Source organism: Granulicatella sp. (genome assembly GCF_057274575.1).
The window spans coordinates 1-52235 of record NZ_DBHISP010000002.1; the positions used below are offsets into that span (position 1 = coordinate 1).

At 35.7% G+C, this 52235-nt stretch carries 57 protein-coding genes; 16 read left to right on the forward strand and 41 right to left on the reverse strand.

The genetic code is table 11. From position 1 onward, the window contains the following. From ACO5V7_RS01320 to ACO5V7_RS01330, 3 genes are all read right to left on the reverse strand, one after another. On the reverse strand, positions 1–107 hold a 107-nt coding region (locus tag ACO5V7_RS01320; RefSeq protein WP_485484890.1), incomplete at its 3' end, for an ABC transporter permease. Next, positions 100–840 (reverse strand): ABC transporter ATP-binding protein, encoded by a 741-nt coding sequence (locus tag ACO5V7_RS01325; protein ID WP_485484746.1) that lies wholly within the window; start codon positions 838–840, stop codon positions 100–102. The genes ACO5V7_RS01325 and ACO5V7_RS01320, both read right to left, overlap by 8 nt. Before the next feature lie 102 nt (positions 841–942). Then, positions 943–1605: a TMEM175 family protein gene (locus ACO5V7_RS01330; protein WP_485484747.1), complete on the reverse strand. Its 663-nt coding sequence runs from the start codon at positions 1603–1605 to the stop codon at positions 943–945. A gap of 133 nt (positions 1606–1738) precedes the next feature. Between ACO5V7_RS01330 and ACO5V7_RS01335 the strand changes: the two genes are divergently transcribed. From ACO5V7_RS01335 to ACO5V7_RS01355, 5 genes are all read left to right on the forward strand, one after another. Beyond that, the gene (locus ACO5V7_RS01335) at positions 1739–2161 is read left to right on the forward strand and encodes an HIT family protein (protein WP_298648090.1); all 423 of its coding nucleotides are present in this window, start codon (positions 1739–1741) and stop codon (positions 2159–2161) included. A 3-nt stretch (positions 2162–2164) separates the two neighbouring features. Continuing rightward, positions 2165–2497: a YtxH domain-containing protein gene (locus ACO5V7_RS01340; RefSeq protein ID WP_485484748.1), complete on the forward strand. Its 333-nt coding sequence runs from the start codon at positions 2165–2167 to the stop codon at positions 2495–2497. Positions 2498–2509: 12 nt separating this feature from the next. After that, on the forward strand, positions 2510–3382 hold the full coding sequence (locus ACO5V7_RS01345; RefSeq protein ID WP_485484749.1) for a Cof-type HAD-IIB family hydrolase: 873 nt from the start codon (positions 2510–2512) through the stop codon (positions 3380–3382). Positions 3383–3540: 158 nt separating this feature from the next. Continuing rightward, positions 3541–4977 carry an amino acid ABC transporter substrate-binding protein/permease gene (locus tag ACO5V7_RS01350; RefSeq protein WP_485484750.1) on the forward strand — a complete coding sequence of 479 codons (1437 nt, stop codon included), beginning with the start codon at positions 3541–3543 and terminating at the stop codon, positions 4975–4977. After that, complete coding sequence (locus ACO5V7_RS01355; protein WP_485484751.1) at positions 4977–5708, forward strand: amino acid ABC transporter ATP-binding protein; 732 nt, start codon at positions 4977–4979, stop codon at positions 5706–5708. The genes ACO5V7_RS01350 and ACO5V7_RS01355 overlap by 1 nt, the downstream gene beginning before the upstream one ends. 89 nt (positions 5709–5797) lie before the next feature. Here the strand turns inward: ACO5V7_RS01355 and pnp are convergent, their stop codons facing one another. The 4 genes from pnp to malQ all read right to left on the reverse strand — a co-directional run bounded on the left by pnp (position 5798) and on the right by malQ (position 13448). Then, positions 5798–7909 (reverse strand): polyribonucleotide nucleotidyltransferase, encoded by a 2112-nt coding sequence (gene pnp / locus ACO5V7_RS01360; protein ID WP_485484752.1) that lies wholly within the window; start codon positions 7907–7909, stop codon positions 5798–5800. 239 nt (positions 7910–8148) lie between these two features. Next, a complete protein-coding gene (gene gtfA, locus ACO5V7_RS01365) occupies positions 8149–9591 on the reverse strand; it encodes a sucrose phosphorylase (protein ID WP_485484753.1) in 1443 nt (480 codons plus the stop codon). A gap of 31 nt (positions 9592–9622) precedes the next feature. Beyond that, a complete protein-coding gene (gene glgP, locus ACO5V7_RS01370; RefSeq protein WP_485484754.1) occupies positions 9623–11884 on the reverse strand; it encodes a glycogen/starch/alpha-glucan family phosphorylase in 2262 nt (753 codons plus the stop codon). Positions 11885–11912: 28 nt separating this feature from the next. Continuing rightward, entirely contained in the window at positions 11913–13448 is a 1536-nt protein-coding gene (gene malQ, locus ACO5V7_RS01375; protein ID WP_485484755.1) for a 4-alpha-glucanotransferase, read from the reverse strand. Positions 13449–13770: 322 nt separating this feature from the next. Here malQ and ACO5V7_RS01380 point away from each other — a divergent pair, with 322 nt between their 5' ends. From ACO5V7_RS01380 to ACO5V7_RS01395, 4 genes are all read left to right on the forward strand, one after another. After that, entirely contained in the window at positions 13771–15075 is a 1305-nt protein-coding gene (locus ACO5V7_RS01380) for an ABC transporter substrate-binding protein (protein WP_485484756.1), read from the forward strand. A gap of 123 nt (positions 15076–15198) precedes the next feature. Beyond that, positions 15199–16125, forward strand: coding sequence for a carbohydrate ABC transporter permease (locus tag ACO5V7_RS01385; RefSeq protein WP_485484757.1), 927 nt, complete (start codon positions 15199–15201; stop codon positions 16123–16125). Next, positions 16125–17000, forward strand: coding sequence for a carbohydrate ABC transporter permease (locus ACO5V7_RS01390; RefSeq protein ID WP_298648061.1), 876 nt, complete (start codon positions 16125–16127; stop codon positions 16998–17000). The genes ACO5V7_RS01385 and ACO5V7_RS01390 overlap by 1 nt, the downstream gene beginning before the upstream one ends. 90 nt (positions 17001–17090) lie before the next feature. Beyond that, positions 17091–18074 carry a LacI family DNA-binding transcriptional regulator gene (locus tag ACO5V7_RS01395; RefSeq protein ID WP_485484758.1) on the forward strand — a complete coding sequence of 328 codons (984 nt, stop codon included), beginning with the start codon at positions 17091–17093 and terminating at the stop codon, positions 18072–18074. Positions 18075–18252: 178 nt separating this feature from the next. Here ACO5V7_RS01395 and rpsO read toward each other — a convergent pair whose 3' ends face one another. The 5 genes from rpsO to ACO5V7_RS01420 all read right to left on the reverse strand — a co-directional run bounded on the left by rpsO (position 18253) and on the right by ACO5V7_RS01420 (position 22951). Continuing rightward, positions 18253–18522 carry a 30S ribosomal protein S15 gene (rpsO, locus tag ACO5V7_RS01400; protein WP_005606669.1) on the reverse strand — a complete coding sequence of 90 codons (270 nt, stop codon included), beginning with the start codon at positions 18520–18522 and terminating at the stop codon, positions 18253–18255. A gap of 133 nt (positions 18523–18655) precedes the next feature. Continuing rightward, positions 18656–20251 carry a polysaccharide deacetylase family protein gene (locus tag ACO5V7_RS01405; protein ID WP_485484759.1) on the reverse strand — a complete coding sequence of 532 codons (1596 nt, stop codon included), beginning with the start codon at positions 20249–20251 and terminating at the stop codon, positions 18656–18658. Between the two features lie 23 nt (positions 20252–20274). Continuing rightward, positions 20275–20709, reverse strand: coding sequence for a Fur family transcriptional regulator (locus ACO5V7_RS01410; RefSeq protein ID WP_298648054.1), 435 nt, complete (start codon positions 20707–20709; stop codon positions 20275–20277). A gap of 161 nt (positions 20710–20870) precedes the next feature. Continuing rightward, positions 20871–21425 (reverse strand): DJ-1 family glyoxalase III, encoded by a 555-nt coding sequence (locus ACO5V7_RS01415; RefSeq protein WP_485484760.1) that lies wholly within the window; start codon positions 21423–21425, stop codon positions 20871–20873. A 14-nt stretch (positions 21426–21439) separates the two neighbouring features. Beyond that, positions 21440–22951, reverse strand: coding sequence for a helicase HerA-like domain-containing protein (locus ACO5V7_RS01420; protein ID WP_485484761.1), 1512 nt, complete (start codon positions 22949–22951; stop codon positions 21440–21442). Between the two features lie 158 nt (positions 22952–23109). Here ACO5V7_RS01420 and ACO5V7_RS01425 point away from each other — a divergent pair, with 158 nt between their 5' ends. Beyond that, entirely contained in the window at positions 23110–23952 is an 843-nt protein-coding gene (locus tag ACO5V7_RS01425; protein WP_485484762.1) for a DegV family protein, read from the forward strand. Between the two features lie 61 nt (positions 23953–24013). On the opposite strand, the gene ACO5V7_RS01430 is transcribed toward ACO5V7_RS01425, so the two are convergent. Continuing rightward, a complete protein-coding gene (locus ACO5V7_RS01430; RefSeq protein WP_485484763.1) occupies positions 24014–25588 on the reverse strand; it encodes a peptide chain release factor 3 in 1575 nt (524 codons plus the stop codon). Positions 25589–25726: 138 nt separating this feature from the next. On the opposite strand from ACO5V7_RS01430, the gene nrdI reads away from it, so the two are divergent. Beyond that, positions 25727–26182, forward strand: a complete 456-nt coding sequence (gene nrdI, locus ACO5V7_RS01435) for a class Ib ribonucleoside-diphosphate reductase assembly flavoprotein NrdI (RefSeq protein ID WP_485484764.1) — start codon at positions 25727–25729, stop codon at positions 26180–26182. A gap of 43 nt (positions 26183–26225) precedes the next feature. On the opposite strand, the gene pip is transcribed toward nrdI, so the two are convergent. From pip to ACO5V7_RS01460, 5 genes are all read right to left on the reverse strand, one after another. Beyond that, positions 26226–27182: a prolyl aminopeptidase gene (gene pip / locus ACO5V7_RS01440; protein WP_485484765.1), complete on the reverse strand. Its 957-nt coding sequence runs from the start codon at positions 27180–27182 to the stop codon at positions 26226–26228. Next, a complete protein-coding gene (locus ACO5V7_RS01445) occupies positions 27182–27772 on the reverse strand; it encodes a uracil-DNA glycosylase family protein (protein ID WP_485484766.1) in 591 nt (196 codons plus the stop codon). Before ACO5V7_RS01445 ends, pip begins: the two co-directional genes overlap by 1 nt. 107 nt (positions 27773–27879) lie before the next feature. Further along, the gene (locus ACO5V7_RS01450) at positions 27880–28890 is read right to left on the reverse strand and encodes a hypothetical protein (RefSeq protein WP_485484767.1); all 1011 of its coding nucleotides are present in this window, start codon (positions 28888–28890) and stop codon (positions 27880–27882) included. A gap of 71 nt (positions 28891–28961) precedes the next feature. Further along, complete coding sequence (locus ACO5V7_RS01455; protein WP_005606687.1) at positions 28962–29855, reverse strand: SPFH domain-containing protein; 894 nt, start codon at positions 29853–29855, stop codon at positions 28962–28964. 17 nt (positions 29856–29872) lie between these two features. After that, positions 29873–30268: a hypothetical protein gene (locus ACO5V7_RS01460; RefSeq protein ID WP_039849084.1), complete on the reverse strand. Its 396-nt coding sequence runs from the start codon at positions 30266–30268 to the stop codon at positions 29873–29875. 552 nt (positions 30269–30820) lie between these two features. Here ACO5V7_RS01460 and ACO5V7_RS01465 point away from each other — a divergent pair. Then, positions 30821–31510 (forward strand): DUF3800 domain-containing protein, encoded by a 690-nt coding sequence (locus tag ACO5V7_RS01465; RefSeq protein ID WP_485484768.1) that lies wholly within the window; start codon positions 30821–30823, stop codon positions 31508–31510. A gap of 148 nt (positions 31511–31658) precedes the next feature. Here ACO5V7_RS01465 and ACO5V7_RS01470 read toward each other — a convergent pair whose 3' ends face one another. The 13 genes from ACO5V7_RS01470 to ACO5V7_RS01530 all read right to left on the reverse strand — a co-directional run bounded on the left by ACO5V7_RS01470 (position 31659) and on the right by ACO5V7_RS01530 (position 39392). Beyond that, complete coding sequence (locus ACO5V7_RS01470) at positions 31659–31892, reverse strand: hypothetical protein (RefSeq protein WP_485484769.1); 234 nt, start codon at positions 31890–31892, stop codon at positions 31659–31661. A gap of 787 nt (positions 31893–32679) precedes the next feature. Next, a complete protein-coding gene (locus ACO5V7_RS01475) occupies positions 32680–32928 on the reverse strand; it encodes a hypothetical protein (RefSeq protein ID WP_485484770.1) in 249 nt (82 codons plus the stop codon). Between the two features lie 199 nt (positions 32929–33127). After that, positions 33128–33691 carry a hypothetical protein gene (locus ACO5V7_RS01480; protein ID WP_485484771.1) on the reverse strand — a complete coding sequence of 188 codons (564 nt, stop codon included), beginning with the start codon at positions 33689–33691 and terminating at the stop codon, positions 33128–33130. A gap of 21 nt (positions 33692–33712) precedes the next feature. Further along, positions 33713–33967 (reverse strand): hypothetical protein, encoded by a 255-nt coding sequence (locus tag ACO5V7_RS01485; RefSeq protein ID WP_485484772.1) that lies wholly within the window; start codon positions 33965–33967, stop codon positions 33713–33715. A 17-nt stretch (positions 33968–33984) separates the two neighbouring features. Beyond that, entirely contained in the window at positions 33985–34248 is a 264-nt protein-coding gene (locus tag ACO5V7_RS01490) for a hypothetical protein (protein WP_485484773.1), read from the reverse strand. After that, positions 34235–34696 carry a sigma-70 RNA polymerase sigma factor region 4 domain-containing protein gene (locus tag ACO5V7_RS01495; RefSeq protein WP_485484891.1) on the reverse strand — a complete coding sequence of 154 codons (462 nt, stop codon included), beginning with the start codon at positions 34694–34696 and terminating at the stop codon, positions 34235–34237. The genes ACO5V7_RS01490 and ACO5V7_RS01495 overlap by 14 nt, the downstream gene beginning before the upstream one ends. After that, entirely contained in the window at positions 34683–35066 is a 384-nt protein-coding gene (locus tag ACO5V7_RS01500; RefSeq protein WP_485484774.1) for a hypothetical protein, read from the reverse strand. Before ACO5V7_RS01500 ends, ACO5V7_RS01495 begins: the two co-directional genes overlap by 14 nt. Before the next feature lie 311 nt (positions 35067–35377). After that, on the reverse strand, positions 35378–37744 hold the full coding sequence (locus ACO5V7_RS01505) for a DNA primase family protein (protein ID WP_485484775.1): 2367 nt from the start codon (positions 37742–37744) through the stop codon (positions 35378–35380). 106 nt (positions 37745–37850) lie between these two features. Beyond that, positions 37851–38135, reverse strand: coding sequence for a hypothetical protein (locus ACO5V7_RS01510; protein ID WP_485484776.1), 285 nt, complete (start codon positions 38133–38135; stop codon positions 37851–37853). 40 nt (positions 38136–38175) lie between these two features. Further along, a complete protein-coding gene (locus ACO5V7_RS01515) occupies positions 38176–38469 on the reverse strand; it encodes a hypothetical protein (protein ID WP_485484777.1) in 294 nt (97 codons plus the stop codon). A gap of 2 nt (positions 38470–38471) precedes the next feature. Beyond that, positions 38472–38819, reverse strand: a complete 348-nt coding sequence (locus ACO5V7_RS01520; RefSeq protein WP_485484778.1) for a hypothetical protein — start codon at positions 38817–38819, stop codon at positions 38472–38474. 46 nt (positions 38820–38865) lie between these two features. Next, positions 38866–39153, reverse strand: coding sequence for a hypothetical protein (locus ACO5V7_RS01525; RefSeq protein ID WP_485484779.1), 288 nt, complete (start codon positions 39151–39153; stop codon positions 38866–38868). Positions 39154–39188: 35 nt separating this feature from the next. Continuing rightward, positions 39189–39392 carry a helix-turn-helix transcriptional regulator gene (locus ACO5V7_RS01530; RefSeq protein WP_485484780.1) on the reverse strand — a complete coding sequence of 68 codons (204 nt, stop codon included), beginning with the start codon at positions 39390–39392 and terminating at the stop codon, positions 39189–39191. 157 nt (positions 39393–39549) lie between these two features. On the opposite strand from ACO5V7_RS01530, the gene ACO5V7_RS01535 reads away from it, so the two are divergent. From ACO5V7_RS01535 to ACO5V7_RS01545, 3 genes are all read left to right on the forward strand, one after another. Beyond that, a complete protein-coding gene (locus tag ACO5V7_RS01535) occupies positions 39550–40194 on the forward strand; it encodes a helix-turn-helix domain-containing protein (RefSeq protein ID WP_485484781.1) in 645 nt (214 codons plus the stop codon). 79 nt (positions 40195–40273) lie between these two features. Further along, positions 40274–40642, forward strand: coding sequence for an N-terminal phage integrase SAM-like domain-containing protein (locus ACO5V7_RS01540; RefSeq protein ID WP_485484782.1), 369 nt, complete (start codon positions 40274–40276; stop codon positions 40640–40642). Between the two features lie 93 nt (positions 40643–40735). Beyond that, positions 40736–41413 carry a site-specific integrase gene (locus ACO5V7_RS01545; protein WP_485484783.1) on the forward strand — a complete coding sequence of 226 codons (678 nt, stop codon included), beginning with the start codon at positions 40736–40738 and terminating at the stop codon, positions 41411–41413. A gap of 98 nt (positions 41414–41511) precedes the next feature. On the opposite strand, the gene sufB is transcribed toward ACO5V7_RS01545, so the two are convergent. From sufB to sufC, 5 genes are read right to left on the reverse strand one after another with little or no spacing between them, the layout of a single operon-like run. Further along, entirely contained in the window at positions 41512–42906 is a 1395-nt protein-coding gene (sufB, locus tag ACO5V7_RS01550; protein WP_485484784.1) for a Fe-S cluster assembly protein SufB, read from the reverse strand. 15 nt (positions 42907–42921) lie between these two features. Further along, a complete protein-coding gene (gene sufU, locus ACO5V7_RS01555) occupies positions 42922–43362 on the reverse strand; it encodes a Fe-S cluster assembly sulfur transfer protein SufU (RefSeq protein WP_298730411.1) in 441 nt (146 codons plus the stop codon). Next, a complete protein-coding gene (locus ACO5V7_RS01560; RefSeq protein WP_485484892.1) occupies positions 43349–44581 on the reverse strand; it encodes a cysteine desulfurase in 1233 nt (410 codons plus the stop codon). Before ACO5V7_RS01560 ends, sufU begins: the two co-directional genes overlap by 14 nt. Then, a complete protein-coding gene (sufD, locus tag ACO5V7_RS01565; RefSeq protein WP_485484785.1) occupies positions 44574–45866 on the reverse strand; it encodes a Fe-S cluster assembly protein SufD in 1293 nt (430 codons plus the stop codon). Before sufD ends, ACO5V7_RS01560 begins: the two co-directional genes overlap by 8 nt. Positions 45867–45876: 10 nt before the next feature. Then, complete coding sequence (sufC, locus tag ACO5V7_RS01570; protein ID WP_485484786.1) at positions 45877–46647, reverse strand: Fe-S cluster assembly ATPase SufC; 771 nt, start codon at positions 46645–46647, stop codon at positions 45877–45879. Positions 46648–46805: 158 nt separating this feature from the next. Between sufC and ACO5V7_RS01575 the strand changes: the two genes are divergently transcribed. Further along, positions 46806–47540, forward strand: coding sequence for a gamma-glutamyl-gamma-aminobutyrate hydrolase family protein (locus tag ACO5V7_RS01575; RefSeq protein WP_485484787.1), 735 nt, complete (start codon positions 46806–46808; stop codon positions 47538–47540). A gap of 51 nt (positions 47541–47591) precedes the next feature. Here the strand turns inward: ACO5V7_RS01575 and ACO5V7_RS01580 are convergent, their stop codons facing one another. From ACO5V7_RS01580 to ACO5V7_RS01600, 5 genes are all read right to left on the reverse strand, one after another. Beyond that, positions 47592–47957, reverse strand: coding sequence for a glycine cleavage system protein H (locus tag ACO5V7_RS01580; RefSeq protein WP_485484788.1), 366 nt, complete (start codon positions 47955–47957; stop codon positions 47592–47594). A gap of 1 nt (position 47958) precedes the next feature. Further along, positions 47959–48312, reverse strand: coding sequence for an arsenate reductase family protein (locus tag ACO5V7_RS01585; RefSeq protein ID WP_485484789.1), 354 nt, complete (start codon positions 48310–48312; stop codon positions 47959–47961). Next, a complete protein-coding gene (locus ACO5V7_RS01590) occupies positions 48309–49556 on the reverse strand; it encodes an FtsW/RodA/SpoVE family cell cycle protein (protein WP_485484790.1) in 1248 nt (415 codons plus the stop codon). The genes ACO5V7_RS01585 and ACO5V7_RS01590 overlap by 4 nt, the downstream gene beginning before the upstream one ends. Then, positions 49528–50412, reverse strand: a complete 885-nt coding sequence (locus tag ACO5V7_RS01595) for a YihY/virulence factor BrkB family protein (protein ID WP_485484791.1) — start codon at positions 50410–50412, stop codon at positions 49528–49530. The genes ACO5V7_RS01590 and ACO5V7_RS01595 overlap by 29 nt, the downstream gene beginning before the upstream one ends. Before the next feature lie 319 nt (positions 50413–50731). Continuing rightward, complete coding sequence (locus ACO5V7_RS01600; RefSeq protein ID WP_485484792.1) at positions 50732–52090, reverse strand: FAD-dependent oxidoreductase; 1359 nt, start codon at positions 52088–52090, stop codon at positions 50732–50734. Positions 52091–52235: the final 145 nt, after the last annotated feature.

Sequence of the window (52235 nt, forward strand, 5' to 3'; positions counted from 1 at the left end):
AAAAATAAAACAATCAAGAAATGGTCATTCAGTACATAACGCATATACTTCATGCTTTTCTTTTGATATTTTCTTACTCGAGTCTCAAAAAGCCCTGCACTATTCATCTGCGTCGTCCCCTGTCATTAATGCAAAGTAGATTTCCTCTAAAGAAGATTCTTCAATATTCGAAGTGGCACGTAAGCCTTCGATATCGCCTTGAGCAATCACTTTTCCTTCGTGTAGTACGATGAAACGATCGCAATACTTCTCAGCAGTATCTAATACGTGCGTGGACATTAAAATCGCTGCACCCTTTTCTTTTTTCTCTTTTAAGACCTGAAGTAAAGTACGAATCCCTAGCGGATCGAGTCCTAAGAATGGTTCATCGACCACATAGACGGGTACATCTAGCATTAACGCACAGACGATTAATACTTTTTGCTTCATCCCTTTTGAGAAATACGCTGGGAACCAATCCAATTGCTTTGTTAAACGGAACGCTTCTACAAGTTCCATCGCACGAGCCATTGTTTCTTCGTTCATTTGATGGTACGAACGAGCCACAAATTCAATGTGCTCTCTAAACGTCAATTCTTCATAGAGAACTGGACTTTCTGGAATAACCGCAATGGACTGACGGTAGCCACGTTGGTTTTCGAGAATACTTAGTTTTTCTACTTCCACTCTTCCTCTAAAAGGTGTCAGTTGCCCAATAATCGTTTTAATCGTTGTACTCTTTCCGGCACCATTCAGCCCGATAAGTCCACAAATTTCTCCTGGGTTTACATCGAAAGTGATGTCGGCAATGACAGGAACTTTCGTATATCCTGCTGTCACATTGTTTAATTGTAGTGTCATATAGATTCTCCTATCTAACTATTCTCCTTATTATACCATAAAGCCAAAAAAGTGTGAAAGGACGCAGGATTAGGCGCCCTTTCACACTCCTTTTCATTTATTTTATTCTACAAAACTTCTCTTTATTCGTTCTTCATCAATTCGTCCTAATACTTTATCTGAAAATTCGACTAAGTTTTCATCTACAAATATTGAACGATCTTTTCCCGCCCCTAAACGTGAAACGAACTTAGTCATTGGTATCGCCAAGTATAAGTACATAACGATTTGTGGAATGAAAAATGTAAAAGCCAAAATAATCACTGATGTTAAATAAGATCGTATATGAAATTTTGTGAATAGAGTAAGCATCTCATCTTTTCTTGCATACTCAGCTTCGGTTAATGATTGTTTCAATACAAAATAGTTTTCGATATCAAACAATACTGAAATGATCGCAATCACAATCCCGTATGCTAGTAAAGAAATCACTCGATTTTCAAAACTAAATAAGAATTTCGTAAATAACGGGATGAGACAGATTCCCAAATGTGCTAATAAGTCAATCGATAAAATCGAAAACGAGATTTGTTTTGAGCGACCAAAAAATTGAGAACGTTCAAACCAAAAGTTCGCAATGACAACAAAACTTTGAGCAAATAAAAAGATTTCCTTTGCAAACTGCAACATATCCTCCATTGATGTTGGTGTATTGATTTCTAACACTAAAACGGTTATCGCAATGGCAATAATCGCATCGCTTAACGCATCTAATTTCCCCTTCATGAAGACTCCTCGCTTTCATTTTGATATTTCAGTCGATGTTCCAACAAAATTCAATGAACAACAACTGCTTCTAACCTTTCATTTTACAGCATTTTTTGATACCATAGAGGTACGAACTCAAGGAGGAAATACCATGACAGATTGCATTTTTGACAAAATTATTAATAAAGAAATTCCAGCACATATTGTGTATGAAGATGACGTAGTACTTGCATTCCTCGATATTTCACAAGTAACACCTGGACACACACTGGTTGTTCCTAAGAAACACGTAGCAAACATCTTTGAATATGATGAAGACTTGGCAAGTACGGTATTTGCACGTATTCCTAAAATTGCACGTGCTGTGGAAGCCTCAAACCCTAACATTAAAGGATTAAATATTTTAAGTAATAACGGGGAGTTGGCCTACCAAAGCGTATTCCACTCTCATATTCACTTAATCCCACGCTATACAAAAGAAGATGGCTTTGGATTAAAATGGGAACCAACAAATCCAAGTTCAGAAGTATTAGCAAAAATTGCGCAATCAATCCGCGAAAAACTGGAGGCATAATCAATGAGTAAATTTCTAAAAGGTTTTATTTTTGGTAGTGTCATCGGTGGTGTCGTTGCCTTATTAAACAACCCAAGAAGCGGAAAAGAAAACCGCGAAATTCTATCTAAACAAATTCAAGAAGTAACAAACGACGTGACAGTCATCAGTACCGGTAAAGCCACTCTTGAAAGAGGCATTAAAGAAATCCAAGAAGTTATTGTTCCACAAACAATGGAAGTTGTGAATTCTATTCAAGAAGAAGTCACAAAATTCCAACTGGAAAATAAACCACGCTTCAGACGGATTCAAGATAAAATTCAAACATTACAAACACACCTTAAAGAAATGAAATAGAGGGTTTGCCCTATGATTAAATTATTTGCATCGGATATGGACGGTACTCTCCTCACGAACCACGTAGAGGTACATAAAAACAACATTCAAGCGATTCGAAAACTCCAAAAACAGGGGAAACACTTTATCGTTTGTACTGGACGCGATTATCTTCAAGCCAATCTCGCGCTCGAACAAGCAGAATTGCATCTTCCTGTCATCGCCATGAATGGGGCACAAATTTTCGATAAGAACCACGACATTATTTGGGAAGTAACGATTCCACACAATACCGTCTATACTCTATTAGACTACTTCGATTCGATTGATTTGGACTGGCAGCTCGTGACTTCTGAAGGAAACTTTAGAAAAAACTATGCTTTCTTTATCAACAAAGTGATCGAACGAAAAAAGGCTGAAAGAAATAATCTATCGCCTGAACAATTGAAAGAGGAAATCAGGCAGCTAAAAATTCTTCTAGAGGCAACCGATGTGACTACTGCCGAAGAAGTGCTATCGATTCCAGATATTAAAGTGTTCAAGATTATCGTCTCTCACGATGACGGGCCGGTCTTTTTCAAACCAGTCCGTGAGCACATCGACAAAGCTCATCCAAATCTTGTGGTCACTTCTGCATTTATTACGGATTTAGAAATTAATCATAAAGATGCTCAAAAAGGCATCGCAGTTGCTCACTATGCAAAAACTCTTGGTTTATCGATGAAGCAAGTATTTGGAATTGGCGACAACTTCAATGATGTGTCAATGATTCGCGATGCTGGAATTGGTGTTGCGATGGGAAATGCTCCAGAGGCAGTTAAAGCTATTGCTGATTTTGTCACTGACACCAATGTTAATGGTGGTGTGGCAAAAGCGATTTGGCGTGTCCTTGAAGAAGAAGAATAATGATGACTCTCTTCTCTTTTATCGGAGAAGAGATTTTTTATCCAATAACTACCATGTTATATAATGTAACATAAGATGAGAGTTGATTTTTGCATTTTCAGAAAATCTTCCATATAATGGAAAAACCTTTTACATAAGGTAGATTTGGAGGAATATGTATGAACATAAAGAAATTTAGCTTGGGAGCTGTTCTAGTCACTCTATTGATGACTCTTCTATCCCTTGTTTCTCCGACAAATTCTGTAAAAGCAGAAACTAAAAAATATGTAGTCGCAACAGATATTACATTCGCACCATTTGAATACCAAGATACAAATGGTGAATACGTCGGAATTGATATTGAATTAATGAAGAGTATCGCAGAGGCTGAAGGCTTCGAAGTAGAATTTAAGGCTCTTGGCTTTAATGCAGCTGTCCAAGCCCTAGAAGCTGGACAAGTAGACGCTGTTATGGCTGGAATGGGAATAACTGATGAACGTAAACAAAAATTCAACTTCACAGATAGTTACTATGACAGCGGAATCGGAATGGGAGTTTCAAAAAACTCTGACATCACAAGCCTTCCTGATTTAAAAGGAAAAAAAGTTGCTGTTAAATTAGGAACACAAGGTGCCACTTATGCTGAATCTATCAAGAGTAAATATGGCTTTACAATCACAACTTTTGAAGATTCATCAAGCATGTACCAAGATGTAATGGTAGGAAACAGCGACGCTTTATTTGAAGACTATCCAGTACTTGCCTACTCAATCACATCAAACAACTTACCTTTAAAAATGACAGACCATAACGAAAACAAAACAGAATATGGTGTTGCCGTTAATAAAGGTGAAAATGCTGAATTGATCACTGCTTTCAACAACGGTTTGAAAAAACTAAAAGAAAGTGGTAAGTATGATGAAATCATCAACAAATACACTACGAATGCTAGTGGAAACACAGAAGCAACAAGCATTCTAGGTTTAATTAAAACAAATTGGAAAACTCTTGCAACTGGTTTATGGAATACGATTGTATTAACGGTTATTGCTTTAATCTTTGCAAGTTTAATCGGTATTATCTTCGGTTTAATGAAAACAAGCCAAAACAATATCGTTCAAGCAATCGCAGGATTTTACATTGATATCATCCGCGGTGTTCCATTAATTGTATTAACGTTCTTCATTTACTTTGGAATTCCACAAGCCTTCGATATTACGATGCAACCATTCGTAGCAGGAGTTATTACCTTAAGCTTGAATGCTTCCGCTTATATCGCAGAAATAATCCGTGGGGGTATCCAAGCCGTTGATAAAGGACAATACGAAGCTTGTATGAGTTTAGGCCTTCCATATTCAAAGAGCATGCGTAAAGTAATCTTACCGCAAGCGATTCGCATTATGGTTCCTTCGTTTATTAACCAATTTGTCATCACATTGAAAGATACTTCGATCCTTTCAATTATCGGTATTGCCGAATTAACACAAACAGGTAAAGTCATCATCGCTCGTAACTTACAATCAAGTCAAATGTGGTTAATCGTTGGTGTGATGTACTTAATCGTGATCGTTCTATTAACGAAACTATCAGCTCACTTAGAAAGGAATTTAAAATAATGGCTATTATCGAAGTTCAAAAACTACAAAAGAAATATGGCAACTTAGAAGTATTAAAATCCATCGACCTTTCTATTGAGGAAGGCGAAGTCGTTTGTATTATCGGGCCTTCAGGTTCTGGTAAATCCACTTTCCTTCGTTGCTTAAACCGTCTTGAAAAAATCAATAGCGGTCACGTCATCATCGACGGCCATGATTTAACAGATAAAAAAACGAATTTAAATAAAATTCGTGAGGAAATCGGAATGGTGTTCCAACACTTCAACCTCTTCCCTCACCTAAGCGTTCTAGAAAATATCATTCTTGCACCAGTAGAATTAGGTCGTGAAACAAAAGAAGATGCAACCCAACATGCGATGGAACTTCTAGGCATGGTTGGTCTTGCAGACAAGGCTGATGTCTCTCCTAAATCTCTTTCAGGTGGTCAAAAGCAACGTGTAGCCATTGCCCGTGCGCTTGCAATGAAACCAAAGATGTTATTATTCGATGAACCAACTTCAGCACTAGACCCAGAGATGGTTGGGGATGTATTAGAAGTAATGCAAAACCTAGCTAAAGAAGGGATGACGATGGTTGTGGTAACACACGAAATGGGATTTGCGCGTGAGGTTAGCGATCGCGTTATCTTCATGGATGGTGGTTATATTATTGAAGAAGGAACTCCTGAGCAAGTGTTTGGTAACCCACAAAACGAACGAACTCAAAACTTCTTAAACAAAGTACTTCACTAAAATCTAACATCAATAGAAACGATCTCACTCCAAAACATTTGGAATAAGATCGTTTTTTAAAATTTCATTTATTAAAGAAATCGGAATACTTACTCTTTATCTTCTTTTGGTAATAATACTTTACGTGATAAGTTGATACGTCCTTGTCCGTCGATTTCGATAACTTTAACCGTTACTTTGTCACCTAGAGCAAGTACATCTTCTACTTTACCAACGCGTTCGTGTGCTAATTCAGAAATATGAACTAATCCATCTTTTCCTTTAGCGATTTCTACGAATGCACCGAATTTTTCGATACGGCGTACAGTTCCTTCGTACACTTGACCCACTTCGATTTCACGTGTTAAATCTTCGATGATTTCTTTTGCACGTTGAATCATAGCAGCATCTGTAGAAGCGATTGATACATGACCTTCTTGGTCGATATCGATTTTAACTCCTGTTTCGTCGATAATAGCATTGATTGTTTCACCACCACGTCCGATAACCACTTTAATCTTATCAGGGTGGATAGAAATCATTTCAATCTTAGGAGCATATGGGCTTAACTCTTTACGTGGTTCAGCAATGGTTGATGTTAATTCCTCAAGAATTTCAAAACGTGCTTTCTTCGCTTGTGTTAAAGCTTCACGTAAGATTTGTTCTGTAATCCCTTGAATCTTAATATCCATTTGAAGAGCTGTAATTCCGTCTTTTGTACCCGCTACTTTAAAGTCCATGTCTCCTAAGTGGTCTTCTAACCCTTGGATATCTGTTAAGACTGTGTAGTTTGTACCGTCAGAAATAAGACCCATCGCGATACCTGCTACAGGCGCTTTAATTGGCACACCAGCAGCCATCAATGCTAATGTTCCCGCACAAATACTTGCTTGAGAAGAAGAACCGTTTGATTCTAGTACTTCTGATACAAGACGGATTGTGTAAGGGAAGTCTTCTGGACTTGGAATCACTTGTTTCAATGCACGTTCCCCTAGTGCTCCGTGACCAATTTCACGACGACCTGGGCTACCAGCACGACCTACTGAACCAACAGAAAATTGTGGGAAGTTGTAGTGGTGAATAAATCTTTTCCCTTCTTCGATTCCTAAACCATCAATTACTTGGTATTCTCCAAGAGGTGCAAGTGTTGCTGAAGTTAATGCTTGCGTTTGTCCACGAGTAAATAAACCTGAACCGTGCACACGTGGTAATAAGTCGATTTCTGAAGCTAATGGACGAATTTCGTCAATCTTACGACCATCAGGACGTACTTTTTCTTCAGTGATTAAACGACGTACTTCGTCTTTTTCTAAGTTATCTACTAATTGAGACACTTGTTTTAAAAGTCCAGCTTTTTCTTCATTTTCTTCTAAGACAGCTTCGAAGTGCTCGATGGCTGTTTCTTTCACTTTTTCGATGTTTGCTTCACGCGCTAATTTTTCTTCTGTTTGAATCGCGTGAATCATCGCTTGGCTGAATAAATCTTTTACTTGTGCTTCGATAGCTGAATCGAATGAAAGTAAAGTCACTTCCATTTTTTCTTTACCAACTTCTCGGACGATTTCTTCTTGGAAAGCCACTAATTTTTTGATTTCTTCGTGACCGAATAATAATGCTCCAAGCATATCTTCTTCGTTCACTTCTTTTGCTGAACTTTCTACCATGTTGATGGCAGTTGCAGTACCAGCTACAGATAATTCGATATCTGAGTTTTCTTTTTGTTCAGTTGTTGGGTTAATCACGTATTCACCATTAACACGACCTACGTCTACCCCAGCGATTGGTCCATCAAATGGAATATCTGAAATACATAATGCTAATGAAGAACCAAACATTGCTGCCATTTCTGGTGGGCAGTTAGGATCTACTGACATAACCGTATTTGTGATTTGGACTTCGTTACGGAAGCCTTCTGCAAACATCGGACGGATTGGACGGTCGATCAGACGCGCTGTAAGAGTAGCATGTTCACTTGGACGACCTTCACGTTTGATGAAGCCACCAGGGATTTTACCTGCTGCGTACATTTTTTCTTCGTAGTTTACTGTTAACGGGAAGAAATCTGTATCTTTTGCTTGTTTTGTACCAACAGCCGCTGTTAACACGACAGTATCACCGTAGCGTACTAATACAGCACCATTGGCTTGTTTTGCTAATTGGCCGATTTCAACTGTTAATTGACGTCCGCCCCAGTTATAGCTAAAAACTTTCTTTTCTGACATAACTAATCTCCTTTTCTCTTATTTACGTATCCTCCAGACCTACTTTTAGAAATGAAAACGTTCGACGCATTCGAGCGCTTTTATTTCTAAAGTAAGGTGACTCCAGAAGATACAAAGTTTGTCATACAGAGTCATTTTACCATAACTGCCCATTAAGTACTATTCTTTTGCGATAAAAAAAGACGTGTGGATTTTCTCCCCATATGGCAAAGAAAACCGCTCGTCTTTTTTGTTGAATTTTATAATGTCACAACATTTCCTTGTTCGAAAATAGTGAACTCTTTTGTTTCTAGGTTTGCTTCAAGACGTGCTTTGGCAGCACCAGAAGCATCTTTACGTGTAATCACGATTGTGTTCTCAGTTGGAGTTTCTACTTCAAAAGAACCTTCTAAATCAAACGCTTTTGATGTATTTCTAAAGCGTAATAAGTTGATTATTTTTTTTACGACTGGACGTTCTACTTCACGGTCAATTTCTTCTAAAGTGTAATAATGACGGTTGATGTTACGACCTTCTTTTGAAGATTCTAATAATTCGATGTCATTTTCTCCAGCAAGTAATCCAACGTAGTAAATTTGTGGAATACCAGGCGCAAAACATTGCAACACACGTGATAATAAGTAACTTGCATCATCATTTCCTAAAGCACTGTAGTATGTGCTGTTGATTTGATAAATATCTAAGTTATTGTATTTTTCACTTGAGTAAATACGTTTTACGTTAGCACCTACATCGTATAATTTGTTTGAAGTGTAATCTAACTCTTCATCTGTTAATAAGTCTCTAGCATCCACGACACCGATTCCGTCATGCGTATCCAGTGTTGTAAATTGCTTCATCGGACTCATTTGTAACCAGTTGGCTAAACGATTTGATTTACCTGAATATAGTGAATATAACACTACCATTGGTAACGCAAAGTCATAAACGAAGTAATCATGGTCTGCAATCTTCATTTGAATTGAATAGTGCTCATGAATTTCAGGAAGCAATTCTACTTGGTATTTCGCTGCTTCATCGCGAACTTCATTTAATAAATTCCAAATATCTGGTTCTACGAAGAAATCGTTTGTATCGAGTTTCTTTACTGCATAAGCAAATGCGTCTAAACGAATTAATGAGCAGCCGTGGCTTGCCATATCTTTAATCGTTTCGCGAATAAACTTTTTCACGATTTCTTTACGAACATCAAGGTCGATTTGCTCTTCCCCGAATGTGTTCCATACTTCTTCAGTCGTTCCATCCGCAAAATGAACGGTTTGGAACGGCGCTTTATCTTTTCGTTTATAAATTAAGTCGATATCTTCTTGTGTTGGACGACCTGATGGAAAGAACTCATGAATACGGATAAACATATCTTTGTAAGGTGAGTTCTCGTGATTTTTTACAAAATCTTGGAAGAATTTAGACTCACGAGAAATATGGTTAATCATAAAGTCAAACATTAAATAATATTGTTCCCCTAGAGCATCCACATCTTCCCAAGTTCCAAGAAGCGGATCTACACGTGTGTAGTCGCTTGGAGCAAATCCTCTATCCCCTGTAGACGGGAAGAATGGGAGCAAATGCACCCCACTAATCGCGCCTTTAAAATGTTTATCAAGAACTCCTTTTAAGTCCTTCATATTACTTCCCATGCTGTCTGAGTAAGTAATCAGCATTGCTTCGTTTTTAATTTGCATGGAATTCACCGTATCCCTTCAATTAATCGATTTAGTTTAATTTCCAAATGTCACGGTTGTAGTCTTCGATTGTACGGTCACTTGAGAAGAATCCAGCCATTGCAATGTTTGTCACTACTTTAGCATTCCATTCATCTCTGTTTTCGAAATCGCGATACATACGTTCTTTTGTTTCAATGTAGTCTTCTAAGTCTAATAATGTCATGAACCAGTCTTTAGTTGTTAATTCGTGGTATAGACGTTCTAGACGTTCTTGGTTTCCGACTTCTAGTAAAGCATCGCTCTTCACGAATTCCACTAATGGACGGATGGCTTCTCTCTTCGCAAATTCACTAGCATTGTAGTCGCCTTTTTCATAATGAGCAATCACTTCGTCACTCTTCTCACCGAAGATATAGATATTGTCGTCCCCAACTAATTCATGGATTTCCACGTTGGCTCCGTCTTCAGTACCAAGAGTTAATGCCCCGTTTAGCATGAATTTCATATTTCCTGTTCCGCTAGCTTCTTTTGAAGCAAGTGAAATTTGTTCAGAAATATTACATGCTGGAATTAAGTGTGTTGCAGCTGTTACGTTGTAGTTTTCAACCATTACAACTTGTAAGTGTGGGTTCACTTCTGGATCATTGGCGATTAATTCTGATAATGAAAGAATTAAATGGATGACGTCTTGCGCAATCACGTACGCTGGAGCTGCTTTCCCACCAAGGATAATTGTAATTGGTCTTACTGGGATATTTCCGCTCTTAATATCCAAATATTTATGAATAACATATAAAGCGTTCATTTGTTGACGTTTATATTCGTGCATACGTTTGATTTGGATATCAAAAATAGAATTTTCCTTCACTGTGATACCTTGTTTTTCTTGTAGGTAAACACTTAAACGTTTCTTGTTATCACGTTTAATCTTATCTAATTTTTCGCGAACAATCGCATCATGACGGAAAGCTTTCAACGCTTCTAATTTAGAAGCATCCTTGCGCCACTCAGTCCCGATTGTTTCATCTAATAATTTAGCTAATTCTGGGTTAGCATGCATTAACCAACGACGGAATGTAATCCCGTTTGTTTTGTTGTTAAATTTCTCTGGATAAAGCTCATAGAAGTTTTTCAATTCACTTTCTTTTAAGATATCCGTATGAAGTGCCGCAACACCGTTTACGCTATATCCATAGTGAATATCCATATGTGCCATATGAACACGGTCATGTTCGTCAATAATGGCAACTGATGGATCTTCATATTTTGCTTTTACGCGAGCATCTAATTCTTTAATAATCGGCACTAGATGTGGAACTACTTTTTCTAAGTAGTGTAATGGCCATTTTTCCAACGCTTCCGATAAGATTGTGTGATTTGTATAAGCTGTCATTGCAGATACGATTTCTACTGCTTCATCAAATTCAATTCCACGTTCCCCAAGTAAACGAATTAATTCAGGAATTACCATTGAAGGGTGTGTATCATTAATTTGAACTGTTGCGTACTCTGCTAAGTCGTGTAAATTACTTCCTTTAGCAAGTGCTTCGTCGATTAATAATTGAGCCCCGTTACTTACCATGAAGTATTGTTGGTAAATACGTAGTAAGTGTCCTGCTTCATCACTATCATCTGGATATAAGAATAATGTTAAGTTTTTAGCGATTTGTGTTTTATCAAATGCGATAGAATCACTTGATACTAAAGACTCGTCGATTGATTCTACATCGAATAAGTGTAATTTATTTTTAGTTGATTGTTCATATCCTAATACATCGATATCAAACATTTTTGAAGTCAATGTAAAGTCCCCAAATGGTACTTTATAAGAAGTTTCTGTTGGAACCAACCAGCTTTCAGGTGTTAACCAAACGTTTGGCACTGCATTTTGTTGGTTATCTTTGAATTTTTGTTCGAATAAACCATAGTGGTAGTTCAAACCAACACCGTCTCCTGTTAATCCAAGAGTTGCGATGGAATCAAGGAAACATGCTGCAAGACGTCCTAGACCACCATTCCCTAAAGATGGTTCTAATTCAATTTCTTCGATTTCCGCTAAAGAATGTCCAGCTCCCGCTAACACATCTTTTACTTCATCGTAAAGACCTAAGTTAATTAAGTTGTTTGATAATAATTTACCGATTAAGAATTCTGCAGAAATGTAATACACTTTTTTCTTACCATTATTTTGTGGTAAGGCTGCACTTTTTTCTTTTGTAAATTGTAATAAGGCTAAGTAAACTTCTTCTTTTGAACAGTCTTTTAATGACTTGCCTAAGTTTCCTTCTATATATTGTTTAAAATCTTTCATTGTTCTCTCCTTTTTGACTTGTGCGAGGTTATTTTGCCTCGACTAACTTCTCTTCAACGTCCACGTTGTGATTTGGATTTGCACGATCATACAATTCAGTAATTTCAAGTAAGAATTCTTCTACTGATTCTGTTAACTGCTCGTTGGTCATTCTCCATACCCAGTTCCCACCTAGTGTACTTGGAATGTTCATACGAGCTGTTCCATCTAATTGTAGTAAATCTTGCATAGTTGCAACGGTCATACGACTGACAGAACCATATAAGCCACGTAACAGTGCAAAGCTAATCGGTTCTTCTTCGCGGCGGTTTAAGTAACGATTACAGAATTCTCTTGTTTCTTCTGTTACCGACTGATACCACCCTAATACTGTATCATTATCATGCGTTCCTGTATAGGCAACTGCATTCACTGGATAATGATGAGGTAAATCTCCACTCTTAGGATCTTCACCCATAAATCCGAATTCCAAGATTTTCATTCCTGGGAATCCAGTAGCTTCACGAAGATTGATGACATCTTCATCCATGAAACCTAAATCCTCTGCGATAATTGGCAATTCACCGAGCTGCTCTTTCACCGCTTTAAATAAATCATACCCTGGACCTTTAACCCATTTCCCGACAGTTGCATTTTCAGCCATTGCTGGAATTTCCCAATAGGCTGAGAATCCTCTGAAGTGGTCAATACGAACCACATCAAACAATTTAAAGCTTGCTTGTAGTCGCTTGCTCCACCAAGTATATCCATCTTCTTTCATTGCTTCCCAATTATAAATTGGGTTCCCCCATAATTGACCTAGCGGAGAAAAATCATCCGCAGGACATCCAGCTACGCAAAGTGGATTACCTTCAGCATCTGTTTTGAAGTAATGCGGTGTTGCCCACATTTCCACGCTGTCAGCTGCTACATAAATTGGCATATCTCCAATAATTTGAATGAAGTGATCATTCGCATATTTTTTTAGTGCATGCCACTGTTCATCAAATAAGAATTGTGTTACGCGATGATATTCTAACTTGTCCGCAAGACGTTCACGGTACTGCGCTAACGCATCTGGTTGACGGCGTTTAATCGCTTCATCGCTCCATCCAGTCCATGGTTTCATCTCAAAGGATTCTTTAATGGCCATATATTCTGCAAATGGTTCTAACCACTCCGCTTTCTCCGTAACGAACTTCTCGTATGCAGGAGTTTTACCTTTTGCTAGAAAAGCGGCAACGGCTTTTTCTAAAATTGGTCGACGTTTTTCATATAGTAATGCGTAGTCAACAGTCGTTTCATCAGCTGTCCAATTTGTTTGAACATCTTCCTTCTGTAGAAATCCTTCTTCTATTAAAATATCAAAATCAATAAAGTTTGTATTCCCCGCGAAAGCAGAAAATGATTGATATGGAGAATCTCCATAGCTAGTTGTCCCTAATGGTAAAATTTGCCAATAAGTTTGTTTCGTACGAACTAGAAAATCTACAAAATCAAATGCAGATTTGCCAAAAGTACCGATTCCGTATTGACCAGGTAATGATGAAATATGCATTAACACACCTGATTCTCTATTGCTCATATATTATACCTCTTTCCTTATTAATTTAGTAATATCTGTCCATGGAAGCGGAATAATTCACGCAACCGTTTGCTTTAATATTAGAGTATTTTTTTTAATAAAACAAGTATTATTTTATAAGTTTTTAATACATATTGAGTATATAAGGAAAAACAAAACTTAATTTCTATATAATTCTTAGAAAAACACTTAAAACCATTATTTTAAAATCGTTAAATTTTTTTAAACAAAATACTTGCAAACGGTTTATGGAAGCGGTATACTAAAAACAGTTAAGAAATCGTTTGCGTAATCTATAACGAATTTTAAGGAGGAAAATATTATGGCAAACAAATGGTTTAAAAAATCTTTATTGGTTGGCTTAGCTGGTTTAGCTTTAGCAGGCTGTGCAGGCGGGGGCAATCAGTCAAATTCTTCTAACGGAGGCTCTGAAAGCAAAAAAGAATTCACTTTATATAGTAATAAGAGCGAAATCCAGGAAGCCCTAACAGCATACGCTAAAGAATGGGGAGACAAAAACGGAGTTAAAGTTAATATTAAAACTTGTTCTGGTTCATGTAAGATTTCTGACCAACTAAAAACTGAATTCACTGCAGGAACTGCTCCAGATGTATTCGTAATTGAAGGTCAAGCAGGATACGATATGTGGAAAGACAACCTACAACCATTAAAGGGTGACTGGATTGATAAAACTGAGTTTGAATTTAAACAAGGTAACGACGTATACGGATTCCCTGTTTCTGTTGAAGGTTACGGTTTAGCATATAACAAAGAAATTTTAACTAAAGCTGGAATTGATCCTTCTACGCTAAATTCATTTGAAGCAGTTGAAAAAGCAATGGCTACTTTAGAAAGCAAAAAAAATGAATTAGGTTTATCTACTGTTGTTGCTACAGCAACTAAAGAAGGTGAAACTTGGATTATGGGTATCCATGACTTTGGTGCTTACTTAAGTAGTGGTCTTCCTAATGGTGATCGTTCAGTTACAAACCAAGTACTAAAAGGTGAAATGGACAAAACTCGTTTAGAAAATTACAGTAACTGGGTAGAATTACTATTCAAGCATACTGAGAAAAAACTCTTAACTGTTGGTACTCAAGAAGACATGGACTCAGCATTTGCTTCAGGTAAAGCTGCATTCCTACACCAAGGTAACTGGAAAGATCCTAACTTAAAGCAATTAAATGCTAACTTCGAAATGGGATTCATTCCTTATCAAACATTAGGTAAAGATAAAAATGCTGACGGATTATTCATCGGTGCTCCTTCTTACTATGTAGTTAACAAAGATACTAAGGCTTTAGAATACATCAACAAATTCTTCAACGACTTAGCTGGTACTAAAGAAGGTCAAGATTACATCGTAAACAAAGCTAATATGATTTCTCCATTTGCCAACACAACTGAGAAACCATCTGCTCCATTATCTCGTTTCTTAGCAGAATGGGTTAGCGCTAAAAAACCTGTTTACTCATTTGACAACCCATATTTCATGCCTGACAACTTCTTAATGAATAAATTAGGACCAATTTTCGGTCAATATGCTCAAGGTTCAATTGATAAAGCAAAATTCCAAGAATTAATTATCAACCAAATTAAAGAAGTACCAAGCTTGATTAAAAAATAATCGATAATATTGTAGTAAACAAACCCACAGCTGCCTTTTAGTGGCTGTGGGTTATGTGCTATAATAAGTAATATATACAGGTGCTACCCCACCTGGAATTTATTAAAAAGGAGGAACTCTCTTATGTTTAAAAACAAGAAAGCTTTAAGCAGAGATGATCGTGCCAAACGCAATTTTTATAGATTAGTTTTACCAGCATTTTTCATTTTTGCACTCGTTATTATTGTGCCTTTCTTCTTAGGGTTCTACTATTCATTAACCGACTGGAAGAGCGTAACACAAACGAACTTACAATTTGTGGGACTCAAAAACTTTACAGAAAGTTTTGCTGACACTCGCTTCCAATACTCTTTAATGATTACTGTGATTTTCGCGTTATTCAACGTTGTCGTAGTAAACATTGTTTCATTTGGTCTTGCCTTACTTGTATCGAGCAAGGTAAAATTAAAAGACATTTTCCGTGCAGGATTCTTTATCCCAAACCTAATCGGGGGACTTGTTCTTGGTTATATTTGGCAATTCATCTATAACTCAGTATTCCCTGCTTTAGGACAATTAATTGGTAGCCAGTTCTTAATCGATAACTTGTTTCTTGGAGATGTGAAATTAGCTGTGACTGCATTAATCATTACAAACACATGGCAATATGCTGGATATATTATGATGATTTATTTTGCAGCTTTACAAAATGTACCTTCAAGTTTAGTAGAATCTGCTTCACTTGACGGTGCAAATGCATGGCAACGTCTACGTCACATTATCATTCCAATGGTAATGCCAGCGTTCACTGTATCGCTCTTCTTGACTATTACAAACTCATTCAAGATTTTCGATGTGAACTTCTCATTAACAGGTGGTGGACCTTCTCTACTATGGCATGACAAAGCCATCCAAAGTACTGAGTTTATTACAATGAATATTTACAACACTGCCTCAGGTGACAACTTAATGGCTTTAGGTCAAGCTCGTGCAGTTATTTTATTCTTTATCTTGGTAGTTATCAGCTTGATTCAAACTTCAATCACTAAACGGAAGGAGATTGACTTATAATGAAAAAACAAAAATTGGGAATCTTACTTCTAGAAATTTTAGGAGTCATCCTTTTCTTACTATTCTTGAGTCCAATCGTTCTTTTAGTGATTAACTCAGCCAAAAGCTCTGCTAATATTCTTTCAGATCCGTTAGCTTTACCTGCGAGTTTTGGTCAACTATGGACTAATATCGTTACAATTTGGAATAATCCTTCCATCAATTACCCATCATCATTTTTATCATCAACGATTATTACTGTGATTTCTCTTTTCACAATCACTCTATTTTCGGCTCTTGCAGCATGGGGACTTGTTCGTTTCCGTTCAAAAGCTTCGACAGTGATTTTCTTCATTTTCGTTGCTTCAATGGTTATTCCTTTCCAAGTTGTAATGTATCCACTTGTTACTTGGTTCAAAATTTTAAGTGATGCGATTACTACTCCATTATTTGGATTTAGCTTATTACGTTCTTATCCAGGGATTATCCTAGCGTATACTGGTTTCGGTATGTCGCTATCAGTATTCATGTTCCACGGATTCATTAAAGGAGTTCCTTTAGAAATCGAAGAAGCTGCAGAACTAGATGGCTGCAACAAAATGCAAACATTCTTCTACGTAGTACTTCCAATCTTAAAACCAATCTACGTTACCATTTTAATCTTAAATGGAATTTGGATTTGGAACGACTTCCTGTTACCACTTCTATTACTTGGTAAAGGAAATGCGATTCAAACATTACCGATTGCGGTATCAAACTTTGCCGGATCATTTACAAAACAATGGGATATGATTCTAACATCTACATTACTCATTATGTTACCAGTGATTATCTTATTCCTATTCGCTCAAAAACATATCATGAAAGGTATGGTTGACGGAGCAATCAAATCATAGTTCCTTAAATGCTCTGGGCGTGAAAATAACTGTTTTCATGCCCAGATTTTTTATTTTAATAATCACTCTACTAAGAAAGGAGGAATAAAGATGGCATCCACTATTAAGGATGTTGCAAAGCTTTCTGGAGTCTCTCCTTCTACTGTTACTAGAGTTATTCAAGACAAATCTAGTATTAGTGAAGCGACGAAGAAAAAAGTGCGTGAGGCCATGGCTTCACTAAATTATCATCCCAATGTTAATGCAAGAAGCTTAGCAAGTAATAAAACAAATGTCATCGGTGTTGTTCTTCCCAAAGACTCTGATATCTTTTATCAAAATTCATTTTTCCCTGCGGTAATTCGAGGAATTTCGCAAACAGCAGCGGACCATCAATACTCGATACAATTATGTACTGGAAAAGATACGAATCAACGTTTAGCCATTTTAAAAGATACGATTCTTGGAAAACGAGTAGATGGACTCATCTTCCTTTACGGGGAAATTGAGGACCCCCTTGTTGAATTTGCTATTGAACAAGAATTTCCGGCTGTTGTAATCGGAAAAACATTATCTCCTCTTATTTCATTTGTTGATAATAATAATGAAAAAGCGGGATTTGATGCAACAGAATATATTATTCAAAAAGGAGCAAAATCCATTGCATTTATCGGTGGTCGAGACCAATTATTTGTTTCCCGAGACCGACTAAAAGGATATGAAAAAGCTCTTAAAAAATATGATATCCAAATAAACAATAGCCTTATTGCTCAAGTTTCTGAATTTACAAGAGAACAAGGTTATCATACTTTAAAAGAACTTCTTAAAGATGGAAACATTGATGGTCTAGTAACAGCAGACTCTCTATTTACAGAAGGAGCTGTCCGATATTTAAATGAAAAACAAATTCATTTGCCTATTATCACTTTTGACTCGGTACAACCTTCTGTTCGAATTGATGCTTATGTTGATATTCATACATTAGAATTAGGACGTTCTTCCTTTAAATTGTTACGAAATGTGATTAAATCGTACAATAATAAAAATATGATGTGTTACAGACAAATCATTGATCACTCTATAAAAGAAATGTAAAATAATAAGGCACAAGTTCCAAATAATCGGGACTTGTGCCTTTTTTTAATCATTTGTATTTTGCAATATAACTTATACATTATAAGTGCGATTAATCTTTCTTATTTATTCTCTAATAAATATCCATTAAAAAACTCCCAAGCACACGAATGCATGGGAGTTCTCCATTTGTTTAAGATTAACGACGTAAGCCTAAACGGTTGATTAATTCACGGTAACGTTGAACATCTTTGTTACGTAAGTATGCTAATAAGTTACGACGGTGACCAACTTTTTTCATTAATCCACGGTTTGAGTGGAAATCTTTTTTATGAACACGGATGTGGTCATTTAAGTGGTTGATTTCGTAAGTTAATACAGCGATTTGTACTTCTGGTGAACCAGTGTCTCCTTCGTGTAATGCATACTCTTTGATGATTTCATTTTTCTTTTCTTTAGAAATAGCCATTTCTAAACACCTCTTTCTTTTAATTTATGCCTCGTACTGAGTAAAACGTTGGTGATTCGAAAAAACTCTGTAAAAGGTCTGTACATTAAGTACTTAATCAATTTACCTTATTTTCAGTAAAATTGCAAGCTTCTTAATCTATTTTTTGAATATCTACACGATTAAAATATGCATGATTTGGTTTTAATGGTTGTCCTGCCATTAATTCATCTACAGTCACCAATTCATAACCTTCTGCTTGTAAGTATTCAATAATCGTTGGTAGTGCTTCTACTGATTCTTCGTGAATATCATGCATCAATAAGATTCCACCATTATGTGTATTTTCCTTAATATGCTGAATTGTCTTGGCTGCATCTCTATATTTCCAGTCTAGCGAGTCAATCGACCAGTTCACTATAGCAATACCCGCTTGCTCCGCTACCATTTTATCAAAACCACCATATGGCGGACGCAAACTCATTGGTCTTAAACCACCTGATGCTTTGGCAATAAGGTCCGAAGTGCTATGAACCTCTTTATACACTTCGTCTGCTGATTTCTTTGGTAATAACGGATGACTATAACTATGGTTTCCAAGTTCGTGCCCTTCAGCTACAATTTGCTTAATAATAGACTCATTACCTTCTACATGACTACCTACGATATAAAACGTTGCATGAGCGTTATATTTCTTTAAAATTGCTAACACTCTCGGTGTTGTTTCGGATTGAGGACCATCATCGAATGTCAAAGCAATTCTCTTCTTCCGTAGTTTTTCTTTAACAGTTGCAAGATATTGTGTATAATTCTCTTTTTCTGTTTCCGGAATCATAGTCTCGTTCATATATGCAAAAAGCTCCTTAAAAGGAATTGTCCATTCTAATTTTACATCTGAATCGTTTGCGCCTTTGTATTTTATGCGAATTCCATTTTGAATGATTGATGTATCTAGTTTCTTCCAATTATTATCTTTAAATTGAGAAGTAATTTTTTCTGTTAGATTATCAGATAATCCATCTACTTTAGATTCATCTAATACTTTCTTTACAAAAAAGTTAGATACTGCTAAATCATTATTAAATAGTTTTGAAAATTCAAATGGTTGTAAAGTATCTGCGAAAACAAGTTGATGCGTTAGCTCAGAAAATTCCAATTGTTCGAAACCACGATCCTTTTGTTGATATACAGATACATAGTAATGAATATCATTTACATTCGAAATAATTTTTGTTTGATAGGCTTTTAAAAAAATCAAAGTTTTCTTTGAAGCACCCTCATATTTTTCTAACACGGCTTGTTTTAAAGTTGAAATCTGCTCCGCAATAGCCGTAACTTCATTTCTAGAACTATCTGTCGGAATTAATTCCTGAACTTCAATATTTCCATTCGTTTCATCTTTAACAGTTAAATTATCATTGTATTTCTTTGCATCTTCTTGTTCGATTTGAATAATACGTTTAAATTCTTCTTCATTAAATTGATCTGCCATAATGCGATGAATCGTTAATAATTCGAATACTAAAATAACTAAAGTTAAAACTCCTATTGACAAAAAAATTGTTTTAGACATTTTCTTTTTTGGTCTTTTTCTTTTAGAATCTTTCCCACTGAAACGAGGGTTCTCTTGCGCATCCTCTTCCATTAAATTTACTTCAAGGATTTCTTCAGGATTTTGTGTATATTTTTTTATTTTTTTTTGATGTTTTTTCCCCCCATTATTGACTCTTCGTTGAATGACCTTCTCCATTCTCCACGACCCCTTATTGAATACTATCTATCTTTTTTCTGACAGTCCGGACAAATTCCATATACTTCCATTCGGTGTCCTCTAACTTTAAATCCTGTTAACTGTTCTGCAGCTTTTTCAACATCAGCTAGGATTGGATAATATAAATCCACTACTTTCCCACAAACATCGCAAACAGCATGATAGTGCTGTCCTAAATCAAAATCGTATCGACTGGCACTATCTCCATACATTAATTCCTTAACAACACCCTCTTTAATAAACAGGTTTAAATTGTTATATACTGTCGCCACACTAACTTGAGGATATTCTCTTGTTAATTCAGTAAAAATTTCTTCCGCAGTTGGATGAGTATCTACGATAGCTAGAAATTCTAGCATCGCCACTCTTTGAGGGGTAATACGAACTCCTTTACTACGTAACTTCTTCACTACTTGATTAATTTCTTCTTTTCTCATATATTTCCCTAATTTCTAATACAGATTACGTCGATTTTGATACTTTATTCTCTCAAATTTCCAAGAAAAAATCAAGTTATACATTTAATAATCTTGTAACATTGTAATATTTTTGTAACAAAAAAAGATTTGTTCAAAAAATAGAACAAATCTTTCTAACATTATTTTTTTAAAAGTTTATTGTACTGCATCCCTTCTCGAAGTGCGGAGGTATCTGTTCCTAATGCTTCTGCTATTGTATAAGCAAATTCGAAACTTGCAGCTGCACCACAACTCGTGATGATTTTTTCATCTTTTTCAACTAACGTGCCTGTATAAATTCCGTCGTTAATTTCATCTTCAAAACCAGGATAACAAGTAAACTTTTTCTTTTTCAGCAATCCTGCCCTGTGTAGGACAATTGGCGCTGCACAGATTGCTGCAATAATTTTGCCTTTTTTCGAATATTCTTTCAGCTTTTGAATAAGAAACTCATTCTCTCTTAAGTGATGCGCCCCTGGAATCCCCCCTGGAAGCACTAAGGCATCTATTTGAGCCCAATAAAATGTCTCTAATTCATCATCTGCCTTCACTGAAATTTTATGAGAACCCGTAATGACTTGTCCACCAATACCAACTGTATGCACAATATGACCTGCTCTTCTCAAAATATCAACCGTAGCAAGGCCTTCAATCTCTTCAAATCCTTCCGCTAAGAATACAACGACATTTGCCATAGGACAGCCTCCTCTTATTTTTTGAACAAGCCCATTACTCCGCGAGTAATCACTCGACCTACTTCACGTCCAACGCTAGACATAATATTTTTCGTAAAGCGATCCATCGCAGAATCACCTTTCTTAGTTGCTGCTTGTCGTGCTTGACGTTCTAGTTCTCTTTCTTGACGTTCATGTTCTTTTTCTTCTAATTTAGCTTGTTTTTCCGCTTCTCTTTGAGCTAAAACTTCTTCTTGCTCTTGTTGAAATTGTTGTTCTAATGCTAATAATTGCTCATGAGCAGACTCACGGTCAAACATTTCCGCATATTTATCATAGAATGGAGATTGATTTATTATTTGTTGACGAACAAAAGCATCAACCGCATCTAATTTACTCTTTGGTGGGTAAATAGAAACCACTTCTGCAAAACTTGGGGATCCATCTTCCTGTAAAGTAGAAACTACCGCATCCCCTACTTTTAGATTCGTAATCACTGAAACTAAATCTTTTCCTTCTTCTTGACGGAAAGTTCCAGCTACTGCTTTTACATTTTTTTGCTCAGCTGGTGTAAACGCACGCAAGCCATGTTGGATTCGATTTCCTAACTGACTGGCTACCGCATTAGGAATATCCGTTGGATTTTGTGTTACGAAGAAAATACTAATTCCTTTCGAACGAATTAAACGTACAATTAATTCAATTTTTGCTTGTACAGCTGGGTTACTCTGGTTGAATAGTACATGTGCTTCGTCAAAGAAGAATACTAGTTTTGGTTTATCTAAATCTCCTACTTCAGATAAGCTTTCATATAACTCAGATAAGAACCATAATAAGAAAGTTGCATATAACTTAGGTGTTTGGAACAATTTTTCAGAAGATAATACATTGATGGTTCCACGTCCACTTGCATCTGTTTTAAATAAATCAGCAATTTCAAAAGCTGGTTCTCCAAAGAACTGATTTCCACCTTGTTGTTCTAACACTAATAAACTACGTAAAATAGTTCCAATCGATTGTTGGGCAATATTTCCATATAAATTACGTAATTCAGAAGCATGAGCTCCCACATAATTTAACATTGCACGTAAATCTTTAATATCAATTAATAGTAAACCTTGTTCATCAGCAACTTTAAACGCAATGTTTAAAATACCTTCTTGCGTTTCATTTAATCCTAACAGTTGAGATAATAAAATAGGTCCCATTTCTGAAATGGTTGTACGAATGTTAATTCCGTTTTCACCAAAAATATCCCAAAAAGCTACTGGATAAGAACTTGGTTCAAAATCTTCTACGTGTACTTTTTTTAATCGTTCGGCAATCTTTTCAGTTACTTCACCTTTTTCGGCAAGGCTAGCTAAATCGCCTTTAATATCAGAAAGTAATACTGGTACACCAGCTTCACTTAATTGTTCAGCAAGAACTTTAAGAGTAACAGTTTTCCCTGTACCTGTGGCTCCAGCAATTACTCCATGTCGATTTAATTTATTCGATAATAATTGAGCTGGCTTTGATCCATACCCAAAAGAAATTGTTTGAGTCATAATACTCCTCCTCTGATTTTATCTTCCTCTCTAACAATAGTACAGAAAGCGCTAAAATTCCAATAAAATGTTAAGTTTTTACTAGATTAGTTGACTTATTTTGAACTTCAAAGTATATTACTGTTGTATGAACTATACAACTAAAGGAGAATTTTCTTATGAAATGGAAAATAATTGCGGATTCTGGATGTGATTTACGTGAATTGGAGAATCTAGCACCCAATACAGAATATATTAATGTTCCACTAACTGTTCAAGTGGGCGAAAAACACTATGAAGACGATTCAGCATTAGATATTGATGCTATGATGATTGAAATGTATGAATCGAGCGAAAAAACCGCTTCTGCTTGTCCAAGTCCAGATGCTTTTTTAGAGGCCTATAGAGGTGCTGAAAATGTTATTGCCATTACAATTACAGGTGGTCTATCAGGAAGCCAAAATAGTTCTCAATTAGCCAAAAATATGTTATTAGAAGAAGCCCCTGAAACAAATATAGAAGTCTTCGACAGCCTTTCAGCAAGTGGTGAAATGGTTCTATTTGTCCAAAAAGCAAATGAACTGATCTCTCAAGGACTTTCTTTTGAAGAAGTGGTTGCAGCATTAAAAGATTATTTGGCAAGCACAAAGTTATTATTTGCACTTGCTCGTGTCGATAACCTAGTAAAAAACGGTCGATTAAATAAATTAGTCGGCGCCGTTATCGGAATGCTCAATATCCGCTTAGTCGGTAACGCTTCTCCAGAAGGAACACTAAACTTACTTCACAAAGCAAAAGGTCAAAAGAAAGCTGTTCAAGCAGTTTGGTCTGAAATGAAGAAAAATGGTTATAAGGGTGGCCGCGTGGTCATCAGCCACTGCAGTAATCCAGAAATCTGCGGCTTAATTCAAGCAGCCGTTCATAGCGAATTCCCAGATGCGGATGTTACAAGCATTCATACAAGCGGTGTCTGCAGCTATTATGCAGAACAAGGCGGAATCTTAATGGGATATGAAGCTTAATTTTAAAATTACGAAAAGACTCTCTAATCACTTGGATTAGAGAGCCTTTTATTTGTTTCGATTAGAATAATGCTTTTAGTTCTACATCTGGATGTTTATCTTTGAACCAGTTTAAGGCAAATTGGTTTTCGAATAAGAAGACTGGTTGGTCAAAACGGTCGCGACATAATAAGTTACGGCTTGAAGACATGTTTGGATCTAACTGTGTTTCGTCAATCCAACGAGCAATCTTACTTCCGATAGGAGTCATGACTACTTCAGCATTGTATTCATTTAACAAGCGGTATTGGAACACTTCGAATTGTAGTTGACCAACCGCACCAAGGATATATTCTCCTGTATGGTATGTCTTGTACAATTGGATAGCTCCTTCTTGTACTAACTGCTCGATTCCTTTATGGAATGATTTTTGCTTCATGACGTTTTTCGCAGAAACTTTATTAAAGAGTTCTGGTGTAAATTGTGGAAGTGGTTCGAACTGCACAGCACCCTTTCCTGAGTAAATCGTATCTCCGATTTGGAAGTTCCCTGTATCGTAAAGTCCGATAATATCTCCTGCAACGGCTGCTTTAACCGTTTCACGGCTATCTGCCATAAATTGTGTTGTATGAGATAATTTCATTTTCTTTTGCGAACGGTTCACTGTAATGTCCATCCCTGGAGTGAATTCTCCTGAACAGATACGCACAAACGCAATACGGTCGCGGTGCGCTGGGTTCATATTTGCTTGAATTTTGAAGATGAATCCAGTGAATTGTTCTTGAAGTGGATCTACAAGTTCCCCTGATTCTGTCTTCTTCGCTGATGGACTCGGCGCAAAATCAACAAACGCATCTAAGAATGTTTGAACCCCGAATCCAGTTAAGGCAGAACCGAAGAATACAGGCGTTAATTTACCAGCTGCAATCTTCTCTTCATCAAAAGCGTTCCCTGCTTCTAATAAGAGCTGTGCATCTTCGATGGCTTGGCTATATAGAGTTGATTGTTTAAACGCATAATCGCCGTCCACTTCCCCATCTTCGTTCAATGGTAAGAAGTCATTATCTTCGTTTTCTTCTGGGTGCATCAACTCAACACGTTTGTTGTAAATATCATATAAGCCAAGGAATGTTTTCCCCATTCCCATTGGCCAGTTCATTGGATACGCGTCAATGCCTAATACTTCTTCTAATTCCGCGATTAATTCAAGCGGTTCACGTCCATCACGGTCTAATTTGTTGATGAAAGTGAAGATTGGAATTCCACGCATACTACAAACTTCGAATAGTTTTTTTGTTTGTGGTTCAATCCCTTTTGCACTGTCGATCACCATCACGGCACTATCCACGGCCATTAATGTACGATACGTATCTTCTGAGAAGTCCTCGTGTCCTGGAGTATCGACAATATTAATATGATTTCCATCGTATTCCACTTGCATTACTGAACTCGTAACAGAAATCCCACGTTGTTTTTCGATTTCCATCCAGTCAGATTTTGCAAACTTCCCTGTTTTCTTCCCTTTTACGGTACCGGCTTGACGAATCGCACCCCCGTATAAGAGTAATTGTTCTGTAATCGTTGTTTTTCCAGCATCCGGGTGGGAAATAATCGCAAAGGTCTTGCGAGATTGTACTTCTTCTTTTAATTGTGACATGAGTATCTCCTTCGTGTTTATTCTCAAGTATTATAGCTGATTTTCGCAATTTTTAAAAGTTTAAAAACACCCTCTAGAAGGATTCGCGAAAGTACGGTATACTTATAGACAATAAAAGTCTTCCAAGGAGGTCTTTCAATGTCGAAAGAATTACCAATTATTTATATTAGCTTAACAGGAAATACACATAACTTTGTCACTCGTCTAAAAGACCATTTACATTTTTTGGAACCATCCTTACAAGTGACGCTAACCAATGTGAAAGACCTTGTTAAAGGCCAAGAAGACTACTTCAAAGTAGGCAAACCATTCGTTACCTTTCTCCCAACTTACTTAGAAGGTGGAAATGGCGTGGATAATGGAGATGTGGAAGTCTTAACGAATCCACTAGGTGATTTCTTAGCCTACGAACATAATTACGCCCATTGCTTTGGTGTCATTGGTAGCGGAAATCGTAACTTTAATAAGCAATTTTGCCTCACCGCCCGTCAATATTCTGAGCGCTTTGGATTCCCAGTGCTTGATGAATTTGAATTACGCGGAAGTAACCGCGATGTGGAGCGCATTGCTGCAATGCTTCTTGAAAAAATCTAAACATAAAAATAGGCCCGTAGATCCATTCTGCGAGCCTTTCTTTTTATTTAAAATAGATTTTGCATTTTTCACTAAAGCCAACTAACGCTTCTATTGTTGAAGGTTCCATCGCGGTATGTCCTGCTGCTTTGGCAAAAATCAATTCTGCACCTTCGACAGCTTGAGCGAGTTCAAACGCCGCACTTGGCAGGCAATCCACATCATAACGGCCGTGAACGATATGCATTGGAATTCCCTTGAAGGCCTCTGCACGATTCAAGATGTAATTATCGTCTTCCACAAAGCAATGATGATAGAAGAAGTGACATTCCATTCGCGCAATCGTAAGCGCCCCTCTAATTCCTGCTTCATCCCATATAATCGGCTCATACGGAATTAATTTCACGAGTCCATGTTCCCACTCTGCCCATGCTCGCGCTGCCTCTATACAAATCGATTCATCTTCTGATGTCAATCGTTTGTAGTACGCGTTCACCATTTCTCCTTGTTCTTCAACAGGAATTGGTGCTTTAAACTTCTCGAAGTTCTCTGGATAAAAATGAGACGCCCCATCTTGATATAACCAATCTACATCGCTTTGACGACCAAGGAAGATTCCACGAAGCATCAATCCTACGACGCGTTCACGATGTGCAATCGTGTAATGTAAGGCTAGCGTTGTTCCCCAGCTGCCACCAAATACAAGCCATTTATCAATCCCTAATGTGGTACGAATCTTCTCCATATCCGCTACTAAATCATGTGAAGTATTCTCTTCTAACGATGCAAAAGGGGTACTCTTTCCACATCCACGTTGATCAAATTGGATAATGCGATAAAATTCTGGATCAAAAAACTGACGATTCGCTGGAGAGGATGCCCCTCCTGGTCCGCCGTGTAAAACAACAACTGGATGTCCTAATGGATTTCCTGACTCTTCCACGTAAATAGTATGCAAGGCGCTCACTGGAATCATATGTTCGTTATAGATTTCGATTTCTGGATATACCTCTGTTCTCATTACTTGGCTCCTTTAATGATTTCTTGAACTCTCTTTTTAAATTCTGGTAAAACATCCTCTTCAAACCATGGATTTTTTGCCATCCATCGACGGTTTAAAGGAGATGGGTGTACGAGTGGAAACATCTTTGGCAAGTATTCTTTATACGCCTTCACTGTTTCCGTTAAGTTTTTCTTCTTTGTATTTTTTAAATAATAGTCTTGTGCGTATTTTCCAACCAATATAATCAGTTCAATATCCGGCATTAAGGCTAATGTGGCTTCGTGCCATTTTTCTGCAAATCCTTTACGTGGTGGAAGATCTCCTGATTTCCCTTTTCCAGGATAATAATAATCCATTGGAACAACTGCAAATAAATCGGATTGATAGAAGAAATCACGTTCAACTCCCATCCAGCTTCTTAGATTATCGCCACTTTGATCATTCCAAAATAAGCGACTCTCTTGCGCTTTAATTCCAGGAGCTTGTCCAACAATCAAAATCTTTGCGCTTCGAGGCGCAGAAAATAATGGTTTAATTCCAGCTTTTGTATACGCAACATTTTGTGGATCAGCCTCAATTTTTTTCATTAATTTTTGTATTTCTTGCATCTATATTCCACCCTTCTCACTTAGAATACTCCCATTCTTTATAGACTGCAAATGCTTCCCTGTAAAAAAATCCCCTAAGTCTTTTACAACTTAGAGGATTTGATTCTTTATTTTAAGCGAACTGTTTTTATGATTCGAGGAAGAGATTTGTTAGAAAGTACTCTTGGTAAAGTATGCGACTTTTCTTTAGATTTTGTCTTATACACTAATGGTCTTGTTGGACGTTGAGTTCCAACAAACTCTTCTGGGCTCTGTTGAGTTCTTTGGCGATTTGTAGACTGTAATGCCTGTTTAGTCGCTTGTTTTTTAGCTTGAGAACGTTGTTTTGGATTCGAAATACTATGACGTGGACGATAAACTCTTTGTGGAATTTCTTCCAATCTAGAATCCGTATTATTTTGTCGTCGTTCATTTCTCTTAGGAGACCTCATATTTATATTAGAGTTCTCTTTTTGTGAGTTATTTCTTGCCTTATTTTGTTTTTTACCAATAAAAACAAATACCATTAGAATTAATACGATAAAAAACAAAGCTTGCCCTAATACATAATAAAACCCGCCGTCTTTTAAATTTAAATTATTCAAAAAGAAGCTATTTTTTTTATTGTCATTTGTATTAGATTTTTTTTCACTATCGTACGTATTGGTCTTTGAGTTATTGTCATTATTTTTTTGATTCGAAGATTGAAGATTAGACTGATTTTCTTTTGCATTTACGGCTTCAGTCGTCATCTCCTCTACATCTCTTTCATCCGTTGCTCTATCATATTGGAATGGCTTAACGACTTTCCCATCCACTAAATCAATAAATTCAAGGTGAATAGATAGACCATTTTTATTTAAGAGAAAGACATCTACTTTGTATTTTTTATTTTCTCTGAATACAAAAAATTGAAGTTTATAGTTTCCTTCTTTTAGATTGTTGAGTTGAACAGGTATTTTCACAGAATCATAATCAGGATTGTTAAACTTTAAAGGAACCGTAATTGTTTCATTAAAATTTTTGTTTGCCTGAACACTAACCGTAGTTTCATACGACCCCACCATTTTACTAGAATTATCTGAGGTCGTTTCTGCATATACTGTATTTACAGTAATACTTTGGAAAGTTCCCATCATGAAGAAACTGATAATCAACATGGCAAGCCACTTCAATCTAAAGAAAGATTTGCTAGCTCGTTGTTTCATGATTATTTACCTGCTTCGTCCCAAACTTTACGTCCTGATGCTAATGAAGCAATGTTTTCTGCAATTTTTGCATTATTTTGTCCATCCATCAATACAACTGTATTGTTTGGACCTTCAGCAAGAGCTTTTTTAGCGTCGATTGCTAAGTATTCTAACGCAGCCGCATTTAAGTTAGATTCATTTAATGCGTTGTTGATGGCTGTTAATTGAGCAACAGTTGCTTGAGTGTCAATTGCGATTTTTTCAGCATGAGCACGAGCATCTGCTAATAATTTGTTGTTTTGAGTTCTTGTATCCATTTCAACTGTTTTTTGACGAGCGTCAGCAGCGATTAACGCAGCATCACGTTCACGGTCAGCAGTGATTTGTTTGTTCATCGCTTCAACGATGCTTTGTGGAGGAATAACTTCACCAATGTTAACACGGTCAATTGTAACCCCGTAAGAGTCTGTTTTACCGAATACACGTTGATTTAAGTCAGTGTTGATTTTGTTTGTCCCACCAAGAATTTCAGCCATCGTCATTGTACCGATGATGTCACGTAATTCGTTTTGGATATCTAAAAGTAATAATCCTTCTGGGTTTGTGTTTCCATATAAGTATTCTTCAAGATTATCTACATGATATTTAGCTGAAGCATCAATTGTTAAATTAACGTTGTCTTTTGTAATGATTTCTTGTGGATCTAAATCTAATGAACGTTGACGCATATCTACTACATAAGCAATATTACGAATGATTGGTGTTACAAAGTGTAACCCTGGTCCTAATTCCCCAACATAACGACCGAATGATTGAACAGCAGCTTTGTGTCCTTGTTGTACGATACGAATTGATTTGAACGCGATAATTAATAAAACTAATACTAAAGCGATAATAATAATTGTTAATGGCATGATAAATTTCCTTCTTTCTATAAAGTTACATATACTAATTTTTCTGGATTGAGCTCCTCAATCACTTTAACATAAACCAATCCATCTTCATAGTCAATGACTTCAAGTGGTTGGCCTTCTTCAACGGACATAACGTCCAAAATCTTATAAGGATAGTTTCGTCCTCGGTAATTAAATGTTCCAAATACTTGCTCGGAGAATGCCTTAAATTGCCCATGCAATAAATTCTTAATGGCATCCGGCCAGTTTTCAACTTTTTTTTGATGACCTTCGACTTCTTTTTCGATGACCGATCTAAAATAAGTTGAAACATCAGTCGAAATTATCTTCAAAAATGCTTCTTTTAAAGAAGGTTCAATCGTGAAGTTAATCCGCTCTGTCTTATTTTCGTTCGACCACGGTTGTTTTCTCATTCCCATTCTCCTTTCTTTTTATCTCTGATGAACATATTATAACATGTCTCGAATATAATACAAGTGTAATATACTCGCTTTAAAAATATTTTATAAATAATATAGAACTATAAAGAATCCCTTTCCATTTGGAATAGATTATTCATTGAATTACAGCCTACCTTACAGATTCCTAACAGAGATTCATCGAGAAATAATTTAAGGTTCAATAAAAAAAGAAACCATAGAAACATTGAGCTACCAACGTTTCTATGGTCTAATTAAAAATTAACCTACGCTACCTTCCATTAAAAAATAATAAATCACATCACTTTACAACAGTTTATGAACGTTGTTATTTCAACGTTTTTAGTATTTAATCGTTTATAAATGTATACTTGAATAAATTTAAATCTGGGTCAATTTCTGGGTCAGTATAATTAAAACATTTCCACCCTCACGGTAAGGACGAAAAGAATGATAAATAAATATGATTAATCGAAAAAATAATAGTGAAATACTAGTAATTAAGTGATATACTCATTTTGAATATATATGGTAGGAAGTGGAAATTTGAAGCGGATATATTTTTTCTTAGACGATTCTGGAACCTTGCATAAAAATGAGAAAAGCGGTTTTTTTGTTTATGCTGGTTATGTTTTTGTGGGTAATAATACTAAAGATAAGGCGAAAAGACAATATAAAAAACTATGTAATGATATAAAAGATGTAAATGGGTATCCTGGAGAATTAAAAGCGTGTTTCCTTAAGAAAAAGCATAAACGTGCTTTAGTAAACGTACTATCTATGTATGAGAGTATTTCTTGTTCAGTTGATATAAGTAGAGTTTATCCACACATATTATCTGAAAAATTATCCCGTTTCAGATACAAAGATTATATTATTAAGAGATTAGTAAAAGATAAAATTAACGACTTGATCAATAGAAATATAATTTCAGCTCATGATGATATTGAATTGATTATAAATATCGATGAGCAGCATACCGCCACAAATGGATGGTATGATTTGGAAAACTCTATAAAAGAAGAATTACTACATGGTATTTCAAATTTTGATTATGGTAGAACATATCCACCTATCTTACACGGAAATTTAACTTTAAAAATAAAATACTGTGATTCAAAGAATAACTATCTTATTCAAGCAAGTGATATTATTGCTAACTATATATGGCATTCGTGTATAGGTGATATAAAAACATTTTGTTTACCTAAACATTTTCGCTTGCAATTTCCATAATGGTGTTATATTATACCTTTACAGATAGAAGTATACTGTTTACATTTACAAATCGATGTTCTATTAAGCGTAATGTAAGTACGCCGATGTAAATGGATAGCTGTCCAATGGACAGCTATTTTTTTTATTTAATAAGGAATTGTTAGTTTTAATAAATAACATCAGGATTATACAGTTGTATATCATCATCGTTTAACGGAATTCCTGTTTTTAAAGAATTTTCTAGTCGTTCAATAGCTTCTTCTATTTCTTCTGGGTGTTGTGCTATGTTAACAGGATTAAAAAAAATGGCATCTTCTAAAGAAACGTTGAATTTTTTTTCGTATCGTTTCACAAGTTCCTCTGAAAAATACTCTAAACGATCATACACATTGTTATACATAATTCTATCCTTTCATTATAGGCACTTTCATACGCTTTACCTTTCAATTTCTTTTTTGTTTTTACTTTTTTTCTTGATAAAATAATAGTTTAATAGGGTATAATTTTATTAAAAGAAAAGTTGGTTTGGCACCAAAAGGATTTTTATCCGGCGCCTAAGCTAACTTTTCTTTTTTTATACATCTACAAACAAGTTTCATCTTTTTATAATGGATATATTTGTACTTCTATACCTCTTAAGTCCCTTTACTATTCGTAGTTATTTCCTTCAAATGATTTTCCCGCGAGAAAATTTGTACAATACTGCCTGGGAGGTCGCCAAAGGGTTGGGGTAGGGTCCCCTCCCCCCTATGTATGGAGCTTGTTGGCTCTTCCTGTTCCTGGTTCCTGTTCCTGGTTAGAACAGATATTTAATAATAAAAAAAATTATTTTTTATTTTTCTGTTTTATAGATGTATCTATGCTGCCTCTCTCATACCCACTACTACCACCTATACCTACTATCTTGTAACTATATTGCTTATTGCTCTCTGTGTTTGCCTTCTTTAAAACTTTATGAAAAAATTTTTTTCTAATCAACTTAAATTCACTTTGGAAGAATATAGCACTATTCTAGCTTAAGTAAGGGGATAATGCTTGATAGTATCATTCTATTGTTTATTTTAATACTATTACGAATAGTTTTAAATATATTCCATTGTATTAGTATGTGTACCTGGTTAATAAATCGCCCTCTACAATTTGAATGGAGGTTCATTTTATAGAGGGCGGTATTATTTTTTATGTGATCAGTACGGGTATAGGAGGGGGTAGTCTTCAAAATACACTAGGTCTTGTTGTGATACAAAGAACTCTTCTTTGTCGCAAGTTTCTACCTTTAGTCTAAGGTATTCATCTAAAGATACTGCCCCTACAGCAATTACAGTTGAGGGTTTTCCTCGTCTATAATCGTTTTTAGTTGTAGTTACTACATCTCCTACCGCTATACTTCTAAAATATGCATCACTTCTTAGGCTTTCATTGTGTTTTTTTGGCATTTCAATCCCCCTTTTTACCCTTATTCTGTGCCACCTCTGAATTTATCATATCTTAGATTGTGTTAAATTCAAGTGGCACTCTAAACTATTGATTTAATAACATTTATTAAACTTTTGCTTTTTGAATTTACATTTTCTCATTGTGTTAAATTCATTAGTGTTTAATACGTATTTCAGATAGATATTTAAACTACTTTTTTTATTTTAGTACCTCTTCCATGAATACCTTCACTTCATAATCTAGCGTTGTTTCACGGTGATTTAAATATAAATTCATCCCTCTAAGAGTACCATTTTCTGCTACAAAATACTGCTTATTATTTCTTACAATTTTACTTACTAGATCATCTAACAATTGTTGCCCTTTCACTCGTGCATCTAATTCTAATAAAATTGCTTTTTTTAGTTCTTCTTTAACATTATTGAATAGCTCTCTAGCACTATCTCTTTGTTCTTCTGTTCTTTGTTTGATTTCATTTTCGTATAAAAACATTTGTTCTTTTGTAATAAGTGGTTCTGTTTGAAGGCTATTTACTTTTTTTTCTAACATCTTAATAGTTTGTTCTACAACCCAAATTTCTTTGCTTACCTCTTCAAATTTATTAAGATTAATATCTTTTTCAGCTTTCTTTAATTGAGCTTGTAAAGCTGTAATTTCGTTCTTTTTCGTTTCTAATTTTTGAGTAACTGTTTTGATTTCATTTTTATTATTTGATACCAATGTTTCAAATTCTTTTTGTAATTCGTTTAAAGTTTTTGTCATAATTATTTCCTCATTTCATTTTTAATTGTATTTTTTTAATTTAGGAAAATCTTCCCAATAGCACAAAAGATTTTGTTTGATACAAAACCTATATCCTGTATATGTTTTGACTAATAACGATGGAAAATAACCACCGAATTGAATTGGAGCATATCCTATGACTGTACTTTTCGTACCTCGATGTTTTCCATAAACAAGACTTGTGACTTCATCGCCTTTCTTTATGCTTGAATGATATTTTGTACCGTTTATAATATCATCTTTATTTTTTGGCATTTGGTTCACTCCTCTCTTTATAAGTTATCATTTAATAAAGTTCGTAAGCTTATGTAGTCTTCCCAATATACTAAATTATTTTCATTGATTGTAAAGGTTATATCTGTATCAGTTTTTACTATTAATCTTTTAAATCCCCCAGGATGGAATAAATCATAACCTACAACCTTACTTTTTTTACCTTTCTGCAATCCTTCCACTATACTTGTGACTTCATCGCCTTTATCTATACTCTTATGGTATTTTGTGCTGTAAAGAATGTAATCCTTATTCTTTGGCATTTGCCTCACCCCCTTTTATAAAATCGTTATTTATAACTAGGCATCCGCTATACGTTGCAATTTTTATGATTGTTTCTCTAAAGATTTTATCTATACTTTTTTTACTCAATTGATTAATATTCATAATTTGTTTGATAGATAACCCTTCAATGTAGTACATCTCTATCAAGTGTTTTTCTTTTTCACTTAGTAAAGATATACATTGTTCAAATTGCTCACATCGTTCAATTTCTTCTGATTGGAGTCTGTTTAAAACAACTTTCTCAATCTTAGAGTTATAAAGCTTATTGCTTTTTGTTGGTGGTGTGTCTAGTACGCTGGTTATTCTTTCACTATTCTTTTTGAATAGTCGTGTCTTATCATTAATGTATTGGGTTATTTTTCCCTCAACATTTCTTTGTGTCCTAGGAAAATTTATATTTAATTTTGTAATGTCAATTTTTACCACTTCTTTCAAATTCTGCACAGCCTAAGAGAATAGAAACATTTTTCAAAACCTCTTTTCTTCTATCTCGTATAGAATACTCACTGAAATTTAAAATTCTGCCTATCTTAATATCAGACTCATTTAAAAGAAAGGATCTAATAAAGATTTCTCTCCCTTCTCTTGATAAGCTATTAACTACCTCATTGAAGGTTTGTAAGAAAGAAAATTCTTCAGTATTTGTAGGAGAATACCCAGGAGGTTCACTTAAAATAAAATCTTTATCAAACTTAATTTGTGTTTGCTTGAAGATAATCATGCTGCACAATATATATTTTTCAATTTCTTTTTTTAATTTCTGCTTACTCTTTTTGTAGTTAAATTTTATCTCCATCTATTCACCTCCTTCCAACTCTATTTTGTTGACGTTGTGTTGACGTTGTTTTCAAGAACGTCAACAGCTTAAAACGTTGTTAAATCAATGTTTTTAAGTTCTTGTTGACGTTGTAGCACTTGTTGACGTTCTTTTGTATTTCTTATGCGCGTATAATATATATATTTGTTTTTTATATATTTTCTTCACGTAAGAATATATAAAGAACGTCAACAACGGCAACAAACTTAAATAATCATTGTTAAATCAATTCATTTTTTGTTGACGTTGTAGCCTTATAATGTCAACACAACGGCAACAAACGGCAACATTTATTCTTTAAAAATTATATTGGTAACATTTTTTGTATTAATTTCTGATACAGTCCAACTTGGAAATGTATCTATATCCTCAATTTTTAGCCTTCCTTTTTTTAATTTATAAACCCCTTTGGTCGTTTTTGATAACCTTACAGCTACTTCATTACCAAAACCATACGGTAAATGTTGCTTTAACCCTTCTTCTTCAAAATATCGTTTTATATCTCTTCTAATGAATATTAAGGGTACTTTTTCTAGTAGATGGTATTCGTTAGGAATATAAGCATCTTCAATATAAGCCTGTATATAATCGTTATGCTTGTTGTATTCTCTTAAAGCCTCTTCTACAGCCTTACTCTTTGAAAACTGCTCAAACTCTAAATTTAAGGCTCTAAATAGCACATATTCTAATACATTTTTATCTGATACAAACTTTTCTTTAATGTCTGAATTTTCCACATTTCCGCTAAAATCGGCATTAAACGGGATAATTAACATCCTTCTAATCCATCCTGTTTTATTTCTTGCTCGTGGCAAGCTATTACCACTAAATAGACAGAATGCTCTTGTATAGATTGAGAAGGCTCTTTGCCCTTTTTCCTCCACTGTAATACCGTCCCCTGTTGCTATACTCATTAAATTAGAAATGTCATCAAGGTAGGCATCTCCTATATCATCACCGATGTTGCAAACTTTCCCGATTATTTGGGCTGTTTTAAATTTTTCTGAAAATTCATTAGGTTTTAAAGTAGAAACATTTTTCTTACCGATCAGATTGACTAATAACATTTGATAGGTTCCTTTCCCGTTGTTACCACTAGCACCAACTAGAAAGCCTATCTTCTTTCTTGTATAGTTTGGGTTTATTGCCTCGTTAATCATTTCCCACAATAAGGTAACAATTTCATCATCTTTACATGCTAAGCTGCTAAACCAACCATCAACATCGAAATAATGAGGCTTTTTAGCGTTTGGATTGTATGCTGTGGCAATTTTACTTGTAATAATATAATCAGCACTGAACGGTTCTAATTCTTTTGTTTTAAGATTGAAAATACCATTTTCAACAGGTATTAAATTTCTATCTTGTAATTGTTCTTTTAACGGCACTAGCGTTTTGATAATCTCTACCACATTTTTGAATGTTCCAACCTGGGCGCGGTACTCTACTTTTAAAATCAAATTATTTATCTCAATATCGCTATAGGTATACAAGCCTGTTTCAAAATTGTAGTAGTATAGTAAACTTCTATCTTTAGACGTCATATCTCCTAACAGAATTATAGGAATTGTTCTTACAATGATTTCTGCTATTTTAAAATATGGTACTTGTGAGTATTTAACTTTCCCTGTTTTTTCGTTATTTTCAGCGTTTTCTATTCTCCACGTTTCTCCCTGCTCTTCTAACGCTTTGTATACGTCCTTCATCGTTCTTAATTCTTTTTGTTGAAATAAATCATAGAACTTTCTGTAAAACGTGTATGGTGTTCTTATTTCCGTTTTCTGAATAGCTCGGTTAAGTTGTTCTCTATTCCCTTCTATCCATTCGGCATTTCCCAGCGCAAGCAGTTCGCTGCATTCTAGCGCGGTATTATATTCAATTTCTCCTTCTTGTACAGCTTTAGCAAGTACTAAAATCACATGAATAGCGTTGTCATACTCGTATAAATTCGCCTCCTCATGTTTTAAATACTCTTTAAATATCTCAATCGCTTTTTGGTGTGAAATAGCGTCCACAGTACTATCATTAAATGTATTTTTAAACGGTTTGCGTTGTATTGGTGGTTCAATATTATTTGGCACCTCATAATGATCACCTCTATACACAGTTAAGCCTTCATTTTTATTCCATTCGGTCAAAACGGGTAACCCTTGGCACTGACTCCATGTTTCACTCGCTGTATCATAAGGAAGGTTAATTTTATTCGTAATTTCTTTTAACATCTTAAGGTATTCATATTTCAACAACGGTCTTGACGGCTCTACAACAACTCTGAAACGTGGTTTTTCATCCTTATATCTAATAGTTGGATATATAATGATATTTGTATTAGGTAGTCTATCCACAATACGTTTTTTAAAGTCCTTACTTGAATAATCTATTGCATCGTAGTCAATAATGATTAAATCTCTTCTAACAAGACTCTCATTATTTCTTTTAAACTTTCCATTTTCGTCCGGTTCAATGTATCCACTAATAAAATACTGTTGTGTTGGTTTCAGTTCTTCAAGTCGTTTTAAATATTCCTCATTTGTTTCTGTTGGCTTTTTATCAATAATTTTCGGTTTATATACTGATAACCATTCAAAACTTGAAGTGGTATATTGCAGCACTTCAATCTGATTATTTTTAAATCCTCTTTCTAAATAAATAGGCAAATGTAAAGCTCCTTTCTTGCGCGTTTTGTAACTTTTAACCATTGCCAATAATTTATTTTTAATATATAATTATATTGGTTATGGCGCTTTAGGTTTTCGGTTTCCTTTAGCGTTTTTTTGTTGTTCCTTTAATGTCTTTGATAATATCCTTCTTACATTGCTCGTATCCTAAAACAAAAGCATTACATAATAGAATGGTCACAAAATCGGTTGTCGCGGTATCATAAGCATCAAACTCTTCAAAAGATACTAAATTTTGAATTACTCCTTCAGCAAGCAAATGGAGAAAGCGATTTTTCTTATATTCCTCTTTTAATTCATCAACGATATTATTTTCCTCAAATTCTAAATTATCAATATAGTATTCAATTAATTCATTTCTTGTTTTCATATCTACACCTCTATTTTATTTAGTTCATTGTTACTGCTAATTATTTCTGTACAGAACGGTCTTTTTCTTGTTTTTCCCATTCTTCAACTAAATTTTGAAAGTAGAAAGCTGTATCGTCTAAAGTTTGTTCAATGTTGTAGAATTTATCAAAAAAAACATTTAGTAATTCGCTTGATTTATAAATGTATAGTTCTTTGTGTTCTTTCAGTAGTTCAACACTTTCTGTTGATAATCTCATTATTTTGAGGTCTGTAATAATTTTGGTCAACTCTTGTATTTGAACATTTACATTTTCTATTTGTTCCATAGTTTTTACCTCTTTCGTCATCTTCATTGCTATATTCCTCCATTCTTTCTACTCATCAATGAAAATAATTTTTCATAATTAATGGTGTACCAGTTGGTATTATCCATTTTAATCCCGTTAAAATTCTCAACTGATATAACTTTTCTGTTCACCAGGCTTTTTACTATTCGTTTGATTGTACTCAATGAAAAAAATCTTAAATCTTGTTGTAATTCGCCGTAAGTTATACATATCCATTTCCGTCCATTTATCTCTTGATTCGTTCTAAGTAGTCTATAATGTAATTGTTGTATAAATATCGCCTCATTGACTCCAATTTCCTCACAAAGAGAAGGTGAAACCTGTAAAGGATACTCATAAAATAAATAGTTATTCATTGTTCACGCTCCTATAGATCGTTAAATTTTTGCCGTGGGGGTAGTATTAAAATTTCTTTTTTTCTAAGAACTCGTGAACGTCTTTCAAGTCAAACATAATCTGGTTGCCTTTTTGAAAGCTTCTAAGCCCTTCTCTTTGCCATTGCTCAATAATTCTAGGTGCACATGTAAAATACTCACACAGCCCTTTTTTATTCAAATAACGAGTATTTGTAGTTGCTTTTACTTCTTCTTTTGCTTTTTCAACAGCCTTATAGGCTAGTTCTAGTATTTCCTCAAAAATTTTTTCCTGTACATTTTCAGGGAGGAAAACGGGTAACCCTTGTACTGTCATATAACCACTTCCTTATCAACGTTTTTCAACGGTTATTAGTTAAAAAAAATATCTTCTAATGATACTTTGATTCCATTTCCATTAATTTCATCTATGATTTTCTTCATCTCAGTTTGCTTAAATTCATTTTTTCCTAATTCTTTATGCCTATAACTCCCTTCTGAAATCCCTAAGAGTTTTGCAAACTCTTTTTGAGTTTTCCCTATCATAATACGGTAACCTCTAATTGTATTTAACATTAAACCACCTCCTTTGTATTCAACGCTTTTCAACGGTTACAAGATTAGTATAACACTTTTTTATCGAATGTCAATAATTTACAAACGTTTTTCAACGGTTTTTTTATTGTTATTCTTTTTTCTTTCAATTATAATGCTAATTGAAAGGCGGTGTAATATGGCTTTATCAAAAGAGGAAAAAAAATCAATTGGTAAACGTATAAGGAAAATTAGACTCGAAAAAGGAATGACCACAAAAGAGTTTGGTCAACTTTTCAACGCTACTGATAGTAATGTATCATCTTGGGAAAAAGGACGAACATCTCCTAATCCTGAACGTTTGAATTTAATTGCAAAAATCGGGAATGTTACAATCGATGAATTATTAAAAGGATCTAAAATTGAATATGCTTTGTTTCTTTGCAATTCACTTATTCAAAATAAATTGACTCTATCTTTTTCTGATAAAACTTTAATCGAAAAATATAGTAATCAATTTATTGATTATATCCGTAACGCATTAAATTCAACTGATATATCAGAGTCTACATATAATGAAATTGCAGAATTCGTTATTACAAAATTTAATGAATTTCTATCTACTCCAACAAGTACTAAAAAACTTATAAATTCTGTAATCAGAGTTAATCAAAATGAAATTAACAAAATCTATGATCTTATTAGTTCTTCCAATACTGTTGAAAACAATTTATCAGTTTCTTCTGTTGAAGAGATTGATAAGAATATTGCTAAAAAAATTATTGAAATCCTCGATAATTCTAACTTAGAACTTAATAAACTCAAAAATGAGTTAAAACAGTAATTTTTATTAAATAGCAGCAATCATATACTTAGTATGCTTTTTATTTTTGCCGTGGGGGTGGAGATAGAAAGGATAAAATATGATAATTGAATATAAAACTAAAGACGGAGAAAAAAGATATAAGGTTAAAATTTACTTAGGTGTTGACTCTTTGACAGGAAAGCAAAGAGAAACCACTAGAAGAGGTATAAAGACACGAAAAGAGGCTACACTAGTTGAGGCTAGATTGAAACTAGATTATGAGAATAATGCATTTAAAAATAACAGCATAAAATATACTTTTAAGCAGGTATATGAACTGTTTCTAATAGAACATAGGAACGTTGTTAAGCCTGGTACTTATGCAACTACTGTAAGATACTCTAAGCTGCATATTTTACCTAAAATTGGTAATAAAAGAATTGACAGTTTTTCTGTAATTGACTGTCAAAGGCTTGTAAATCAATGAGCAGAACACTTTAACAGTGCTAAATACCCTAAAGGTATCACACAGCAAGTGTTTGACTATGCTATAAAACTAAATTTAATTAGTGATAACCCTATGAAAAAGGTTAGACTACCTAAAAAGAAGGCTCATGTATTAGAAATAAACAAATTCTACTCTACTGAAGAATTAAAAATTTTTTTCAGTTGCTTAGAAGACTACGGAAACTTAAAATTTAATGCATTTTTCCGTATACTTGCTTTTACTGGTATGCGAAAAGGTGAAGCCTTAGCCCTTGAATGGTCTGATATTGACTTTGATAACAAAATAATCCATATCACAAAAGGCGTTTCTTTAGATGAAAATGATATTCCTATTATCTCTACTCCTAAAACTAATAAATCTGTTAGATCCGTGAGTATTGATAATGAAACGGTATTAACTCTCAAAAAATGGAAACTTGAGCAAGCTCAAAAACTCATGAAAAAGGGCATCAACTCATTAAATAAACCTCAGTTAGTATTTACTTATCGAAATAACAGGTTATACCGTCCATGTTATGTAAATGATTGGCTAGATATTATTATTAAAACGTACAATCTTAAAAAGATAACTATTCACGGTTTCCGTCATAGTCATTGCTCACTACTCTTTGAAATGGGTACCCCTATTCAAGTAGTTCAAGAAAGATTAGGACACACTAACATCAAAACTACTATGGATATTTATACTCATGTAACAGAAAAGCAAAGAGATGAAATAGCCGATAATTTTGCTAAATATGTCAATTTTTAAAACAAGTCTGGGTCATTATCTGGGTCAGCTTTTAATTTTATAAAAAAATAAGCCCTAGAAACGTTATTAAATCAACGTTTCTAGGGTATTACTATAAACTAACCAACGCTACCTTCCATCTCGTACGCAATTAAACGGTTTAGTTCAACGGCATATTCCATTGGAAGTTCTTTTGTAAATGGTTCAACGAATCCCATGACAATCATTTCAGTTGCTTCTGACTCGCTAATTCCACGACTCATCAAGTAGAACAATTGCTCTTCTGAAATTTTTGACACTTTGGCTTCGTGTTCAAGCGCCACTTTATCATTATGAATTTCGTTAAATGGAATCGTGTCTGATTTCGACTTGTCATCCATAATAATCGTGTCACATTCAATATGAGAAATCGAATAATCTGATTTTTTACCGAACGTTACTTGACCACGATAGTTCACCGCTCCGCCATCTTTAGCAATCGATTTTGAAACGATTGAACTTGAAGTATGTGGCGCATTGTGAATCATTTTCGCACCTGTATCTTGGTGTTGGCCTTCTCCGGCAAACGCAATCGATAACATTGTTCCTTTCGCATATGGTCCTTCTAGGAAGACGGATGGATATTTCATCGTTGTCTTCGCACCAAGGTTTCCATCAATCCACTCAACGGTTGCATGAGCAGCTGCTTTGGCACGTTTCGTTACCAAGTTATACACATTATCCGACCAGTTTTGAATCGTTGTATAGCGGCAATATCCACCCTCTTCAACGAAGATTTCAACGATTGCTGCATGTAAACTATTTGAAGAGTACGTTGGAGCTGTACATCCTTCAACATAGTGTACGCTAGCCCCTTCATCCACGATGATGAGCGTACGTTCGAATTGTCCCATGTTTTGGTCGTTGATACGGAAGTACGTTTGAAGTGGCACATCACATTTCACACCTTTTGGTACATAGATGAACGTTCCACCTGACCATACTGCTGAGTTTAGAGCAGCCAACTTATTATCCGTTGGTGGTACAAGTTTGGCGAAGTATTTTTCGAATAATTCTGGATATTCTTTCAAAGCAGAATCTGTATCTGTAAAAATAATTCCAAGTTTATCGAATTCTTCTTTCATATTATGGTAAACCACTTCAGACTCGAATTGTGCTGAAGCACCTGCTAAATAAGCACGTTCTGCTTCTGGAATCCCGATTTTCTCGAAGGTGTCTTTAATTTTTTCAGGAACATCATCCCATGAACGCGCTGGTTTATCACTGGCACGTTTAAAATAAGTAATTGCATCAAAATCAATATCTGATAGGTCCGCACCCCAAGTTTGCATTGGCATGTTTTGGAACGTCTTTAATGATTTTAATCGGAAATCAAGCATCCATTGTGGTTCGTCCTTCACCTTTGAAATCGTACGAACGACTTCTTCACTTAATCCCATTCCTGTTTCATAAACAGGTGTTACATCCTCATGAAAGCCATATTTATAATCGGCTAATTCAGGAACTCCACTCATTTTGTCACCACTTTCTTATGATTTCTCGTTTTCTACTGCACGTTCTAATGCTTTCCACGCAAGAGTGGCACATTTAATACGCGCTGGAAATTTTTGAACACCGGCAAGGAGCGCCGCATCCCCTAAAGGTTCTTCATCCACAGTTTCCCCTTGAACCAGACTAGAGAAGTCTTCGGCTAAAGAGACCGCTTCGTCAATCGTTTTTCCAATAATCGCATCACTCATCATGCTGGCACTCGCCATACTAATCGTACAGCCGTGTCCGTCAAAATGAACATCTTCAATCACGCCGATGTCGTTTACAATCAGTTGTAACTGCAACACATCTCCACACGTAGGATTATTAAATTCAATCGTTGGAATGCTCGCATCATCCACCAGTCCTTTATGGTGCGGATGAGAAGAATGATCCAAAATCACCTGACGATAAAGCTGATCTAATTTAGATAAGGCCATATTGGAAAAACTCCTTTACTTTTTCTAATGCTTCTAAAAACTGCTCTGCTTCTTGAAGCGTGTTATAGATATAAAAACTTGCACGGCACGTTGCCGGTACATCGAGCCATCTCATTAAAGGCTGCGCGCAATGATGTCCTGCGCGAACCGCAAATCCTTCCATATCAAGCGCCGTTGCGATGTCGTGTGGATGGATACCACCAATGGTAAAACTAATGACTCCAGAATGTCTTTCTGGATCACTTGGCCCGTATACCGTCACACCTTCCATCTCTTGCATTTTCGGTAAGAGATACGCGACTATTTCTTGTTCATGCTGATGGATATTCTCCATCCCAATTTCTTCTAAATAATCAATAGCTGCCGCTAGTCCAATGGCTCCTGCGATATTTGGAGTACCCGCTTCGAATTTCCACGGCAATTCATTCCATGTACTCTCCTCATCGTACACGAAATCAATCATTTCGCCACCAAATTCGACAGGATTCATCTCTTGAAGAAGTGCTTCTTTTCCATACAAGACACCAATTCCTGTTGGAGCCAGCATCTTGTGTCCACTAAAGGCGTAGAAGTCACAGTCTAACTCTTGGACATCCACTCTTTGATGTGGCGCTGCTTGAGCACCATCCACAACAAGGACTCCTCCTACTGCGTGAACCATTTCTGCTACACGTTTCACATCCGTTACCGTTCCTAGAACGTTTGAAGCGTGATTAATCGATACGATTTTCGCCTTCTCGGTTAAAGAATCTTCAACTGCTTCAAGATCCAACTCGCCTTCTTTGGTCAGTGAAAAATAACGTAAGGCGGCTCCTGTTTGTTTGGCCACTTGTTGCCAAGGAACTACATTCGAATGATGCTCAGCAGGGCTAATCCAAATTTCGTCTCCTTCTTGGAGGCGGCCCTGTGCAAATCCTTGTGCAATCCAGTTTAAACTGGTTGTCGTTCCACGCGTAAAGAGCACTTCTTTGGCACTACTAGCATTGATAAATTTCATCACTTTAGCTCGAGCTGCCTCATACAAATCGGTCGCTTCCTGTGCTAATGTATGCACCCCACGATGAATATTCGCATTATGAGTGGCATAGAATTTCTCAACAGCTTCTACGACTGGGCGTGGCTTTTGCGTGGTTGCCGCATTGTCTAAATAGACAAGCACTTCATCGTTTACTTCACGCTTTAAAATCGGAAAGTCTTCTCGAATCGATTTACTAATCATAGCTTGCAACCAACTTTTGTTCAATCATATCTACAAGTTCTTTTTGAAGAGTACTTGAAGGAATTGAACGAATCACGGCTCCTAAGAAGCCACGAATCACGAGGCGTTTTGCCTCAGCTTCTGAGATTCCACGGCTTGTTAAGTAGAATAATTGTTCATCATCCACTTGTCCCACACTTGCTGCGTGTCCAGCCGTTACTTCATTTTCATCGATTAATAGAATTGGGTTCGCGTCTCCACGTCCGCCTTCTGAAAGCATAAGCACACGACTTTCTTGTTGGGCATCTGCGAATTTCGCTCCTTTAATAATATGTCCAATTCCGTTAAAGGTTAAGGTTGATTTATCTAAAATAACACCGTGTTGCAAGATATGTCCTACTGAATGTGGTGCATAGTTTGTCACACGCGTATCAATTCCTTGTACTTGGCGTCCTGTAGAAATACCGATAACGTTCACTTGTGAATGAGAGCCATCTCCTCGTAATTCAGAGTCGAAGTCTGCAATCACATTTCCGTCATTCATAATGCCAAGTGCCCAGTTAATCGTTGCATCTTTTTCAAGATAACCACGACGGTTCACATACGCATCTGTTGATTGACCTAAAGTATCCACAGCCGCAAACTGAACTTTCGCGCCTTGTTTCGCAATCACTTCTACAACAATGTTTGCTGTATTCTTTTTTTCTCCAACACTCTCAAAACGTTCTACATAAGAGACCGAACTATTTTCATCCGCCACGATTAAAACATGTTTCACGAACGCTTCGTCCACTAAGTTGTTTTGAACGAAATGAGACTCAATAATCTCTTCCACAGCTACATTTTTAGGAATATAAATAAATACTCCTGAGTTGACCATAGCTGCGTGGTAAGCCGTTAAGCTATCTTCATCTACTGGTACTGCTTTTGTCATATAGTAAGTTTTTACAAGCTCTGGATATTGTTCCAAAGCGTCAAATAAATCCATTACCAGTACATCATTCATCGCTGTTTCAGCATTCATTTCTTCCCAGTAAGAGACTGCACCTAGTTGTACAATTTTGGCACTCCCAGCTGCTGTTGGGATCACTTTTGGGAGCTCCTCAATCATTGAAGTGCCTTCTCCGATTGAAGTCTGAAATAAGTTCCAACGGTGGAATTTCACACGTTCAATAAAAGGTAAGTCTAGCGTTTTAGCAAGTTCTAAGCCTTTTAGACGTGTTTGTAGAAACCACTCCGGTTCATTCTTTGTAAGAGAGAATGCGGTGATTTCTTCTGGTGTTATGGTTAATTTTGTCTCTGCCACAATCTCACTCCTACTCTTGATGCTCAATCTTGATTCCTAATTCTTCACTGATTCCTTTGTATCCTTCAGCTTCTAGGCGACGAGCAAGAGACGCATCTCCTGTCATCACAACACGGCCATCCATCATAATATGTACTACATCAGGTTCAATATAGTTTAAAAGACGTTGGTAGTGCGTAATAATTAATGATCCAAAGTGGTCTCCACGCATCGCATTCACTCCACGAGAAACAACTTTCAACGCATCAATATCTAAGCCTGAGTCAATTTCATCTAGAATCGCAAAGGTTGGTTCGATCATTAATAATTGAAGAATCTCATTACGTTTTTTCTCACCGCCTGAGAATCCTTCGTTTAAGTAACGTTCTGCCATTTCTTCAGGCATGTCTAATAGGGCCATTTTTTCATCTAATTTCTTGATGAATTCACGAACTCCCATTTTGTCGCCTTCCTCACGACGAGCGTTGATAGCTGAACGCATAAATTCTGCGTTTGTCACCCCAACGATTTCACTAGGATATTGCATCGCTAAGAATAGACCTGCACGAGCACGTTCATCTACTTCCATTTCTAAGACGTTTTCTCCGTCTAAAAGGATTTCCCCTTGCGTTACTTCATAACTTGGATGACCCATAATGGCTGCGGAAAGTGTTGATTTCCCAGTTCCGTTTGGTCCCATGACTGCGTGAATTTCTCCAGTGTTAATCGTTAAATTAACGCCCTTTAAAATTTCTTTGTCTTCAATCGATACATGTAGATTTCTAATCTCTAAAGTTGCCACGATTCATTCTCCTTTATAATCATTCTATTCTGTCTTATTTTATCCTAATTGAGAACGATTCGCAAATAGACGCCCTCTAAAAATCGTGTTATTATGCTTTTCATTTTCATAAAAATGCGGTATGATGAAACATATTTTTGAAAGAAAGGCTGATGCACATGCAAACTTATCCACTTATTGGTATTGCGGGAAATCATCGCCAAGATAATACGGAAGAAGATCGCTACATTTTATCGTACGCAGCTAACGGTTTTGTCCGTGGCCTTGAAAAGGCAAATGCAATTCCTGTCATTATTCCCATCAGTAACCCAGAATTTGCAAAAGAATTCATCTCACGGGTAGATGGACTTCTATTAGCGGGTGGACAAGACGTTTCTCCATTATTATATGGCGAAGAACCGCACTTAAAATTAGAACGTACTTACCCTGCTCGTGATGCGTTTGAAATTGAGCTCATTAAAGAAGCTTATAGACAACACAAACCCATCTTTGCAGTGTGTCGCGGCTTACAAATTCTAAACGTCGCTTTTGGTGGAACACTCTACCAAGATATCGAATCACAATACGAAAATATTTCTGTGAAACATACACAAAAAACAATGCCAAGCCAACCAACACATACGATTCAAATCGTAAGTGGCAGCGAGCTTTCTCGCGTTCTTGGAACAACGACTCCAGTGAACTCTTACCACCACCAAGCGGTTAAACAATTGGCCTCTGACTTTATTCCAGTTGCTTGGAGTACGGATGGACTGATCGAAGCGTTCGAATCTAAATTAAAGGACCAAAGTGTAGTTGCCGTTCAATGGCATCCAGAATTATTAATTGAAGATAGCAATGTAATGCAAGGATTATTTGATAACTTTGTCGAACGTGTGATTCGTTCAAAATAAAATGTATAATAAAAGACTACGACTTCTCATTTGCTGAGAAGTCGTAGTTTTTTATTTCACTTCACATTGTTCACATGGAAAATCTTCATCCAATAAAGCATTGAATGCAGCTTCATCTACTCCATTTAGACGAACAATCCAGTTTTTCTCTTCTTCTAATTCATTTAAGAACTCTGGATTATCTTCTAATTCATCATGGAAAGCCACTACTGTTCCGCTCAGTGGAGATAATAATTCTGTCACTGCCTTTGCAGCTTCGACACTAATAATCGAATCTTCTGGAGTAACTGACTCACTTTTTAGTAATTCCACAAAGTTCACATCTCCAAGGTCATCTTGTCCTTTTTGCGAAAGACCAATCACATATTCTGAACCGTCTTGTTTAATCCATAGTCCATTTTCACTATACTTTTTCATCTTATCTCTTCCATTTCTCTTCATACACTTCTTCTTTGAAGCCGAATGTTGCTTCACCATTATCCAATACAAGCGGACGTTTAATTAACATCCCATTACTTGAAAGAAGACTTGCTGCTTCTTCATCACTCATCGCAGGCAGTTTATCTTTTAAGCCCAGCGAGCGGTAAAGTTCTCCACTCGTATTCGCCATTTTTTTCCACTCTAAATTCTGATTTTTCTTAATGGATAAAAGTTCTTTGGCTGTTGGCGGATTCTCACGAATATCCTTTTGCTCAAACTTTACTCCATTTAATTCGAACCATTTTAAAGCTTTCTTACAAGTCGTACATGTTGGGTGAACATAAACAATCATTTTCCATCCTCCTGACGTAAACGTAACATGGTTGCATCCTGGTGTTTTGCTCCGAATGCATCTTCTTCATCATCAAATATAGTGCTCTTGAAGTGGTAACGCATCGACATAATAAGTCCTATCCCCATCATATTTCCAAGAAGACTCGATCCCCCTTGAGAAATAAATGGCAATGGAATCCCTGTAAGTGGTAATAGCCCAATGGTCATTCCAATATTTTCAACAACGTGGAATAGAATCATCATAATAACGCCTGTTGCGATATACGTATAAAACTCATTCTTCGTATCAAAGCAAACGCGAATCATTTGATAAATCAAAATAAAGTAAATCGCGATTAAGAATGTTCCCCCTAGGAACCCAAAGTTTTCTCCAATTGTCGCAAAAATAAGGTCAGATTCTCGAACTGGAACATAAACATCAGAGACGCCAAATCCTTTACCAAACATCCGACCAGAACCGATTGCCTTCAAGCTTTGGAATAATTGGAACCCATTTCCACCTTGATCACGATATGGATCCAACCACGAATCAATTCGAGCAAATTGATAATTTTTAAATCCAATATTTAATAGTAATTGACGGTTATAAACTACTAAATAGATTAAAAGGGCTCCTATTAAAATAACTGTAATGATAATTGGAAGGAGAATCTTCCAACTAATCCCTGACATAATCATAACCCCTCCTAAAATCATTAAGAAAACTAAAGTCGTTCCTAAGTCATTTTGTAGAATTACTAACACTAATGCGGGAGCAGCCCATAACACTAATTTAATGAATAATTGCCAGTCTGTTCTTCTAGTCTTATATTTTGTCTTCATATTATGAGAAGTCGCAACTTTTGCTAAAATCAAAATATAAAAAATCTTCACGACCTCAGATGGCTGAAATGAGAAAGTTCCGAATCTAAACCAACTTTTCGCCCCTGTATCAGCAAAAGTAGCTCTATCATAAAGAAAAAGTACGGCTAATAGTAAGAGTAAGCCTAAAATATAGACCCATGTGGTAAGTTTCCATAGCTGTTCCGAATCAAATTGCATAATTACAATAATTGCAATGACTCCAACTACATACCACACAACCTGCATGAGTACCATTCTTAATGAACCATTTCCACTAATTAAATATGTCGTTGAAAATAGTGTAGCAATACTAATAAAAGCTAACAATAATACTGGAAGAATGACACCATAATCGATTCGTGAATCTTTATCATTGTACATTAAGTTCTTTTTTTTCATCAGTTACTCCTTCAGTTTCTTTTTTAGGGTGTCTAAATCGATAAATAATGACATTCAGAACTCCGCCTAAAATCATTACATTGGCTATAAAATACAGCCAAATCATAAATACAATCAATGTCCCAAACGCACCATTTGCCGTTAAATTACGTCCAGCATAATGGATATAAATAGAGAATAGTTGCGAGATTAATACAAAACCGATTGTTGCAAAAAATCCCCCTGGTAAAGCATAAAGGAAAGACCATTTTACGTTTGGAATTAAAAAATACATAAAACTTAGCAATAAAAATACCGTTATAAAAAGTATCGCCCATTTTATAAAAGAAAAATCTAAAATAATGGTTGACAAATTCAAAGAGAAAAAATCACCAATAAGGCGTAAAAACTGTTCTCCAAAGATAAACAATACAGAAACTGCAAAAATCATTAAAATTGCAGCCATCGCAATTACAATCGCAAAAAATCTCTCAAAAATAAAATTTCTTCGAACAGGAGCACCATATAAAACATTCAATGCTCTTTGTAAACTACTAAACATTTGAGAAGCAGGCCAAAATAAGATTAAAAGCCCCAATGAAAGAGCTCCACCATTAAAATTGCTAAGGTAATTCCTTAAAATCGGAATCAACACTTCATTAATGTCCGCAGGAAAAATGGTTCTCATTGTTTTAAAAATAACATCAATAGGAATGGGTAAAAGCGGAATTATATTGGCAGTTAACATGATAATAGGAATAATGGATAGCAAAATATAATACGTTAATGCGGCAGATTCTACACCAATATTTACGTGCATTAAATTTTCTTGAATAATATTCCAAAGCCTGATCCCAAACTTTTTCAGTCTATGCACAACCGTCCTCCCCTTTTCTTATAGTGAATTCCACACTTTTTTTATTGTATCTCAGTTATTGTATCATAAATACAACTGTTTTTCTTCTAGGATGAAGCATTATGAACAGCTTCGAAAAGTTTGCTTTTAAAATACTTAAATCACTTTTTTGTTCTAATTCTTTTTCAGTATGTTTCTTAACCAATCTAAAAACGCCCCCTCTAAAGTAGTTTACTTTTTTTGTGTCTACTTTAGAGGGGGGCATATCAAAGTGAATTTCGGGCATACAATTATCATTACATCAAAAAAGAGGATAGAAGTATCCTCTTTCTACAGTTTATTATTTACTTTCTGCTAATACCCGTTCTTGTTCAACAGCAGCTTGTCCTAAGATGTTTAAGTAGTTCCATGGACGGTCGAATACTGGTTGGAAGAAGAAGTCTACATAAGCTAAGTCTTCGATTGTCATTTTGTTTTGGATTGCTAATGACAATGTGTTTGCAGAAGCTGTACAGTCGTATTTAGACATTACTTGTCCACCTACGATACGGTTTGTACCTACTTCATAAACTAATTTCATGTAGATTTTTTCGTATGTTGGCATGAATTCTGGACGGTGGTTATCTACCACGTATACAGAACGTACATCTAATCCAAAGTGAGGTGCGCTACCTACGTTAACCCCAGTTGAACCAATGTTCCATCCGAATAAGTGTAATCCAGATGTTGATTGAGTTCCACGGTATTTCACTTTGTGACCGTTGATGTTTTTACCAACTAATGAACCCATACGTACAGCGTTTGTTGCTAATGGAATATATGCATGTCCACCGTTTGGATTGTAGTTAACCGCACAGCTATCTCCTGCAGCATATACATCTTTAACAGATGTTTCCATGTAGTCGTTAACGATGATAGCACCGTTAGGCATTGTTTCTAATTGGTCTTTTACTAAGTCGTTATTTGGACGGAAACCAACACATAAGATTACCATGTCAGCTTCGTATTCGCCACCTGAAGTTACAACTTTGTTAACAACGCCGTTTTCGCCTTCGAATGATTTAACCATTTCGTTTAAGCGAACTTGTACGCCACGTGCACGTAAGTCTTCTTCTAAGATATCAGTGAATTCTGGATCTAAGTATTTGTTTAAGATACGGTCTAATCCGTCAACTAATGTTACTTCTTTACCTTCTAAAGCAAATGCTTCTACTAATTCGATACCAATGTATCCACCACCGACAACAACAACTTTCTTCTTGTCAGTTTTCTTAGCAAAGATTTCTTTTGCTTGGTTGTAGTTTTTACATAATTGAACGTTTTCTAATTCACGTCCTGGAATTGGAGGAAGAATTGGCCAAGATCCAGTTGTAAGTACTAATTTATCAAATGAATCAGTCTTTTCTTCACCTGTTTTTAAGTCTTTTACTGTTAATGTTTTACCAACAGTGTCGATGCTTGTTACATCGTGTTCCATACGAACTGTAGCTCCTAATGAAGCTAATTCATCTGGACTAGAATAGAATAGTCCTTGAGGGTCTTTAACAACTCCCCCTACGTATAAAGCAATCCCACAAGATAAGAATGAAACATTATCATTTCTTTCGTATACAACGACTTCTGTTCCTGGATTATCGTTTAAGATTGTTTTGACTGCAGCAGTACCCGCGTGAGTACATCCAACTACTACAACTTTCATCAAATTTCCTCCTATAAACACTTTTGTTTATTATTGTTCTAGATAAGAATAATTATTATCTATACTTTTATATCCTACACATTCGATTCATAAAAAGCAAACGATATCATTCGCTTTAAACAGTAATTTTTCTTTATTTTTCAAT

Excerpts from the sequence above, each read along its gene's own strand:
- ACO5V7_RS01325 (WP_485484746.1), bottom strand. The coding sequence starts at position 840 with ATGACACTACAATTAAACAATGTGACAGCAGGATATACGAAAGTTCCT.
- ACO5V7_RS01330 (WP_485484747.1), bottom strand. The coding sequence starts at position 1,605 with ATGAAGGGGAAATTAGATGCGTTAAGCGATGCGATTATTGCCATTGCG.
- ACO5V7_RS01335 (WP_298648090.1), top strand. The coding sequence starts at position 1,739 with ATGACAGATTGCATTTTTGACAAAATTATTAATAAAGAAATTCCAGCA.
- ACO5V7_RS01340 (WP_485484748.1), top strand. The coding sequence starts at position 2,165 with ATGAGTAAATTTCTAAAAGGTTTTATTTTTGGTAGTGTCATCGGTGGT.
- ACO5V7_RS01345 (WP_485484749.1), top strand. The coding sequence starts at position 2,510 with ATGATTAAATTATTTGCATCGGATATGGACGGTACTCTCCTCACGAAC.
- ACO5V7_RS01350 (WP_485484750.1), top strand. The coding sequence starts at position 3,541 with ATGAACATAAAGAAATTTAGCTTGGGAGCTGTTCTAGTCACTCTATTG.
- ACO5V7_RS01355 (WP_485484751.1), top strand. The coding sequence starts at position 4,977 with ATGGCTATTATCGAAGTTCAAAAACTACAAAAGAAATATGGCAACTTA.
- pnp (WP_485484752.1), bottom strand. The coding sequence starts at position 7,909 with ATGTCAGAAAAGAAAGTTTTTAGCTATAACTGGGGCGGACGTCAATTA.
- gtfA (WP_485484753.1), bottom strand. The coding sequence starts at position 9,591 with ATGCAAATTAAAAACGAAGCAATGCTGATTACTTACTCAGACAGCATG.
- glgP (WP_485484754.1), bottom strand. The coding sequence starts at position 11,884 with ATGAAAGATTTTAAACAATATATAGAAGGAAACTTAGGCAAGTCATTA.
- malQ (WP_485484755.1), bottom strand. The coding sequence starts at position 13,448 with ATGAGCAATAGAGAATCAGGTGTGTTAATGCATATTTCATCATTACCT.
- ACO5V7_RS01380 (WP_485484756.1), top strand. The coding sequence starts at position 13,771 with ATGGCAAACAAATGGTTTAAAAAATCTTTATTGGTTGGCTTAGCTGGT.
- ACO5V7_RS01385 (WP_485484757.1), top strand. The coding sequence starts at position 15,199 with ATGTTTAAAAACAAGAAAGCTTTAAGCAGAGATGATCGTGCCAAACGC.
- ACO5V7_RS01390 (WP_298648061.1), top strand. The coding sequence starts at position 16,125 with ATGAAAAAACAAAAATTGGGAATCTTACTTCTAGAAATTTTAGGAGTC.
- ACO5V7_RS01395 (WP_485484758.1), top strand. The coding sequence starts at position 17,091 with ATGGCATCCACTATTAAGGATGTTGCAAAGCTTTCTGGAGTCTCTCCT.
- rpsO (WP_005606669.1), bottom strand. The coding sequence starts at position 18,522 with ATGGCTATTTCTAAAGAAAAGAAAAATGAAATCATCAAAGAGTATGCA.
- ACO5V7_RS01405 (WP_485484759.1), bottom strand. The coding sequence starts at position 20,251 with ATGGAGAAGGTCATTCAACGAAGAGTCAATAATGGGGGGAAAAAACAT.
- ACO5V7_RS01410 (WP_298648054.1), bottom strand. The coding sequence starts at position 20,709 with ATGAGAAAAGAAGAAATTAATCAAGTAGTGAAGAAGTTACGTAGTAAA.
- ACO5V7_RS01415 (WP_485484760.1), bottom strand. The coding sequence starts at position 21,425 with ATGGCAAATGTCGTTGTATTCTTAGCGGAAGGATTTGAAGAGATTGAA.
- ACO5V7_RS01420 (WP_485484761.1), bottom strand. The coding sequence starts at position 22,951 with ATGACTCAAACAATTTCTTTTGGGTATGGATCAAAGCCAGCTCAATTA.
- ACO5V7_RS01425 (WP_485484762.1), top strand. The coding sequence starts at position 23,110 with ATGAAATGGAAAATAATTGCGGATTCTGGATGTGATTTACGTGAATTG.
- ACO5V7_RS01430 (WP_485484763.1), bottom strand. The coding sequence starts at position 25,588 with ATGTCACAATTAAAAGAAGAAGTACAATCTCGCAAGACCTTTGCGATT.
- nrdI (WP_485484764.1), top strand. The coding sequence starts at position 25,727 with ATGTCGAAAGAATTACCAATTATTTATATTAGCTTAACAGGAAATACA.
- pip (WP_485484765.1), bottom strand. The coding sequence starts at position 27,182 with ATGAGAACAGAGGTATATCCAGAAATCGAAATCTATAACGAACATATG.
- ACO5V7_RS01445 (WP_485484766.1), bottom strand. The coding sequence starts at position 27,772 with ATGCAAGAAATACAAAAATTAATGAAAAAAATTGAGGCTGATCCACAA.
- ACO5V7_RS01450 (WP_485484767.1), bottom strand. The coding sequence starts at position 28,890 with ATGATGGGAACTTTCCAAAGTATTACTGTAAATACAGTATATGCAGAA.
- ACO5V7_RS01455 (WP_005606687.1), bottom strand. The coding sequence starts at position 29,855 with ATGCCATTAACAATTATTATTATCGCTTTAGTATTAGTTTTATTAATT.
- ACO5V7_RS01460 (WP_039849084.1), bottom strand. The coding sequence starts at position 30,268 with ATGAGAAAACAACCGTGGTCGAACGAAAATAAGACAGAGCGGATTAAC.
- ACO5V7_RS01470 (WP_485484769.1), bottom strand. The coding sequence starts at position 31,892 with ATGTATAACAATGTGTATGATCGTTTAGAGTATTTTTCAGAGGAACTT.
- ACO5V7_RS01475 (WP_485484770.1), bottom strand. The coding sequence starts at position 32,928 with ATGCCAAAAAAACACAATGAAAGCCTAAGAAGTGATGCATATTTTAGA.
- ACO5V7_RS01480 (WP_485484771.1), bottom strand. The coding sequence starts at position 33,691 with ATGACAAAAACTTTAAACGAATTACAAAAAGAATTTGAAACATTGGTA.
- ACO5V7_RS01485 (WP_485484772.1), bottom strand. The coding sequence starts at position 33,967 with ATGCCAAAAAATAAAGATGATATTATAAACGGTACAAAATATCATTCA.
- ACO5V7_RS01490 (WP_485484773.1), bottom strand. The coding sequence starts at position 34,248 with ATGCCAAAGAATAAGGATTACATTCTTTACAGCACAAAATACCATAAG.
- ACO5V7_RS01500 (WP_485484774.1), bottom strand. The coding sequence starts at position 35,066 with ATGGAGATAAAATTTAACTACAAAAAGAGTAAGCAGAAATTAAAAAAA.
- ACO5V7_RS01510 (WP_485484776.1), bottom strand. The coding sequence starts at position 38,135 with ATGAAAACAAGAAATGAATTAATTGAATACTATATTGATAATTTAGAA.
- ACO5V7_RS01515 (WP_485484777.1), bottom strand. The coding sequence starts at position 38,469 with ATGAAGATGACGAAAGAGGTAAAAACTATGGAACAAATAGAAAATGTA.
- ACO5V7_RS01520 (WP_485484778.1), bottom strand. The coding sequence starts at position 38,819 with ATGAATAACTATTTATTTTATGAGTATCCTTTACAGGTTTCACCTTCT.
- ACO5V7_RS01525 (WP_485484779.1), bottom strand. The coding sequence starts at position 39,153 with ATGACAGTACAAGGGTTACCCGTTTTCCTCCCTGAAAATGTACAGGAA.
- ACO5V7_RS01530 (WP_485484780.1), bottom strand. The coding sequence starts at position 39,392 with ATGTTAAATACAATTAGAGGTTACCGTATTATGATAGGGAAAACTCAA.
- ACO5V7_RS01535 (WP_485484781.1), top strand. The coding sequence starts at position 39,550 with ATGGCTTTATCAAAAGAGGAAAAAAAATCAATTGGTAAACGTATAAGG.
- ACO5V7_RS01540 (WP_485484782.1), top strand. The coding sequence starts at position 40,274 with ATGATAATTGAATATAAAACTAAAGACGGAGAAAAAAGATATAAGGTT.
- ACO5V7_RS01545 (WP_485484783.1), top strand. The coding sequence starts at position 40,736 with ATGAAAAAGGTTAGACTACCTAAAAAGAAGGCTCATGTATTAGAAATA.
- sufB (WP_485484784.1), bottom strand. The coding sequence starts at position 42,906 with ATGAGTGGAGTTCCTGAATTAGCCGATTATAAATATGGCTTTCATGAG.
- sufU (WP_298730411.1), bottom strand. The coding sequence starts at position 43,362 with ATGGCCTTATCTAAATTAGATCAGCTTTATCGTCAGGTGATTTTGGAT.
- ACO5V7_RS01560 (WP_485484892.1), bottom strand. The coding sequence starts at position 44,581 with ATGATTAGTAAATCGATTCGAGAAGACTTTCCGATTTTAAAGCGTGAA.
- ACO5V7_RS01575 (WP_485484787.1), top strand. The coding sequence starts at position 46,806 with ATGCAAACTTATCCACTTATTGGTATTGCGGGAAATCATCGCCAAGAT.
- ACO5V7_RS01580 (WP_485484788.1), bottom strand. The coding sequence starts at position 47,957 with ATGAAAAAGTATAGTGAAAATGGACTATGGATTAAACAAGACGGTTCA.
- ACO5V7_RS01585 (WP_485484789.1), bottom strand. The coding sequence starts at position 48,312 with ATGATTGTTTATGTTCACCCAACATGTACGACTTGTAAGAAAGCTTTA.
- ACO5V7_RS01590 (WP_485484790.1), bottom strand. The coding sequence starts at position 49,556 with ATGAAAAAAAAGAACTTAATGTACAATGATAAAGATTCACGAATCGAT.
- ACO5V7_RS01600 (WP_485484792.1), bottom strand. The coding sequence starts at position 52,090 with ATGAAAGTTGTAGTAGTTGGATGTACTCACGCGGGTACTGCTGCAGTC.